50 protein-coding genes, 2 pseudogenes and 1 riboswitch (1 of these 53 only partly in view) are annotated in these 49,360 nt (G+C 37.1%); of the genes and pseudogenes, 20 read left to right on the top strand and 32 right to left on the bottom strand.

All coding sequences use genetic code 11. The features are described from left to right. Window positions 1–126: 126 nt before the first annotated feature. Window positions 127–1,326, bottom strand: a complete 1,200-nt coding sequence (locus ACIQYS_RS14925; RefSeq protein ID WP_402981597.1) for an NAD(P)-dependent malic enzyme — start codon at window positions 1,324–1,326, stop codon at window positions 127–129. A gap of 807 nt (window positions 1,327–2,133) precedes the next feature. On the opposite strand from ACIQYS_RS14925, the gene ACIQYS_RS14920 reads away from it, so the two are divergent. The 3 genes from ACIQYS_RS14920 to ACIQYS_RS14910 all read left to right on the top strand — a co-directional run bounded on the left by ACIQYS_RS14920 (window position 2,134) and on the right by ACIQYS_RS14910 (window position 3,477). Then, a complete protein-coding gene (locus ACIQYS_RS14920; protein WP_402981594.1) occupies window positions 2,134–2,892 on the top strand; it encodes a hypothetical protein in 759 nt (252 codons plus the stop codon). A 77-nt stretch (window positions 2,893–2,969) separates the two neighbouring features. Further along, window positions 2,970–3,278 (top strand): DUF3243 domain-containing protein, encoded by a 309-nt coding sequence (locus ACIQYS_RS14915; protein ID WP_402981615.1) that lies wholly within the window; start codon window positions 2,970–2,972, stop codon window positions 3,276–3,278. Beyond that, a complete protein-coding gene (locus ACIQYS_RS14910) occupies window positions 3,268–3,477 on the top strand; it encodes a hypothetical protein (protein ID WP_402981591.1) in 210 nt (69 codons plus the stop codon). Before ACIQYS_RS14915 ends, ACIQYS_RS14910 begins: the two co-directional genes overlap by 11 nt. 43 nt (window positions 3,478–3,520) lie before the next feature. On the opposite strand, the gene ACIQYS_RS14905 is transcribed toward ACIQYS_RS14910, so the two are convergent. The 4 genes from ACIQYS_RS14905 to ACIQYS_RS14890 form a co-directional block, all read right to left on the bottom strand. Then, complete coding sequence (locus tag ACIQYS_RS14905; protein WP_402981588.1) at window positions 3,521–4,060, bottom strand: biotin transporter BioY; 540 nt, start codon at window positions 4,058–4,060, stop codon at window positions 3,521–3,523. 135 nt (window positions 4,061–4,195) lie between these two features. Then, the gene (locus ACIQYS_RS14900) at window positions 4,196–4,582 is read right to left on the bottom strand and encodes a DnaJ family domain-containing protein (protein WP_402981585.1); all 387 of its coding nucleotides are present in this window, start codon (window positions 4,580–4,582) and stop codon (window positions 4,196–4,198) included. A 12-nt stretch (window positions 4,583–4,594) separates the two neighbouring features. Next, window positions 4,595–5,044: a PH domain-containing protein gene (locus tag ACIQYS_RS14895; RefSeq protein ID WP_402981582.1), complete on the bottom strand. Its 450-nt coding sequence runs from the start codon at window positions 5,042–5,044 to the stop codon at window positions 4,595–4,597. Window positions 5,045–5,056: 12 nt separating this feature from the next. Further along, complete coding sequence (locus ACIQYS_RS14890) at window positions 5,057–6,136, bottom strand: AI-2E family transporter (protein WP_402981579.1); 1,080 nt, start codon at window positions 6,134–6,136, stop codon at window positions 5,057–5,059. Window positions 6,137–6,273: 137 nt separating this feature from the next. On the opposite strand from ACIQYS_RS14890, the gene ACIQYS_RS14885 reads away from it, so the two are divergent. Further along, complete coding sequence (locus tag ACIQYS_RS14885) at window positions 6,274–6,717, top strand: NUDIX hydrolase (RefSeq protein ID WP_402981576.1); 444 nt, start codon at window positions 6,274–6,276, stop codon at window positions 6,715–6,717. 269 nt (window positions 6,718–6,986) lie between these two features. Here ACIQYS_RS14885 and ACIQYS_RS14880 read toward each other — a convergent pair whose 3' ends face one another. Further along, complete coding sequence (locus tag ACIQYS_RS14880; RefSeq protein WP_402981612.1) at window positions 6,987–8,426, bottom strand: DEAD/DEAH box helicase; 1,440 nt, start codon at window positions 8,424–8,426, stop codon at window positions 6,987–6,989. A gap of 407 nt (window positions 8,427–8,833) precedes the next feature. On the opposite strand from ACIQYS_RS14880, the gene ACIQYS_RS14875 reads away from it, so the two are divergent. Beyond that, entirely contained in the window at window positions 8,834–9,055 is a 222-nt protein-coding gene (locus ACIQYS_RS14875) for a DUF2187 family protein (protein ID WP_142538970.1), read from the top strand. Here the strand turns inward: ACIQYS_RS14875 and recQ are convergent. Both recQ and ACIQYS_RS14865 read right to left on the bottom strand, forming a co-directional pair. Then, window positions 9,040–10,806: a DNA helicase RecQ gene (gene recQ, locus ACIQYS_RS14870; protein ID WP_402981573.1), complete on the bottom strand. Its 1,767-nt coding sequence runs from the start codon at window positions 10,804–10,806 to the stop codon at window positions 9,040–9,042. The genes ACIQYS_RS14875 and recQ overlap by 16 nt on opposite strands. Before the next feature lie 40 nt (window positions 10,807–10,846). After that, window positions 10,847–11,074 carry a hypothetical protein gene (locus ACIQYS_RS14865; RefSeq protein ID WP_402981570.1) on the bottom strand — a complete coding sequence of 76 codons (228 nt, stop codon included), beginning with the start codon at window positions 11,072–11,074 and terminating at the stop codon, window positions 10,847–10,849. Window positions 11,075–11,258: 184 nt separating this feature from the next. Between ACIQYS_RS14865 and ACIQYS_RS14860 the strand changes: the two genes are divergently transcribed. Then, complete coding sequence (locus ACIQYS_RS14860; protein WP_402981567.1) at window positions 11,259–12,449, top strand: class I SAM-dependent rRNA methyltransferase; 1,191 nt, start codon at window positions 11,259–11,261, stop codon at window positions 12,447–12,449. A 78-nt stretch (window positions 12,450–12,527) separates the two neighbouring features. Here the strand turns inward: ACIQYS_RS14860 and ACIQYS_RS14855 are convergent, their stop codons facing one another. Continuing rightward, window positions 12,528–12,839: a hypothetical protein gene (locus ACIQYS_RS14855; RefSeq protein ID WP_402981564.1), complete on the bottom strand. Its 312-nt coding sequence runs from the start codon at window positions 12,837–12,839 to the stop codon at window positions 12,528–12,530. 110 nt (window positions 12,840–12,949) lie between these two features. After that, window positions 12,950–13,840 carry a LysR substrate-binding domain-containing protein gene (locus ACIQYS_RS14850; RefSeq protein ID WP_402981561.1) on the bottom strand — a complete coding sequence of 297 codons (891 nt, stop codon included), beginning with the start codon at window positions 13,838–13,840 and terminating at the stop codon, window positions 12,950–12,952. Between the two features lie 155 nt (window positions 13,841–13,995). Here ACIQYS_RS14850 and ACIQYS_RS14845 point away from each other — a divergent pair, with 155 nt between their 5' ends. The 4 genes from ACIQYS_RS14845 to ACIQYS_RS14830 are packed head-to-tail and all read left to right on the top strand — an operon-like array spanning window position 13,996 to window position 18,602. Further along, window positions 13,996–15,087: an extracellular solute-binding protein gene (locus tag ACIQYS_RS14845; protein ID WP_402981558.1), complete on the top strand. Its 1,092-nt coding sequence runs from the start codon at window positions 13,996–13,998 to the stop codon at window positions 15,085–15,087. A 40-nt stretch (window positions 15,088–15,127) separates the two neighbouring features. Continuing rightward, window positions 15,128–16,891, top strand: coding sequence for an ABC transporter permease (locus ACIQYS_RS14840; protein ID WP_402981555.1), 1,764 nt, complete (start codon window positions 15,128–15,130; stop codon window positions 16,889–16,891). Further along, the gene (locus ACIQYS_RS14835; protein ID WP_402981552.1) at window positions 16,854–17,948 is read left to right on the top strand and encodes an ABC transporter ATP-binding protein; all 1,095 of its coding nucleotides are present in this window, start codon (window positions 16,854–16,856) and stop codon (window positions 17,946–17,948) included. The genes ACIQYS_RS14840 and ACIQYS_RS14835 overlap by 38 nt, the downstream gene beginning before the upstream one ends. A gap of 9 nt (window positions 17,949–17,957) precedes the next feature. Next, the gene (locus ACIQYS_RS14830) at window positions 17,958–18,602 is read left to right on the top strand and encodes a metallophosphoesterase (RefSeq protein ID WP_402981549.1); all 645 of its coding nucleotides are present in this window, start codon (window positions 17,958–17,960) and stop codon (window positions 18,600–18,602) included. Window positions 18,603–18,646: 44 nt separating this feature from the next. On the opposite strand, the gene ACIQYS_RS14825 is transcribed toward ACIQYS_RS14830, so the two are convergent. Genes ACIQYS_RS14825 through ACIQYS_RS14780 form a run of 10 tightly spaced genes read right to left on the bottom strand, consistent with a single transcriptional unit; the run spans window position 18,647 to window position 26,130 of the window. Continuing rightward, window positions 18,647–18,955, bottom strand: coding sequence for a CHY zinc finger protein (locus tag ACIQYS_RS14825; RefSeq protein ID WP_402981546.1), 309 nt, complete (start codon window positions 18,953–18,955; stop codon window positions 18,647–18,649). 1 nt (window position 18,956) lies between these two features. Next, the gene (locus tag ACIQYS_RS14820; protein ID WP_402981543.1) at window positions 18,957–19,760 is read right to left on the bottom strand and encodes an energy-coupling factor transporter transmembrane component T family protein; all 804 of its coding nucleotides are present in this window, start codon (window positions 19,758–19,760) and stop codon (window positions 18,957–18,959) included. Further along, complete coding sequence (locus tag ACIQYS_RS14815; RefSeq protein ID WP_402981540.1) at window positions 19,753–20,610, bottom strand: ATP-binding cassette domain-containing protein; 858 nt, start codon at window positions 20,608–20,610, stop codon at window positions 19,753–19,755. The genes ACIQYS_RS14820 and ACIQYS_RS14815 overlap by 8 nt, the downstream gene beginning before the upstream one ends. Then, window positions 20,595–21,395 carry an energy-coupling factor transporter ATPase gene (locus ACIQYS_RS14810; protein ID WP_402981537.1) on the bottom strand — a complete coding sequence of 267 codons (801 nt, stop codon included), beginning with the start codon at window positions 21,393–21,395 and terminating at the stop codon, window positions 20,595–20,597. The genes ACIQYS_RS14815 and ACIQYS_RS14810 overlap by 16 nt, the downstream gene beginning before the upstream one ends. Further along, complete coding sequence (locus tag ACIQYS_RS14805) at window positions 21,396–22,217, bottom strand: SDR family NAD(P)-dependent oxidoreductase (protein ID WP_402981534.1); 822 nt, start codon at window positions 22,215–22,217, stop codon at window positions 21,396–21,398. It lies immediately after the preceding gene. Further along, the gene (locus ACIQYS_RS14800; protein WP_402981531.1) at window positions 22,214–22,558 is read right to left on the bottom strand and encodes a MaoC family dehydratase; all 345 of its coding nucleotides are present in this window, start codon (window positions 22,556–22,558) and stop codon (window positions 22,214–22,216) included. Before ACIQYS_RS14800 ends, ACIQYS_RS14805 begins: the two co-directional genes overlap by 4 nt. After that, the gene (locus tag ACIQYS_RS14795; RefSeq protein ID WP_402981528.1) at window positions 22,536–22,934 is read right to left on the bottom strand and encodes an FAS1-like dehydratase domain-containing protein; all 399 of its coding nucleotides are present in this window, start codon (window positions 22,932–22,934) and stop codon (window positions 22,536–22,538) included. The genes ACIQYS_RS14800 and ACIQYS_RS14795 overlap by 23 nt, the downstream gene beginning before the upstream one ends. Beyond that, window positions 22,931–24,082, bottom strand: coding sequence for a thiolase family protein (locus ACIQYS_RS14790; RefSeq protein ID WP_402981525.1), 1,152 nt, complete (start codon window positions 24,080–24,082; stop codon window positions 22,931–22,933). The genes ACIQYS_RS14795 and ACIQYS_RS14790 overlap by 4 nt, the downstream gene beginning before the upstream one ends. Beyond that, entirely contained in the window at window positions 24,079–25,560 is a 1,482-nt protein-coding gene (locus ACIQYS_RS14785) for an AMP-binding protein (protein WP_402981522.1), read from the bottom strand. Before ACIQYS_RS14785 ends, ACIQYS_RS14790 begins: the two co-directional genes overlap by 4 nt. A 15-nt stretch (window positions 25,561–25,575) precedes the next feature. Beyond that, a complete protein-coding gene (locus ACIQYS_RS14780; RefSeq protein ID WP_402981520.1) occupies window positions 25,576–26,130 on the bottom strand; it encodes a biotin transporter BioY in 555 nt (184 codons plus the stop codon). Window positions 26,131–26,376: 246 nt separating this feature from the next. On the opposite strand from ACIQYS_RS14780, the pseudogene ACIQYS_RS14775 reads away from it, so the two are divergent. From ACIQYS_RS14775 to ACIQYS_RS14755, 5 genes and pseudogenes are all read left to right on the top strand, one after another. Beyond that, window positions 26,377–26,529, top strand: a pseudogene (locus ACIQYS_RS14775) (DnaA ATPase domain-containing protein); the annotation flags it as partial. A gap of 257 nt (window positions 26,530–26,786) precedes the next feature. Continuing rightward, window positions 26,787–27,101: pseudogene (locus tag ACIQYS_RS14770) on the top strand (IS4 family transposase); the annotation flags it as partial. Between the two features lie 245 nt (window positions 27,102–27,346). Beyond that, window positions 27,347–29,092, top strand: a complete 1,746-nt coding sequence (locus ACIQYS_RS14765) for a methyl-accepting chemotaxis protein (RefSeq protein WP_402981517.1) — start codon at window positions 27,347–27,349, stop codon at window positions 29,090–29,092. A gap of 98 nt (window positions 29,093–29,190) precedes the next feature. Next, window positions 29,191–32,148: an amino acid adenylation domain-containing protein gene (locus tag ACIQYS_RS14760; protein ID WP_402981514.1), complete on the top strand. Its 2,958-nt coding sequence runs from the start codon at window positions 29,191–29,193 to the stop codon at window positions 32,146–32,148. A gap of 56 nt (window positions 32,149–32,204) precedes the next feature. Further along, window positions 32,205–32,708, top strand: a complete 504-nt coding sequence (locus ACIQYS_RS14755) for a 4'-phosphopantetheinyl transferase family protein (protein WP_402981511.1) — start codon at window positions 32,205–32,207, stop codon at window positions 32,706–32,708. A 217-nt stretch (window positions 32,709–32,925) separates the two neighbouring features. On the opposite strand, the gene ACIQYS_RS14750 is transcribed toward ACIQYS_RS14755, so the two are convergent. Then, on the bottom strand, window positions 32,926–33,528 hold the full coding sequence (locus tag ACIQYS_RS14750) for a TetR/AcrR family transcriptional regulator (RefSeq protein WP_402981508.1): 603 nt from the start codon (window positions 33,526–33,528) through the stop codon (window positions 32,926–32,928). 185 nt (window positions 33,529–33,713) lie between these two features. On the opposite strand from ACIQYS_RS14750, the gene ACIQYS_RS14745 reads away from it, so the two are divergent. Then, the gene (locus ACIQYS_RS14745) at window positions 33,714–34,451 is read left to right on the top strand and encodes an SDR family NAD(P)-dependent oxidoreductase (protein WP_402981505.1); all 738 of its coding nucleotides are present in this window, start codon (window positions 33,714–33,716) and stop codon (window positions 34,449–34,451) included. Window positions 34,452–34,514: 63 nt separating this feature from the next. Here ACIQYS_RS14745 and ACIQYS_RS14740 read toward each other — a convergent pair whose 3' ends face one another. Beyond that, window positions 34,515–35,336 carry a squalene/phytoene synthase family protein gene (locus tag ACIQYS_RS14740; protein ID WP_402981501.1) on the bottom strand — a complete coding sequence of 274 codons (822 nt, stop codon included), beginning with the start codon at window positions 35,334–35,336 and terminating at the stop codon, window positions 34,515–34,517. 162 nt (window positions 35,337–35,498) lie between these two features. Here ACIQYS_RS14740 and ACIQYS_RS14735 point away from each other — a divergent pair, with 162 nt between their 5' ends. Further along, complete coding sequence (locus ACIQYS_RS14735) at window positions 35,499–36,260, top strand: alpha/beta fold hydrolase (protein WP_402981609.1); 762 nt, start codon at window positions 35,499–35,501, stop codon at window positions 36,258–36,260. Between the two features lie 127 nt (window positions 36,261–36,387). Then, entirely contained in the window at window positions 36,388–37,539 is a 1,152-nt protein-coding gene (locus ACIQYS_RS14730; protein ID WP_402981498.1) for an MFS transporter, read from the top strand. A 103-nt stretch (window positions 37,540–37,642) separates the two neighbouring features. Here the strand turns inward: ACIQYS_RS14730 and ACIQYS_RS14725 are convergent, their stop codons facing one another. The 3 genes from ACIQYS_RS14725 to ACIQYS_RS14715 form a co-directional block, all read right to left on the bottom strand. After that, window positions 37,643–38,812, bottom strand: a complete 1,170-nt coding sequence (locus ACIQYS_RS14725) for an MFS transporter (protein ID WP_402981606.1) — start codon at window positions 38,810–38,812, stop codon at window positions 37,643–37,645. Window positions 38,813–38,889: 77 nt separating this feature from the next. Then, entirely contained in the window at window positions 38,890–39,729 is an 840-nt protein-coding gene (locus ACIQYS_RS14720) for a MerR family transcriptional regulator (RefSeq protein WP_402981495.1), read from the bottom strand. A gap of 93 nt (window positions 39,730–39,822) precedes the next feature. After that, on the bottom strand, window positions 39,823–41,487 hold the full coding sequence (locus ACIQYS_RS14715; protein WP_402981492.1) for a hypothetical protein: 1,665 nt from the start codon (window positions 41,485–41,487) through the stop codon (window positions 39,823–39,825). Window positions 41,488–42,248: 761 nt separating this feature from the next. Here ACIQYS_RS14715 and ACIQYS_RS14710 point away from each other — a divergent pair. Beyond that, window positions 42,249–42,413 carry a hypothetical protein gene (locus ACIQYS_RS14710; protein WP_402981489.1) on the top strand — a complete coding sequence of 55 codons (165 nt, stop codon included), beginning with the start codon at window positions 42,249–42,251 and terminating at the stop codon, window positions 42,411–42,413. A 38-nt stretch (window positions 42,414–42,451) separates the two neighbouring features. On the opposite strand, the gene ACIQYS_RS14705 is transcribed toward ACIQYS_RS14710, so the two are convergent. The 4 genes from ACIQYS_RS14705 to ACIQYS_RS14690 form a co-directional block, all read right to left on the bottom strand. Continuing rightward, the gene (locus ACIQYS_RS14705; protein WP_402981486.1) at window positions 42,452–42,766 is read right to left on the bottom strand and encodes a DMT family transporter; all 315 of its coding nucleotides are present in this window, start codon (window positions 42,764–42,766) and stop codon (window positions 42,452–42,454) included. Beyond that, on the bottom strand, window positions 42,766–43,107 hold the full coding sequence (locus ACIQYS_RS14700; protein ID WP_402981483.1) for a DMT family transporter: 342 nt from the start codon (window positions 43,105–43,107) through the stop codon (window positions 42,766–42,768). The genes ACIQYS_RS14705 and ACIQYS_RS14700 overlap by 1 nt, the downstream gene beginning before the upstream one ends. A gap of 63 nt (window positions 43,108–43,170) precedes the next feature. Beyond that, a riboswitch (guanidine-I (ykkC/yxkD leader) is annotated at window positions 43,171–43,270 on the bottom strand. Window positions 43,271–43,312: 42 nt separating this feature from the next. Continuing rightward, complete coding sequence (locus tag ACIQYS_RS14695; RefSeq protein WP_402981480.1) at window positions 43,313–44,572, bottom strand: MFS transporter; 1,260 nt, start codon at window positions 44,570–44,572, stop codon at window positions 43,313–43,315. A 21-nt stretch (window positions 44,573–44,593) separates the two neighbouring features. Next, window positions 44,594–44,875 carry a hypothetical protein gene (locus tag ACIQYS_RS14690; protein WP_402981477.1) on the bottom strand — a complete coding sequence of 94 codons (282 nt, stop codon included), beginning with the start codon at window positions 44,873–44,875 and terminating at the stop codon, window positions 44,594–44,596. Between the two features lie 146 nt (window positions 44,876–45,021). On the opposite strand from ACIQYS_RS14690, the gene ACIQYS_RS14685 reads away from it, so the two are divergent. Continuing rightward, a complete protein-coding gene (locus tag ACIQYS_RS14685; RefSeq protein ID WP_402981603.1) occupies window positions 45,022–45,894 on the top strand; it encodes a methyltransferase domain-containing protein in 873 nt (290 codons plus the stop codon). A 146-nt stretch (window positions 45,895–46,040) separates the two neighbouring features. Here the strand turns inward: ACIQYS_RS14685 and ACIQYS_RS14680 are convergent, their stop codons facing one another. The 3 genes from ACIQYS_RS14680 to ACIQYS_RS14670 all read right to left on the bottom strand — a co-directional run. Beyond that, the gene (locus ACIQYS_RS14680; protein WP_402981474.1) at window positions 46,041–47,234 is read right to left on the bottom strand and encodes a hypothetical protein; all 1,194 of its coding nucleotides are present in this window, start codon (window positions 47,232–47,234) and stop codon (window positions 46,041–46,043) included. 322 nt (window positions 47,235–47,556) lie between these two features. Further along, entirely contained in the window at window positions 47,557–48,246 is a 690-nt protein-coding gene (locus ACIQYS_RS14675) for a GNAT family N-acetyltransferase (RefSeq protein WP_402981471.1), read from the bottom strand. 11 nt (window positions 48,247–48,257) lie between these two features. Then, window positions 48,258–49,360, bottom strand: the 3' portion of a protein-coding gene (locus tag ACIQYS_RS14670) for a mandelate racemase/muconate lactonizing enzyme family protein (RefSeq protein ID WP_402981468.1). 10 nt of this gene lie beyond the right edge of the window; 1,103 of the gene's 1,113 nt are visible here — the last part of the coding sequence; its start codon lies beyond the right edge, outside the window — the gene reads right to left on this strand; its stop codon occupies window positions 48,258–48,260.

Below are 49,360 nucleotides of genomic sequence, written 5' to 3'. Positions count from 1 at the left end.
TGCCCATGCAAAAACACCTCCGATTTAAGTACTTGTTTTAAGTGTACCATTACCGAAGGTGTTTTATATTGTCTCACTATTTTAGGTTAGTCCAATAGAGATTATCTCTCGGAACGTTTTTTAATCTTACGCTTCATTCAACGCAGGTTGAAACAAAGTTGAAACACCTGATCGAATAGCTGCTTCACTTACCGCTTTCGCAACAGCATCTACAACCTGTTCATTAAACGCATCTGGAATAATATAATCCTCTTCAATGTCATGGTCTTCAATAAGAGATGCAATTGCATGGACAGCAGCTAGTTTCATTTCTTCATTGATATCTGTTGCTCTAACGTCTAGTGCCCCTCTAAAAATACCCGGGAACGCTAACACATTATTTACTTGGTTTGGATGATCGGAACGACCAGTTGCGATAACCTTTACTCCCCATTCTTTCGCTAAATCATATGCCACCTCTGGGTTTGGATTCGCTAAAGCAAAAATGATTGGGTCACTATTCATTAAATCAATCATATCTTTAGTTAAAAGATTAGCTATAGAAACACCAATAAATACGTCTGCACCTTCCATTGCATCTTGTAAAGATCCTTTTAAATTATGTGGATTCGTACTACTTGCAATCATTGCTTTCACCGAGTTCATTCCCTCTTCTCGGCCTTCATAAATAATTCCTGTAGAATCGCACATAATAATTTCACGGTAGCCTAGCTGTTGTAATATGCGTAAAATAGCCATTCCTGCCGCGCCCGCACCGTTTATTACTACTTTTAATGCTGGTATTTGTTTATTCACAAGTTTCACTGCATTTTGAAGTCCAGCTCCAACTACAATCGCTGTTCCATGCTGGTCATCGTGAAATACTGGGATATCTAGCTCTGCTCGAAGACGATCTTCTATTTCAAAGCAACGTGGTGCAGAAATATCTTCTAAATTGATTGCACCAAACGTTGGACTTAATGCTTTTACGATTTGGACAATTTCATCGACGTTTTTTGTATCCAGACAAATTGGAAAGGCATCGACATTCGCAAATCTTTTTAAAAGAATTGCCTTCCCTTCCATTACTGGTAAAGCAGCTCCCGGTCCAATATCCCCCAGTCCTAAAACAGCCGTACCATCCGTTATCACCCCGACAAGATTGCCTTTTGCCGTGTATTCATAAATAGTGGAAGGGTCATTTTTTATCTCTATACAAGGTTCTGCTACACCTGGAGAATAGGCTAAACTTAAATCCTCCATACTTCCCATTGGTACCTTTGCTACTAACTCTATTTTTCCTTTAGTCTCTCTGTGCAAATTCAATGAACGTGTTCTCAAATCCATCTTCTCACTCACCTATTCTCTAGATTTTTAAAAAATTCCCCTTTACTATAATGAAAATTAGATGCGCACATCTAATAAACGCTATATTCTGAGAATTATAGAGTGTGTATATTTTAAAGTCAATACTTAAGTATTAGTGAAGTTCTTCACATATATTTTCCTATGTTTATATTTATATGTAAAATTATTCAAACATAATTTTATTTAGTGAAAAAATTCTTCTTATAAAGGATTGTTTACGCAGTATAGGGATAATGCGTCGTAAGGATAGGATCTTCGGGTTTATCGTGTTGAGCGGTCTTTTTGTCGTGCTCGGGGTAGTCTTTGTCGTGTTCAAAGGCTAGTTTGTCGCGTTTGCAGTGGATTTTGTCGCGTTCAACCATATACTGTAAAATTCGAAATTGATTAGCTAGTAATTTTAGTGGATTGGAGCGGAAGGGCGGCGACTCCAGCGGGATGAGTGAGACAGATGAGCAATCACAACGTACGCGTAGCGTCGGTGATGGCTCATCGCTCACCCCGCGGAAAGCGTCCGCCCTGCAGCGGAAATCCTAGCGGTAACTTCATTACGACGCATTAACCTTATAATGCGCTTAATAAAAATAAATGGCATACCTTATGTAGTTTAGAGAAAGCTATCCATATTATAATTTTCTACCCCATAAAAAAATCGGCAACCAGTTTTGGTCACCGATGCATATGAATGCACTATCTTATCGCCTGAGGGGGGTTAAGTGTGCGAAATCCAGCCAAATTTTGGAGAAAAGTCGCTGGTAATAATCTTCCCCACTAAGAGTGAGCTTCTATATGATAATGATAATCAATTTCATTAAAAAAGTCAACAATTTTGATAATAATCTGTATACTATAAGTATGACAACTTTATCGAATGACCAAATCAAACAATTGAATAATTATAGTGTGTATTTGGAACCAACTGGAACTCCACTTTTCGATGCAACAAATGTAGATAGTTCACTATCCATTATTAAGTTAATTTCTGAAGCTCCAACTGGTCCTATTGCCGCTTCTTTTTTCATGCGGAGAGTTGGAATGTTTATTTCCATGCAGTTTTATATGATGACGATGTACGATGAAATTTGGGATGGACCATTAGAAGATTTAGCATTTTTTGCAACAACCGAGTATGGAAATAAAACAATTAGCACATATATACGAGAAGAACATTTTCGCGAAACGAGAGAAAATCGTGCCGAGGATGTTCAACTTATATGGAAGCAACAATGTTATCCCATTATCCAACAATTACGTGCAACATGCAGCATCTCACCTCTCACACTATGGGAAAACGTCTTTGGCTACTTACTTTGGCATTATTACGTTTTTTTCGATAACGAAGCAATTGCAGATCAAGCAAAACAAGATTGGTCTATTATGCAAGATGAATCCATTTGGATTGCTTTTACTTCAAAATCCTTTTTGTCCAACTATTTGAAAGGAAAGAGTCCAGCACAATTGATCAATAGTCCAGTTCGTACGACTTGCTGTTTTTCGAAGGATGTACCAGGACTACAAAAATGCGGTTTTTGTCCATTTAATTCCTAAAATAAATATGCATGATTGCTCCCTCTCTGGATATAACTATAAATGATTCTACGAGAAAGGAGTGTATGTGAATGGCGATGAATATTGATGATCGTCTCGATGCTAAGCTAAGTAGTATTAATACGGAAGAAAAAGAAGAGATCCTCAAAAATTTTACTACCTTTAAATCATATTTAGCCGGCAAAGTAGCCGCTGGTGAAAAATTGGGACTAAGCGAAGAAGTATTAGCCAAAGCTACTGAAAAGGTAGCAGGTTACCTTGCAAACCATGAAGAACCACGAAATCGTGAAGAACATCTTTTACAACAACTTTGGAAAAGTGGAGACAAGGAGCAACAGCACGCTCTTAGTCATATGCTTTTGAATCTTGTAAAAAATGAAGGATAAAATCCGCAAAGAGGCACAAGGACGCTTTCTTGATAATCCAGATGGCGTGCGAACAACTAAGGAAAGCTTGTTCGATATGCATGAAGACATGCAGACCGTAGATGCCATTTCAGTAGAAGATCTTAACATCCAAGTGCAGGATGAGCAATACCACCACCACACTAAAAATCGTTCGTTAAGCGAAGAACGATACCCCTAAAATATAAAAACTTGCCTGAATCCCCTCAGGCAAGCCTTTTTATTTATATTAGTTTCGCTGTTACTAAGCGATTTCTTATAAGAATGCCTAAAATTGCTGCCACGATTGCTTTTACTAAATCTGGCAAAATAAACGGAATCATTCCACCTTTAAATGCTCCGTTCCATGGAAGATCAGCTGCTACTTTTAACCAAATGGATCCAAGAAGTAAAATAATGAAAACAGCAATCATATTCGCAATAATTGCGTGTACTTTTGTATGCCCAAAATTCTCTAAATACCAGCCCACAAATAAGGCAGCAGGAATAATCGCAACAATATAGCCGCCAGTTGGACCTAAAACAATACCAAATCCACCCTTCATCCCAGCAAAGACGGGAATGCCGATAACTCCCATCAACACATACACAGCGACTGCGAGTGTACCATATTTTGTCCCCAAAATGGTTGCGGTTAACATAACTGCGATTGTCATTAACGTAAATGGAACTGGCGGAATATTAATTATTATCTGTGCTGAAACTGCTATGATTGCTGCAAATAATGCAGCCACGATCATCATTTTTAAACGTTCATTTCTCATATTATTTCCCCTCTACGCAAAATGAGTAAACATTTCACCTGATTCAGTTAACTCATTTTCATCCTAATCATTAAATATGTTCACGTCAATAGAAAAAAAAAAAACAAAGTTCCCATAAAAATGAGGACTTTGCTTTTACCATCTTTGACTAGCTGCTTCAATAGTTTCTAGGCGAACGGTACCTTTTTGCATAGGAGGTGGACAGGATTTGTTGTATTCGATTATTTTTTCATTCACCTTTGTCACTCGGAACTGCAAACCATCCTTTTTTCCATTCGTATACTTTTCGGCTATATCCTTTAATTCATCGCGAATCGCGTGCTGGAGCTTTAACCAATGGGGTTTATAGCCCGCATCCTTCGCTATTTTTTGGAAATGTTGAAATATGTCACCCGAAAAATACTCGTCTGGTAATGGCTTTCCTTGCCCTTTTAAATTATCCATACCACCCGTTTTTTCATAATTTCTTAGGATATCTCCGATTAAATCATTACTTGGTTTATTGAAATTGTCTTTATCCATTAGCTAGAACCCTCATTTCATCAAATGAATATGTGGTGCTTTTTCTACTAAAACCTGTAAAAATACTTCTTGCCTTTCAGGTGATATAATGACACTTCCCGTCAATGCCTTTTTATAATGAATTTCAAGTGCATCCTTAGAAGAAAGAATGCGATATCCAGCGAGAATATTTGATGTCGGTTTTACTTTTGTTATATCCTCATATGGAATTTTACTGCGAAATGGTCCACCTCGAACAAATAGGTAATCATCTTTAAAAGTATACTCGATGTCAAAGGAAATCCATCCAATAAATCCTGTACATAAAAGAAATAGTACAATTGTTATCCAAACAGCAGTCATATCAGGCACTTGTGTAAAAATTTCAAACATTGCCGGCAAAAGCGTGGCCAGTGCAATAATTATAATTGCTACTGAAATAAAACCTATAAAAGTGCGATCTCGTTTTGATCTAAACGTCATCGATTCACCTAATTAAACGGATTCCGTTGCGGCTTCTTTTATTCCTTCACGATGTGCATAAATATTTTTCAAAATCGCTTTTATTACTGCATATGTCGGAACCCCTAAAATGATTCCCCATAATCCTGCAATATTACCCGCGGCCAAAATAATCGTAATAACGGTCAAAGGATGAATATCTAATGATTTCCCCATTACATTCGGCGTAATAAGATTACTTTCAATTTGCTGCGAAACGAGCATAATAATCGCTACATAAATCGCCATCTTTGGCTCTTGTAAGAATGCGATAATAAGTGCTGGTACAAGCGCAATATAAGGCCCTAAAAATGGAATCACATTCATCATCATTCCGAATACAGCAAGGAGCAATGCATATTTAAGTCCTATAACAAAATAACCAATGAATAACATAACACCAACTAAAAAGCTGACAAATAGTTGACCTTGAATATAGGAACGTAATACATCATCAATATCAGCTAATGTTTTACGTATCCAAGTTTTCTTATCCCCTTTAAAGAAACCGGCTACAAAAGGAGCAAATTTTTCATGATCCTTCAACATATACACAAGGAAAAACGGCACAAGGACGAATAAGAAGACTCCTTGGAATACGTTTTGGATAAACTTGATAAATAGAGTTCCAGCACCTAAGGCAATAGTATCGACCTTACCAGACACTTCTGTTATGGTCTTTTGTAGAAATTCTGGAAAACGCTCTTGGTCTTCCGTGAAATATTTCGAAAACTGCTGAACTTCCGATATAATCTCTGGTGTATTTTCTACAAGCATATTTACTTGTGTAGTTAATTTGGGACCAACTAATCCGTAAAAACCCCATCCAACCAATCCAATTACTACAAACACAGACAGTATACTAGCCCATCTCGGAAACTTTATAGACTCTAACCATTTTAAGAGTGGTCTTGTTAAATAAAATAATACTCCCCCTATCAATAACGGCATAAAGATCGTTTGTCCAATAATGACTAGTGGAGAGAAAATACTTTGCACTTTTATAAATAGAAAAATGATTAATAATGTCAGCAGTATTGCTACTCCTATTTGAAACCAACGCTTATTTGTCATCAACGCTCACATCCTTACTTTTTACTCAATAATAGAATATACGAATCCCTGTGACGGAGGTTTCACATTATTATGTATCTTACCATTTTTTCCTGTAAACTAATAATAGAATATTGCTTTTGAAAGGAATAAAACGTATGGAATATTACAAGGAACTTCGAAAGTATGTCGGCCATCGTCCGCTAATACTTCCGGGTTCGGTCGTTCTTATTTTGAATAGCAAAGAGGAAGTGCTATTGCAAGAAAGAGAACTAGGGGTTTACGGTTTACCGGGTGGGCTAATGGAGCTTGGAGAAAGCCTAGAGGACACTGCACGTCGTGAAGTTTTAGAGGAAACGGGATTACGTATTGAAGGACTAACACTTTGTCATGTATATTCGGGTCCAGAATATTATATGGAAAATCCTAATGGCGATATGTTTTATTCGGTAACAGCAGTTTATAAAACGAAGGAATATGAAGGGAATCTTTCTCCCGACGGAATTGAAACACTGAGTCTCCAATTCTATAATCGAAATAACTTACCAGAAGGTTTACTTGCATCCTATCGGACATTTATTGAAAACGAGCTTGGAGTTTAGATAACTCCAAGCTCGTTTATATGGGTTGCTGTTGCATATGCTAAACAAGGCGCAAAAGACGTCATCTCATGCAAGTAAACTTTTTACTTCGGGAATTGATTGCTCTCACATATAATTTGGTTGCTTTCGTGTTGATTTGATTACTCTCGTAATAGAAATGGTTGCTTACAAGGACTAGTTGGTTGCCCTTAGCCATTTATCAGAATTTACTTACAGAAAATACTACCTAAAGTTGAATTTTGAGCGGCTGCTTATTGTTGCGCACTATTCTATTTATGGGCAATATGCACTTTTAGTTGTTTGCCTTTAATGGTTGTGTTTCGCATCGTTTTTAATACAAGCGGCCCTTTGCCGTTTAGTATTTCTACATAGGTTACATTGTCTTGAATTGTAATAATCCCAATGTCATCGGCGGATACTCCGTTTATTTTCGCTATTGTCCCAACGAAATCTACCGCACGGAGCTTTTTCTTCTTGCCACCATTGAAATATAGTTTAGTAATATTGGCATTTAATTGCTCACTTTTCGATTTTTTTATTTCTGGTTGTTCTTGCATCTTCAAATCAAATGCAGCACGATTTTTTGCTACTGCTTCAGCAGATAACTCTGGTCCAGTGGGAATTTCGAAACCAATAAAGCTTTCTATTTCTTTCACAAATTTGTCTTCATATGGGGTTGCAAGCATGATCGATTTACCGCTACGACCGGCACGACCTGTTCGACCTGTTCTATGCACATAACTTTCTTGCTCAAGTGGCACATCATAATGAACAACATGTGTGATATCTTCAATATCAATTCCTCTAGCCGCAACATCCGTGGCAATTAAATAACGGAAATCGCCTCTTCGAAAATCATCCATTACTTCAAAACGGTCTTCCTGCATCATACCACCATGAATTTTATCTGCCGTATATCCTTTTTCGTCTAATACATCTACAAGTTGTTCCACTCGTTCTTTTGTACGACAAAAGATGATGCAACTGTCAGGGTTTTCGATAATCGTCAGTTTTTCGAGGAATGAAAGCTTAAGTTCCTCCTGCACTACATACTTCACATGCTCAATATCCGGAGCATTTTCTTCTGCAACGTCGATTTCAATCGAGATGGGTTGCTTCATATACTTACTACTTAACTTTTTTATCTCATCAGATAAAGTAGCTGAAAATAACATCGTTGTGCGTTTTGTCGGAAGTAATTTAATGATTGATGTAACTTGCTCTAAAAAACCCATATTCAGCATTTCATCTGCTTCATCAATAACTAGATATTCAATTTTCGACACATCTAATGTCCCTTTTTCGATATGATCTAGCACACGACCTGGTGTTCCAACGACGATATGTGTTTTTTGCTTTAATGCTAGCTTTTGTTTCGCAAATGGAGACTTGCCGTAAAGAGCAAGTCCTTTTATGCGCTTATAACGACCGATATTCGTGATGTCTTCTTGTACTTGAACTGCTAATTCTCTTGTTGGCGTTAATACTAATGCTTGTGGTTTGTTTTCTTCCCACTCGACCAGTTCACATAGAGGAGTAGCAAACGCTGCTGTTTTTCCGCTACCGGTTTTCGATTTCACCAAAATGTCTTGTTTTTTCAGCGCAACAGGAATGACTTTCTGTTGTACTTCTGTAGGCTCTGTATAACCTAATTGTTCGATTGCTTGTAAAATCTTTTCGTCTAATTTTAGCTCGTTAAAATGCACTATGCATAGTCTCCTCTTATTTCTCAATTTTTATAACGATTATGTCCGACAATGATTAAAACCTATTCTTTTGTATTATGCTCTTTTATTTCTTCTCCTGTTCGCAATTGAATATTCATCCCATGATAGTTTAAATTGAACAACTTTCGTCATTCATTTGCTCCTCTGTTACTTCCAATAAGTATGGCGTTTCGAATAAACTCATGAGTACTCTCCCAAAACCAATCTCTTAACACTAACATATACAATAATTTCTGGAAATCAAAAAAGTACCCTTGTTATCCGCTGACTTTTTCAGAGGCTTACTACCAATTACATCTAATAATCCTCACTTCATATTTTAATAGTTTATTTATGTTATAATAGAAGTATCGCTATTTGCGTAAAAAAACTAGAATAGAGGCAGATACATGAGTTTCCAAAGACAACCAAAAGAAGTTTCAGACTTCGTAGCAGCACGGAAAATTGATGAGAAGATCTCTTTTTCTCGTAATGATCACGAAGTACAAGGTACTATTTTTAAAATTTTAGAACACTCAGTTATTGTTGAAATATCTACAGAAGATGCGAAGAAGATCAATGTTCCTTCTAACTTAACAGTCGTATCACATAAAAATTATACAGTGGTATAACGGTTAATTTCTTCAAGGAAGGATTTTCCGTATTTATCTCTTTTATTTGCACCTACACCGTGCACCTCTAAAAATTGTTCTTCGGTTTGCGGACGCTTTACACACATATCTTGTAGTGTTTTGTCAGAAAAAATAACAAATGGTGGTACACCTGCTTCGTCCGCAAGTTTTTTCCGAAGTACTCTTAATACTTCAAATAACGGATCACTTTTCGCGATTTGTTTTGTTACCGCGACTCCTTTACGCATTACCTGTCTTTTCCCAAGTAGTACATCCTTTCCTTTATCCGAAACGTATATCGTAGGTAAACTACCGTGATTTACTAATAGGATTCCTTCTGAAATCATAAACTCCATTAAACCCGATACTTCTTTTAAAGACCGATTTTTTAATATTCCATAAGTAGAGAGCTTTGTAAAACCAAAATCAAGCACTTTTTTGTTTTGGGAACCAGTTAAAACTTGTGCTGTAATCGTTTTTCCAAACTTTTGTCCCATTCGCACGACACAGGATAATACCATTTGTACTTCCTTTGTAACGTCTTGGACTTCCCTGTCATCCGTACAGTTCGCACATCGACCGCAGTCCTTCGCATCTGGTTCTCCGAAATAGGTCACGATAAACTGCTGTAAACAATTTTCTGTATGACAGTAATCGACCATTCCTTGCAACTTCTCTAACTCCCCAGGTATTCGCTCACGATCCAAAGCTTGATCGATTAAAAACCGTTGTGTTTGTACGTCTTGAGATGCATATAACACGATACATTCACTTGGAAGCCCGTCCCGTCCAGCTCTACCCGCTTCTTGATAATAACTTTCCATATTTTTCGGAAGCTGATAATGAATCACGTATCTTACATTCGATTTATCGATCCCCATTCCGAAAGCATTTGTCGCTACCATTACTTGCGCTTCATCTGTTAGGAATCGCTCTTGCTCTTTATTGCGGAACGCTTCCGGAAGCCCTGCATGGTATTTTGCTGTGCGTACTCCGGCTTTATTTAATAAATCATATAGCTGGTCTACCGTTTTTCGCGTTGCTGCATAAATAATCCCAACTTCTTGCGCATTCTTTTTAATAAAGTCTTTTAGGAATTTATTTTTATCTTGTCCGAGCACGACAGAAAAAGTTAAATTTGAGCGAGCAAAACCCGTAATAACGGTGCTATCTTCTTCGATTTGAAGCAATCTACATATATCTGCTCGTACCTCTGGCGTTGCCGTAGCAGTTAAAGCAAGCACTACCGGTTCTTTTTCAAATACGTCCTTTAATCGATGAATTGCACGGTAGCTCGGTCTAAAATCATGGCCCCATTGAGAAATACAATGAGCTTCATCGACTGCGATTAATGGCACTTTCACGCGTTTTAATTGATTTAAAAAGCTTTGAGATTCTAATCGTTCGGGTGCTATATATAATAAACGGTACTGTCCGTTTTGCACTTCTTCCATCGTTTCTCTTACTTCTTCTGCAGTTAATGTACTATTGATGAAAGTAGCTGAAATGCCAGCTTGTACTAAAGTGTCTACTTGATCTTTCATAAGGGAAATTAGTGGGGAAATGACAATCGTAGTTCCATCTAACATTAAAGAGGGGATTTGATAACAAAGTGACTTCCCGCCCCCTGTCGGCATAACACAAAGACTTGAATGATTGTTTAGCACATAGTTAATAATTGTTTCTTGTCCTTCTCGAAAGGAATCGTATCCAAAATAATTTTGTAATAATCGGCGTGCATTTTCGAGCATTCCCATACCTCCTGTCTATTTAAGAAAAAAGGAAAACAGATTACTTTCTGCTTCCCTTTTTGTTTGTATGTTGCTGATTTGGTTTTGGGTCAACTTTTTGAACGTCAGATCCTAGTAATAAGTAACCAAGTCCCCCTGATATTATACAAGCACCTATTGTAATAAGAACCTTATGGAGAATTGGTACGTCCGTATGATCCTTCAGTATCCATGTAGCTAGTACTGCTACTACGACCATAATCGGAATGACAACTTTCGACTTTTTCACAACGAACTTCCTTCCTCATACATATGTATAATAATTGTACCATAAGAGGACTAGAGAAAGGAGCTAAAGCCATATAGGATTCATTGTGTTTGTATTTGCGTTAGAATTCCAATTTCACGCATTTCTTTTTTAAAACCTCTCGATATGTGATAATAAAGAAAAACGAACTCCGAGGATGACAATTATGCAAAAAGAATTAGATATAAAAATAAAAGATAACCTAGCCCATGACCTACAAAAAGGGGTTCCTATTTTACTAAAAGACGGCTTCCATGAAATTGACTCCTTACCTGAAGGCGCCATTTTAAAACTGCGCAATCCAACTGGCAAGTTTGTTGGTAAAGGCTATGTAGGAAAGCAAAATAAAGGAATCGGCTGGCTTTTAACAAAAAATGAAAACGAACCAATTGACACGCATTTTTTCCAGAAGAAAATTGCAGTTGCTATTAAACATCGTGCAGATTATTTTAATAGCAGCGATACAACTGCTTTCCGTGTATTTAATGGAGAAGGCGATGGAATTGGCGGCTTAACGATTGATTATTTTGACGGGTTTTACTTACTAAGTTGGTATAGTGAAGGGATTTACTCTTTTAAAGAAATGATTTTAGCTGGACTAGAGGCTTCTGTATCCTATAAAGGAATTTATGAAAAGAAACGTTTCGATACAAAAGGTCAGTATTTGGAAGATGATGATTTTGTGAAAGGTGAGCGCGGGGAATTCCCACTAATTGTGAAAGAAAGTGGACAAAACTTTGCAATCTACTTGAATGACGGAGCGATGGTTGGTGTATTTTTAGATCAGCGAGACGTTCGTAAAAAGATTCGAGATGCTTATGCACAAGGGAAAACAGTTTTAAATACATTTTCTTATACAGGCGCTTTTTCTATTTTTGCTGCTGCAGGTGGCGCAACGAAAACGACAAGCGTGGACCTAGCAAAACGAAGTCTAAGCAAAACAACTGAGCAATTCGAGGTAAATGGAATCGATGAAGAAAAACAAGACATTATCGTGATGGACGTTTTCGATTATTTTAAATACGCTAAACGGAAAGAGTTATCATTTGATGTAGTGATCCTTGATCCGCCGAGCTTTGCACGATCAAAGAAGTATACATTTAGTTCTGCAAAAGACTACACGAACCTACTACAAGATGCGATTGCTATTACAGAGAGAAATGGTGTGATTGTCGCTTCTACTAACAACGCTACATTTGGAATGAAAAAATTCAAAACTTTTGTAGAAAAGGCATTTAAAGAAAGTAATCGTCAATATACGATTGAGGAAGAGTTTTCCCTTCCTAGTGATTTCAGGACTTCTCCGCTGTTTAAAGAAGGAAATTATTTGAAAGTACTTTTTGTAAGAGTAAAATAAACAGATTGCTAAACGACAATTAGAAATAATGTAAAATCCGTTGCAACCGGAAAGAATAAGTTGCAACGGATTTTTTCATTATTGGACTTGGACATACTCCATGTTATTAATAATTTCATTCATTTTTTCAAATGTTAGATCTGGATGCAATAATATAACACTGTAGCCATAACCATCCTCAGCCCAGTTTAATAAACGGAATCCCTCCATGTCAGTTTTATTTCCCTTAAACCCTCGAATGTTTTCTCCTTCACCATCGAAAGCAGTATTATTTTCCTCGATTGCAAATTCACTTAAAGAGAAATATGGAAGATCATCTTTAAAATAGGTTATCGTTAATTCTGGATTAAGATCATTTTCAAAAGACGTTAAGGTCATTTGTTTTATCATTAATCCATTCTCCTCTTTGACATAAAGAAATGGTTTTTCCATAATTGTAACTGCTTCGTCTAACGATTCCTAATCTAGGGAGGTTTTTTAGTTCCTCAAAATCCATCCCTCTACTGAAAAGATTGTTTCAGAAATTCGATAAAGCTTTGCATCATTGGACTGAAATGCTGAATTTTTCGATAGATTAGGTAAATATGTCGCTCGTTTACATAGTTCGGTAATGGTTGAATGAAAAGTCTTCCTTCCTTCATTTCTTTTTCTACACTTAACCTTGGTAAAATGGCAATGCCGATATTCAACTCCACTGCCTCTTTAATCGTTTGAATAGATCCAATTTCCATAATGATATTAAGCTGTATGTTATTTTCTAACATCCATCTTTCTGCAAGCGTATGACTAACCGCTTGTTTTTCATGCAAAATGAAAGGATACTGCGTAAGCTCGTGAGGTTTGATCTCCGTCTTCTTTCGCAATGGATGGTCTTTGTGCATAATGAGGACTAGCTCGTCTTCCATAATTGGAATAATTGTAAGATCTGGATCGAATAACTTACCGTATGCAATAACACCTAAATCTAAATCATAGTTTTTTACCTTTTGTAATATGCTCGGTGCTTTATTGACAACTAAAGAAATGTACACACGATCATGTTCTTTTTGGAATTTCGCTAAGTACGGGGGCAATATATAGGAAGCTGTTGTTTGACTAGCACCTAGCTGTAATTTACCTCGTGTATTGAATTTATAATCATCCATCACTTGTTCTGCCTGTTCTGCAAGTTGAATAATTTGCTGCGCATAATGGTAAAATGCTTTTCCAGCATCCGTTAAAATCCATCGTTTCAGCTGAGGCTGTTCAAACAACTCTACTCCTAGTTTATCCTGCAACCCCTTTAGATGAAATGTCACAGTCGGCTGTTTAATATGTAATGCTTCAGCCACAGCACTGAGCTTCCCCGTTTGAACGGTTAACACAAATACTTTCAATTGCTGGAAATTCAATTTTATCCACCTCTTCCGTTTCAATATAGATAAAATCTATTTAACTATCAATATTATTCAGTATTTCTTAATGATAAATTTACATATCCTTCATATTCCATTAATTACTATCGATTACGATAAAGATGACAAAAAAATCTGAAAGAGGTTGACTTATGAAAAAACATCTTTGGTTATTATCTGGATTGACAGCATTAATGCTAGCAGGTTGCTCATCTAATGGAGAAGAGACAGGAAGTGCAAAAGAAAAAGCAACTGAAACGGAAGAAGTAGTAGAAACAGAAACTGCCACAGCAGCTACTGATAAAGTGAAACAAACAGAACCACTAGTTGTGTATTTAAATGACTTTGACGAATTAATCGAACCGTTATTTGAAGAAAAAACGGGCTATGATATTGAATTGGTTGTTGGAAACGGCGCTGAAGTTCAATCTCGTATCGAAGCAGAGAAATCCAATCCAAACTGGGACGTTGTATGGTTGGACGGACAAGGCTCTTTCGCTAGATGGGAAAATGACGGTATTTTACTAGAAAATGTTTCATTAGAAAGTGAAGGGAACTTAAATGATTTCGGTAAATCATTAGTACCAGCATCGAAAGCGTATTACCCAACAGGTGCACATGCAGCGGGAGTTATCGTTTATAACACGAATGAAGTAAAAGCAGAAGACGCACCAAAAACTTGGGCAGACCTTACAAATCCTGCATATAAAAACATGGTTGGTATGGCTGATCCGGCAATAGCTGCTCCTGCTTACCCATTTGTTGCATGGTTTTTTGAAGATTTAGGAATGGATGGCGGAAAAGAATACTTCACGAAATTATTCGAGAACGGTACAAAAGTATTCCCAAAAAATCCAAACGTTGTAGAAGCATTATTAAGTGGTGATTTGAAAATTGCCGCACTTCAAGAATCGAATGCATATAAGATGAAACAGGACGGGGAGCCAATTGAAATTGTTTGGCCAGAAGAGGGTGCTCCAGCTTCTGTACGCTACGCAGCTATTAGCAAAGACACAGACCAAGAAGAAGTAGCGAAAGCGTTCATCTCTTTCATATTAGAAAAAGAAACACAAGACCAAATGATTGCAGCTGGTACAGAAGGATTTTACACGTCGTCAGTTAAAGATGTAGCTAGCCCTGCAGCTCGTGATGAAAAAGCTCCATTACTTATTGCTAACCCAGCAACAGCAGCTCAAAATGAAGCAGAAGTAAAAGAATGGTTCGCTGATCAGTCCGTTCAATAACGCTTAGTGTAAATTTTGGAAAGGGAAGGGTCACTCGCATATGCGGAATTTATTTTCAAATAAACGCACTGCTCCAGCTATGCTGGGGTGGGGCGTTGTCCTTATATTATTTATTTTAATATTACTACCACTTTTAGCAGTACTTATTCAAATTGTTTTACCAGGTATTTTTTTCGGCAAACTTGATTTTGCAGGCTTTGGACTCGTTTTTGAAATTTTTGAACGGAAGCTTTGGAGCAAGTCACTCACGAACTCGCTCATACTAGCAACAGGTACAGCAGTTTTAGGTACGGTTCTAGGTACAGCACTTGCAATTATGCGGACGTCTAGAGCTTTTAAAACAAAGTTTGCACTCGATTTTACGGCATGGGCATTGCTTATTTTGCCGAGTTTTATCATGGCGCAAGGCTGGGTTTTGTTTTCCAGCGGGAAAGGTATTGCGACAAACGTACTTGGAATGGATTGGGTAACAGGTTTTGTTTTTTCGCCAATCGGACTTATTTTCATTATGACTTGTTGTAAATTTCCTTATGCTTATTTAGCTGTAACTGCGGCATTAGAGTGGAATGTATCACAGTACAATGAAGCGGCACGACTAAACGGCGCTTCTGCATGGCATGCACTTCGTACAGTGCAAGTACCATTGATGATTCCGGCGCTTTTATCTGGTGCAGCGCTTATCTTTATGGATACAATTGGAGATTTCGGATTACCAGCATCCCTAGCTGCTGTTTATAGCTTCCCTACTCTGTCGTATTCGATTTACACTGCTTTATATACAGCCCCTATTCGCTTTGATATGGCAGGGATTTTATCCTTTTATTTAGTTGTAATTATTGTCTTGGTCATGTTGTTTCAATTATTTATCTTGCGAAAAGGAGATTATTCATTCATCACCAGTCGTGCGATACGAAAAGAACCATTGAAGACGAAAAATAGTTGGATATATGACATTATAAATAGTTGTTTTTTACTAATAGCCCTCGGCATCCCGATCGGCAGTAGCTTATTAGTCTCGTTTATGGACACTTTAGGTAAAGGTGTTTCACTGGGTAATTTTACTATGAAACATTATATCTCTTTGTTTAACGTAGATTCCACGATTCTTATCGGGCTTAAAAATTCATTGCTCATAGCAGCGCTAGCGGGATTCATTGGTCTAATTGTTGGAATATGCATTGGGTATGTACTAATATTTACCGATTTCAAGTTTCGCTCACTAATTGATTCGCTTTCAGTTGTTTCACTGGCTGTACCAGGAGTAGTACTCGGAATTGGTTATATATTCATCTGGAATCAGCCATTTTTGGAAAGTATTCATCTCCATTTATACGGCAAGCCTGCTATTTTAGTGCTCGCAAGTATTGCTGGAGCGATTCCTATTGCGGCTCGATTAATGATTAGTGCAATGACGAAAGTACCGGCAAGTTTACTCGCTTCCGCTTCCGTTCAAGGTGCCTCGTTAAGTCGACGGATCTGGACGATTTTATTGCCATTAATGCGTGCATCCATACTAACGGCAGGTTTAACAGCATTTGGGACGAGCATTTTCGATTTAGCGATTACGTCTATCTTATACCCTCCGAACTTTGTCACGTTACCAGTGGCTATCAACAAATCGTTCGAAGACTTAAATTACGGATTTGCAACTGCTGCAACAATTACTAGCGGTACAATCATCATTATTTTCATGATGCTATTTAAATGGTTCGTTGAAAAAGGGTTTACCCTCATTTCGCAACTATCGAAAAAGGAGGATAAACAACATGTCGTTACAGATTCAAAACGTCTCCAAAATTTTTAAGCAATTTCGAGCAGTGAACGATGTTAGTTTTACTGTAGAGCCTGGGGAAATAGTTAGCATTTTAGGCCCATCCGGATGCGGTAAGTCCACCCTTTTACAAATGGTTGCCGGACTACAATCGTTAGACGAAGGAGAAATTAGACTAGATGGCAAGATTATTTCTTCCCCTAACATGACACTACCTCCGGAAAAACGAGGTATTAATATGGTTTTTCAAGATTACGCGTTATGGCCACATATGACCGTAGTGCAAAATATTTTTTATGGCTCTAAAATACGGAAAGTAAACAAGCAAGAGCAAGCGGAAACGAAAAACTTTTTATTTAACTTACTTCAGTTAAATGGGCTAGAAAACCGATATCCTAGTGAGCTTTCAGGTGGGCAACAACAACGTGTAGCAATTGCTCGAGCTTTATCTACAAAGCCAACACTACTTCTATTAGACGAACCCCTATCCAATTTAGATATGCAGCTACGATTTGAAATGCGTAACGAGCTTTCTTATTTATTGCGCAAGCTTGGCACTACTGCTTTGCACGTAACACATGATCCACTGGAGGCGTATGCTTTGGCCGACCGCATTTTAATGCTTCGCGAAGGTCAAATCGAGCAGTATGGAACACCAATGGAAGTTCGTCAAGCACCGGCTTCTTTATGGGTAGCAGGCTTACTCGGAATGACAAATCGCTTAATGGCTACTGCAAAAGATTCTGCATCTGTTAAAATTGGGGATGCAATTATCCGCGGCAACGGGACACTAACAAATGGCGACGATGTTATTGTCGTAATGGACTCAGAAGCTTTGAAAATAGGAGAAAATGGAAATGAAATAAATTCCCTCAAAAACTCGTTGCATGGACGGGTCACACACTCTATTTTCGAAGGGCACAAATGGCGCATTATGGTGGAAACAGCAGGTGGTCGCTTAACTGTGTTGCACGGTGAACAAGTCGAAGTGAATAAAGAAGTAGTCGTTTCTTTTGAACGTAATCATACATTTTTATATAAGCAAACAGAACAGGTAGCTCCCCCTTTTCTTGTGCATAATAGAATGTAGGTGAACGTCTTGTCACGCATCTTAGCTATTTCCGACATTCACGGGCATGTCCATGCACTTCACAGATTACTGACATATGCTAAATACCAAGCAGATCAAGATGAACTGTATTTCGTCGGAGATTATATTGACAAGGGTCCTAGTAGTGAAGGTACACTAAAAGCTGTGGAATATTATGTAAGAAACGGCGCATACGCAATTATGGGCAATCATGAAAAATGCGCACTAGATGATATTGCAGAAGGAAGTAAAAAGTGGATAGAGTGGAAGTCTTTTTTACAAAGCCTCCCGCTTTACATAGAACGCAAACCATTTTTGTTTGTCCACGCCGGCATCCGTACAGGTATCCCTCTTCATGCACAACAAATAAATGATTTACTGACCATACGAGACCCGTTTCTTCAAGCACCTCTTCAAGAGGATACGACCGTAGTATTCGGACATACACCAACTAATCGACTTGGTGTTCCAGCAGGCTCCGTTTGGCAACAGCCCAAAAAGCTCGGTATCGATACAGGGGCGGGTCAACAGCAATATTTAAGTTTAATCGACTTAACGAACAGTATTCAATATCGTATTTCCGTTACAAACCCGCTACTCACGGAAGTAGATGTTCTGATGTTTTCTAGTGCGATAAATGGACATACGCAATAAATCCCAAGAAGATTCATGTCTTGGGATTTTACCCGTTAATAAGATCATTCAAAATAAATCGGATAATGGGCACTACAACGCTCGTTAAAAGTTGCCTGACAATGCGGGCAGCTAGCCGTATGCATATACGCATGAATCGTTAACTCCTTCTGACAACTGCCACAAAGAATAGCCAGTTCACCAAACTGCTGCTTAGGCCAACGTTCTATTTTGTGGTCAGCGTCTTCCTCATGGCATTTATAGCAAGGATAATAACGATTACAGCATTTAAATTTAATCGCTATAATATCTTTTTCCGTATGATAATGCGTACAGCGCGTTTCATTGTCCACGACAGCACCAAATACTTTCATTCTACACTCCCCCTAACTGTATGATGAACACCGTTATTACAAACAAAATAGCGACCGTCCCCACTATGTAATCTATTTGCTGAAATTGCAATAGCTTATACGCAGTTCTTCCCTTGCCCTTGCCATAAGCACGCGCATCAATTGCGTAAGTCAACTGCTCCGCACGCTGAATAGTTGTGAACAGTAAAGGTACTAAAATGGGAATATAAGCAAGCATACGCTTTACTATCGGTAAATTAACAATATCAAGCCCTCTTGCTTTTTGAGCGAGTACAATCCGGTCTAGTTCCTGCAAAATCGTCGGGATAAAGCGAATCGCAATAACGATCATTAAGGAAAACTGTTCTACTGGCACATGGAGTTTGGATAGTGGAGCTAATAGTTTTTCAAGACCACTAGCTAATTCCAATGGCTTTGTCGTTAAAGTTAAAATAGAAGCTAATAGGACAAGTAAAATAATTCGCCAGACGAAACGCACCCCATTTTGCAGCCCTTCCATAGTCACCTCAATAAATGACCAAGACCAAATGACAGTCCCTTTTGTGAGCAGGACGTTGTATACGAACGTAAATGTCAATATTAATAAAATCGGTTTTAACCCCCTCATAAAAACAGGAAACGGGATTTTCGATAGCATCAAAACGCCAAAGACAAATAAAGTGGCAATTGCATAACTCGCACTAGTTTCAAGTATTAGAAAGCTCAGCATGATGATAAAAATGCTTAAAATCTTCGTTCTCGGATCAAGTCGGTGAAACACGGAATTCGTCTCCATATACTGACCTATTAATACGGTATCAGACATTTTGAAGCCTCCTTGACCTCCAAAGCGGGATAACCTTTTCAAAGATTTCCTGTTCCCTACAACTGGAAACCCCGATCTTCTGACCAGATAACTCCTCTACTAGCTTTAAAAGTTGCACTGATTCTGGCAGCGACAACCCTATTTCCTCTAGCAACTGGCATTGTTTCAGAAATAAGTGAAGCGTATTAAATTGCCCCACTAAGCGACCTTCATGAAATACGATAACCTCATCCGAGTATTCAGCGACATCCTCCATTTGGTGCGATACGAATAGTATCGTACGATTTCCCTGCTGCTGCCACTTTTTTAGTAATTGTAACAACGCTTGCTTACTTACTGGATCAAGCCCCGCTGTTGGTTCATCTAAAATCAGGAGCTGTGGTTCCATCATCAATATAGAAGCAATTGCTACTCGGCGTTTTTGACCGCCACTTAGTTGAAATGGAGCTAGTGGAAGAATATCTTCCGATAAGCCAAGTTGCGGCAAAATAGTTGAAATACGCTCTGTTATTTTCTGACTTGAAAATCCCTGTTGCTTCAGTGCAAAAGCTAGTTCCTTATACACAGTCGTTTCGAAAAGTTGGTGTTCGGGATATTGGAAAACAAAGCCGATCTCTGGTAGAACCTTTAATTGTCCCTTGGCATCTCTTTTGGCAGGCTGTTGATCTACAAAATAGTCCCCTTCAAAATTGGAAATTAACCCCTTCAGTACTTTAACAAATGTGGATTTTCCCGCACCTGTTTGACCAATGACGGAAATCCACTTACCCTCTTGAATCTTGCAACTGACATTTTGTAAAGCCATTTGACCGGAATAGTTCACACTCACATTGTTTAATTGATAGGCCATTGTGAACGGATCCCTTCCTTCCAATTTGCTGTTAATGGGCTCTCTAGTTGAAGAGTTTTACGTAAACGGACAGCAAAGGGTAACTGTAATTGATACTCCAATACTGGCACGGTTTCAAAAAAAATGAGCGGGTCACCATCAAATTGCAGATGCCCTTCATGTATGAGTAGAATGCGCTCTGCAGATATCACTTCATCCATATGGTGGGTAATGTGAATAATCGTCATGCCTTGGTTATGCAGTCTATGCATAATCGATAACACCTGCTCTCTACCCTGTGGATCAAGCATAGAAGTTGCTTCGTCGAAAATAATAATTTGAGGTTGCATTGCCAATATAGCTGCAATAGCCACACGTTGCTTTTGACCACCTGATAATTGGTGGGGCATCGCTTCTAGGAAGTCCTCCATCTGAACAGCACGCAATGCAGTATCCACCCTGCCACGCATTGCTTCCCTTGGGACGCGAATATTTTGCAATCCAAAAAGTACTTCGTCCATTACAGTTGTAGTGATGAATTGATCCTCTGGATTTTGAAAAACGAAGCCTATTTGCTGATGAATTTTCATCAGATCATTAGGGTTTGTCGTGTCTAGTTGTTGAAGCTTTACAGTGCCTTTTTTCGGTAACAGTAAGCCATCCATTAGCTTGGCAACTGTCGATTTCCCACTACCATTTGCACCGACAATAGCTACAAATTCCCCCGCTTTAATCGTAAAGTTAATATCCTCTAAGATTGGATGCCCTTTTTTATAATAAAAATGAACGTGATCGAAAGTAAGCATTTATTCACTTCCTTTTCGGCTTTGCCACGTAGTAAAAAATGCTTCTATACTATTTTCAGAAAATGCAGGAACGGGCTTTTGCCACTTCGTCACTTTGGAACCATTTACACCAAATATTTCACCAGTTAAATCTGTATCTTCCAGTGCAAGAAGCGTCACTACAAAGCGAGCAACATCATCCGCCTCTCCTACTTTCCAGAACTCAGGAAACGGTTCATTTTTACTTGCGTATTTGTTCTTTAAATGTTCAATTACTGGTCTGGTCATATCCGTTAAAGCAGCTGGTGAGATGGCATTCACTCTAATATTATTGCGCTTTAGTTCAGCTGCAAGCGTCCACATCATACCGAGCATCCCTGCTTTTGCCGAACTATAATTCACTTGACCAATAGAGCCCCCTAATCCAGCGGTAGAGGTCATTAAAAGTATGTCCCCACCACTTTCTTGCATATGAGGAAGTACTCGCTGAATGCTATAAAAAGCACCGTTTAAATGCACATCTAGTACAGATTGCCACTCTTCATCTGTCATACGTAAACATTTTTGATCATGCAAATTACCTGCATTATGTATGAGTACATCTATACGGCCAAATTGGGCTATAACTGCATCAATCATTTTAGTGACTGCTATTGGATCGGCAATATTCGCAACATACCCTATAGCCTCGCCGCCAGTTCGATCGATATCTCGCACAACTTCGTCTACTAATTCCTGTTTTGTGCCATTAACAACAACCTGAAAATCTGATTGTCCAAGATGTATGGCGATACTCCGCCCAATGCCTCTTGTGGAACCCGTAATGATTGCTACTTTTTTCATCGTTGCAACTCCTTCACTAAAAAAGTCCCCGCGGCAATCTTATCCCCAGTTTCAGCTGTAACCGTCACCTCAACGCTATCGCCAAAACACTCAAAATTAAAAATAGCTACCGTGTCAACAAAAAGCGGCTTTTGAAATTTCATATTATACGCTGTAATCCATTGCGTAGGATGCTTCTCAATATACAATGACTGCGCTAGCCCCATGATATACATACCGTGGGCGACAGGACGATCGAATCCAGCCGTTCGTGCAGCATCCACGTCTAGATGAATCGCCGCTTTATCTTTTGAAGCTGCTGCATACTTTTTGATCGCTTCAACTGTTATATGCTTTTTCATGTGGGTCACCTACTCGGATTAATACTGTTTCCGCTGTAACAATGAGATCACCATTGCATTTACAAACGAGTGTATGTGTTAAAAAAGTAAGCTCTCCCTGCCTACCTACCTTTTTTTCGACATTCGTTAGCTCTAGTTCACAATCCAGCATCATTCCTGCAGTAATTGGTGCCTCGTATGAAAAGTGTTGCGTACCATGAATCAATGGTATATCCCTAGAAAGCCAAGGAATATCGAATTCTTGCCAGAAAATAATAGGCATCGTGGAAGGTGCAATTAAGGTATCATTCATTGTTTGCAAAGGAGCTTCTATACTTTGTGAGTACTGCAAAATCCATTCCGGCGTCACATATAGCCGTTGCTGCATCTTTTTCATTCGGCTGCCTCCACAAGTGTTGCAAGACCTATTCCACCGCCAATACCTAGCGTTGCAAGCCCTTTTTTATACGGTTTATATAACATTTCAGTACATAATCGCGTCATTAAAATCGCACCCGATGCACCGTATGGATGGCCAATTGCTAATGCGCCGCCTCCTCGGTTTACCTTTTTCAGTGGAATATGAAGCTCCTTTAGTGAGGCTAATACTTGCGAGGCAAAGGCTTCATTAAACTCCACTATATCTAGATCATCTACTGTTAGTTGTTGCCTATTTAGCACCTTTTGTACAGCCGGAATCGGGCCAATCCCTAAATAATTTGGATCCACACCAGCTGCTTGAGCATCTACAATACGTAAAATTGGCTTAAGGTTTAGCGCTTCACATTTTTTGCGAGACATGATTAATATAAGTGCAGCCCCGTCATTTAGCGGACAAGCATTCCCAGCTGTAACCGTGCCATTTTCCTGGAATACAGGCGACAATTTTTGTAGCTTTTCTATACTCGTATCAGGTCTTGGGCACTCATCTTTCGTTACCCATTCTCCTCTTACTTGAAGTGGTACAATCTCCTGGTCAAATCGACCGGTTTGCTGAGATTGAATAGCTTTTCTATGACTTTCCAAAGAAAATTGATCTTGTTCTTCTCTCGAAATCGCGTATTTTTTTGCTACGTTCTCGGCAGCAATCCCCATATCTGGATCACCGTAACTACTCGGCGTGAACTTGGCACGTGTATATAAATCCGGTACACCCATTAGGTTTTGTGGCTTGGCCATTTTCCAAGGAGCTCGGCTCGTGCTTTCAACGCCCCCTGCCAAATAAACCTCCCCTGCACCACTTTGAATTAATCTCGCAGCTAAATTGATTGCCTCTAAACCTGAACCACATTGTCGGTCGACAGTAACACCAGGGACGGTGACAGGTAGTCCCGCTTCTAGTGCTGAAACTCGAGCAATATTGCCACCTGGTCCTACAACATTGCCAATGATGACATCATCAATGATATCCTTTGGCAAATTCGTTTCAGCTACAATATGCTTGATAAGGGGCGCTAGCAGTTTCTCCGGTTCAAGGGAGCTTAACATGCCTCCCATCCTTCCTATTGGTGTGCGTTTAGCCATGACAATCACCGCTTCTGTCATACCATCACCTTCTCTATATAGTCTTTCATCGCTTGGCGTGCCAATTTTCCGCTACTTGTATAAATAAATTCATCCACCGTCATAAGCTGCTTCGGCACTTTGTAACTCGCTAAATTATTTCGACAGTAATCTTTTATTTCTTCTATTGATAGACGTTGTTGCCCGTCCCATTTAATAAGTGCTGCTACTCGTTCTCCCCAGTATGCATCCAGTATCCCAAGCACCATCACTTCTTGAATTGCAGGATGTTGCTGTAGTACAGATTCAACTTCTTCCGGGTAAATATTAAGACCACCAGATACCAACATATTCTTCATACGACCTGCCAAATACAAATAACCGTCTTCATCCACCCATAAGTAATCTCCGAGAATGAGCCAACCGTCTCGAAAAGCAGCTTCCGTCTCTTCAGGCAAATGATGATACCCTAAAAACATCATGTCACTTCGAATACAAAGTTGCCCTATTGTTCCAGACGGTACTTCCTGAAAATATTCATCGCAAATCGATACTTGTACACCTGGAAAGGGTTTCCCTAATGAGTTCGGTTTATTTTCTGCGTAGACATCTAAATAGCTAATATAACTTGCTTCAGATGAACCATAGAATTCATATAACCTTGCTTCACCAAACACTTCCTTCGCCTTTTTCTTAGACGCCTCCGACCATTTTGCTCCTGAGGAAATCAGCGCTTGGATATGGACCTGTCTTGATGTAACCTGTTTTAGCAATGATTCAATCATCGTTGGAACTACAAATAAAATTGCATTGGGATGCTGATTGCAAAGCCGTAAAACTTCCGCAGCATTAAATTTAGGCAAAATATGAAAAGTAGCCCCACTATATAAGCTCTGCATTACAGCAAACAATGACAATGATTGTACGAACGGACCTGGAGCTAAAATATGCTCCATCTCTTCGAATCGGAATGCCTCATTTGTCGCCACAAAGCTCTTAATCCATGATAAATGTGTCCGTAAATATCCTTTCGGAATACCTGTCGTGCCTGATGTAAAACCGATAAATAATAGCTCGTTCGTGTCATCCATTTTAGCTTTCGGTTTTAAACGAGCTATCCAGTTGTTATAAGATCCCGCTCCACCAGCCGAAAAGGTCATTATTTGCATATCTCTATCTGGTAAATGTAGATTTGCTACTAAAGTATCCTCTACAAAAATGATTTTAGGATTACACTGCTGTAATATAGTCATCAATTCATTAGTACTCCATTTTGGATCTAATGGGATAGGGACACAACCTGCATAAATAGCGCCAAGAAAAACTTCCACAAATTCTATACAATTCGCAGACAAAATAGCGATATTTTCATGTTTAAAACCACTCTGTTGGAAACCATAGGCTATTTTTTTCATCGTTTGTACAAGCTCAGAGTATGTACGGGTTCGTTCTCCATCTGTTAAGGCAATTTTGTCAGGGTGCTGTGTTGCATTATGTAATAATGGTTCTACTAGATTCATCTCTCATCATCCTATTTACTCGTTGTTTATTTTCTGCTCAATTGGACTAACCGCTTTTATCTGCACAATTATAAAAGCTGCAATAATAGCTTTTATTAAATCTCCTGGTAAAAATGCTGTAGCACCTACAAGTCCTGCCCAAATGGACGTGTGCGTGATTATCGCCATTACAGGCGCACCTATTAAACTAACAAGTACAACGCCAAAAATAAAATTGATAACGATTACTTTCCATACTTTTAACGTTGACCATACTTTTTCAATAGCAAGTCCTATACAAAATGCGGCAATGGGCCAGCTGAAAATGTACCCAGCTGAAGGGCCTACTAGCGGAGCAAGACCTCCCCGTCCACCTGACAATAAAGGCAACCCTAAAGCGACTAATACGATAAATAAAACCAAGCTAAGTGCTCCCGCTTTCTTCCCTAAAAAGCTACCTGCAAGCATAACACCAAGTGTTTGTGCAGTGACCGGCACAGGTATAAAGCCCAGTGGAATTGGCGGAATCATACCTAATACCCCTATTAATGCAGCAAATAATGCGGCAAATACCATTTCTTTTGTTTTCATTTTTCTTCCCCCATCGATATGACGAATAATTATAAATCTTCAAAAGAAGTCGACATCTATGAATTAATTAAATAATAGCTTGAAATCCCATTTGTGTAAACACTATTTTTAAATAAGTTAACTCATTTTGGCTAGCTGCAAAAAAGTACCCAAGAAGAATTGCATTTCTTCTTGGGATTTTTCAATTGATTATTGTACGGCTAAATCACTTTTTCTTGTTCAATGCTACTTTGGCATCTGGTCTAACAAATTGTTATATCCAGTGATCGACCTCCAAAAGAAATTCCTATACTGGAAGATCGATTGCGCTCTCGCTTTGAATGGGAACTAATCACGGATATCGCACCGCCAGATTTAGAGACAAGAATCGCTATTTTACGAAAAAAGGCAAGAGCCGATTATGTCCATAATTAATTTGGCCTATGTTAACTAAAAATTTTTTATTTACCTTATGGCATATGTGACTAAATACACTCAATAAATAATAGGTTTAATGATATAGTTTACTAGTTATAATTCACTACCATTGCATTGAAATAAGTAAATGAATTTTCTATAACTGAATTTCCTTTTAAAAAGAATCCTCTATAATTGTTCGGCAGTAGCAACCTGAGTATTTGAGACTTTCGATTTAATAGATGAATTGCCGTTGTTTATCGGATGAAATAATTGTCATGGGTACCACACAAAATCGTGCTGAAAACGTATTTCGCATTCTGAATATACTCGATTCGAAGAGCAATAAACTGCGTCTCCTGACGAATCATTTCTATTTTGACGAGGACGAAATAGCTGAATTGTACAAATCATACCGGGCGATCAAGTGTATATCGCCATGATCGTGTACTGTTTGAATGTATTGGTAAAGCTGCACACAAATAACTCACGTAATTAGTCTTTAGCTGAAAGCAACCTTGTGGAAACCCACTTACATTTTGCTTTGGAAAATCGAAGGAAAGTGTATACCATAAAGCGTTCTCGTCGCTGTTGCCCGAGTCAAATGTAATTGTGAAAAATGGATTTGTACTACCTCTGCTTCCGTGTCTTCGTTTTTCTTCTGAAAAGGGAAAAGTATAAAACTGAAATTTTAGTAGATTTCCACGCAACGGTAATGATTATAATTATGCAAAAAAATCCAGTTGGTTTATAAACAGATAAAATAGATTCTAATAAAAATAGCGACTGAAAAATTTATTACATAAAAAGGAGGAAAAAAATGTTTAGAAACCTTAAATTTTTTACAAAAAATATATTAGTTACTATTTTAAGTATTTTATTTGTAGGTGTAGTTCTCATTGGCGTAAGTTATTTTATCCAAGGTAGCCTATTAAAGGAACAACTTAGAAATCAAACAAAAGAAATTTCAGAATCTTGGTATGAAAAGATTGAAGGTAGCGAAGTTGAAGAATTAATGCAAGATGCAGATATTCAAAGTGAAATACATAAAAAATATACAGATATGTTCAACAAAATGAGTGAATACAATCCTGTTGTAGCTCAAGGTTATATTTATGGTGTTGAATTAAGTGGTGAAAATAAGAATGAAACCTCTTTAATTTCTTTTGATGATGCGATTTGGGGAATGTTTAAAGGCGAAGGTTTAGAACCCGGTACTTTATATGAGCAGCCTGAAATAGTAGTGCAAGCTTTAGAAGTATTAAAAGAAACAGGCAAACCGGAATTTACAGAAATATACAAAGATGATTATGGTACATGGTTAACGTTTATGTATCCAATCTTTAATGCACAAAAAGACTTAATTGCATATTATGCAATTGATGTAGATGCTTCTAGTGTTGGGGAAGGACAAGCTGGACTATTAAAATGGTCTTCTATTTTGTTAGTTGTATTATTAGTACTAGTTGTCATCATGCAGTATTTAATCATTAAATCTCAATTAAAACCTTTAAAATATTTATTAGCAGGGATTAATAAAGCAAGTAAAGGTGTTTTAATAGCTAATTTACCAGAAGGAAAAGATGAATTAGGTACTGTTAATGCAAGATTTAATGAAATGATAACATCCTTAAGTAAGATGGTGAATGGTGTAACCAATTCTGCAATTGAAGTGAAAGATGATTCAAGACAATTGGAAAAAGCATTCAAGTCAACGTATGATTCTTCCGAAAAAATTACAAATTCCGTTAATTATATGAAGACAAATTTAAAAGGGCAAGAAAACTCGATTGAAGAGGCGGCTCGTTCAATGGAAGAGATGTCTGGTCAAGTCCAGAACATTGCTACAGACATAACAGAAGTTTACAAATATGCAGAAGAGGTTACTTCATATTCAGAAGATGGTAAAGAAGTTACTTCTGATGTTGCTAATCGAATGGAATCTATTGTTCATGATGTGGAAAATTCAAATAAAAACATTGGAATTTTAGTGAATTTATCGGATGAAATCGGCAAGTTTTTAGAAGTTATTACTGATATTTCTGGTGCTACAAATTTATTAGCTTTAAATGCCAGTATTGAAGCAGCTCGAGCAGGAGAGCATGGTAAAGGCTTTGCTGTAGTAGCTCAAGAGGTCAAAAAACTTTCTGAGCAGTCTGCTGAATCTACTGAAGGTATTCGAGAGCTTGTCAGCCGTGTCCGTGAAGCTGTAGCAGAAGCGGAAAACTTTATGGGGAATATTCAAAAGGGTGTTGATGGCGGTAAAGCTTCCACTCAAAAAACAAATGAAATGTTTAATAAAATTCATCAATTCAACAAAGAGATTTCTGCGAAATTACAATCAGTGTCGTTTGCAACTGAAGAGATTTCCGCAGGTGTAGAAGAATCAGCTGCCATGATTATTACATTATCTTCGAATGCTAAAGAAATTGTAGATGGTTATGAAGGAATTGTAGATAATGTTGAAAATCAACGAAGTACTCTAAGTAACATCAATAGTATGTCTGAGCATCTAAAAACTACTTCTGAAGAATTAGAAGAGGTAGTGAGTAAGTTTAAAAATTAATACTGTTTTTTTTTAGCTGGAGCTACTTTCTAAATCGGTGGGAATCACTAATGAAAGTTTTGCTTTATTTTCAGTATTTGGAAGAGGTTGTAAAATAAATGGAAACTATTTTAAGTAAATTTAATCGAGTTGTTTCGAAATATGGAAATTCTATTGCATTAAAAGAAAGAAATCGACAATTAACCTTTCAGGATTTAGATAGTGAATCGAATAAAATTGCTAACTATTTAATATCAAATGGTCTTAAAACTGGAGATTTTGTTGCAATATATTTAAAAAGAAGTATTGATACTGTCATTTCATTACTAGGTATTATAAAGGCTGGAGGGGTCTATGTTTCTTTAGACCCTACACATCCAAATGAGCGAAATAGCTATATTATTGATGATATTAATACTTCATTTGTTATAAGTAATATGGATTCATTACAACAAATAAAAGGGTTACAGTTAAAGACTTCGATCAATATTTTACTTTTAGAAGATATAAAGACGAGTTTTGTGCCGGAACCATTTGAATATGTAAACGATAATATTAATGATGTATGCTATACAATCTTTACGTCAGGTACTACTGGCAAGCCTAAAGGTACGCTAATTCGCCAAAAGGGTGTTGTTAATTTAGTTCATTACATGCAAGAAAATTGGCAGGTTAATGAGCAAGATAAAATTTTACAATTTGCTACTTATAGTTTTGATGCATCCGTATTAGATACTTTTCTATCACTCTTGACAGGTTCTTCATTATATTTAATAGATGATGAAGAAAGAATGGCTGAAAGTAATTTCTTAGATGTCGTGAAAAACGAGAAAATTACAGTTATTCCAGTACTCCCAACAGTAATCTTTAATCGAATTGTAAATTATATAACGGAAGATAACTCGAATTTATTCTCCTCTGTCAAATTAGTCGGTGTAGGCGGAGAATTATTAACAGGTGATTTAGCGAGAAAGTTTAAATCAGGGCCTTGTGGTGAAACGAGATTCTTTAATTTATATGGACCTACTGAAATTACAGTAATGGCAACTGCATATGAAGTGCCAAAAAATCTGTCGAGTGATGTATATAGTGTTCCGATTGGAAAACAATTACCCGGGAACAAAATTTACGTAGTAAATGAAGAAGGCAAACTATGTGAAGAAAATGAAGTAGGAGAGCTTTGGATAGCATCTGCCGGCATTTCTTTAGGCTATTTAAATAATAAGGAAAAAACGGAAGAAGTATTTATTAAAAATCCTTTTGATCCTGATATTTATGAAGGAATTGTATATAGATCAGGGGATCTTGTGAAAAAATTAAAAGATGGTAATCTTGAATTCGTTTCTAGAATGGATACTCAAGTTAAAATTCGCGGACATCGTATTGAAATTGCTGAAATTGAAACGAAAATGAATGAAATTGAAAACGTTGATAATGCAGTTGTTGTAGTAGAAAAAGAAGACGATGATCAAATTTTGAAAGCCTTCTTTACTTCAGATGAACAGGTTGAAATTACCTCTATAATCGATAGTTTGAAAACAAATTTACCTAATTACATGATTCCTACAAAATTACAACAACTAGATGACATTCCTTTTGCGCCTACTGGTAAAGTAGATAGGAAGGCATTAGAAAAAATCGAAGCGGAACGTGTGTCACTTTCGGTGTCGAAACAATTCATTGCTCCACGTAATAAAGTTGAAAAAGATATTGTAGATGTTTGGCAAAAGGTACTGAAAATCGATGCCATTAGTGTAATTGACAATTTATTTGATATCGGTGGTCACTCTTTAAAAGTGATAGAAATTTTATCGAATTTAAAACAAACCTACCCAGTTTTAACAATTAAAGATTTCTTCGATTTGAAAACTGTAGAAAATTTAGCTGAAAAGGTTTTAAACACATCGAATGTATTGGCAGAGCAGTTTAATGGCGAATTTACATACCTAACTGAATGGCCAGAAATGTCCGTAAATGAAGAATTACCAGAAGCAAAGACAATACTTGTTACTGGATCGACAGGTTTCTTAGGCAGTCATATTACGAATAAATTGATTGAAGAAGGAAAAAACGTCATTTTGCTTGTGCGCGGAGAAACTGCAGAACAGCGTATAAAAGATACGATGAAAAAATATTTTAATAAAGAGTTAAGTACAAATATTACTGTTATAAATGGTGATCTGACCAAAAAATACTTAGGTCTTAAAAAAGAATTATTTATGCAATTAGCATCCGTGATAGATGCAATTATTCATTCAGCAGCCGATGTAAGGCATTTTGGAGATAGAGAACATTTTGAGAAAGTGAATGTTCAAGGAACAAAAAATATTTTTGAGTTGGTCGATTTTAATTCGGAAATTGTTTTCCACCATATTTCTACTGTGGGCGTTGTACAAGATTTATTGGCAGAGGGAAAATGGGATCTATTAAAGGAAACGACTGAAATACCTGCTGATTTACAGCTAGAAAGTGTTTATACAGATACAAAAATGAAAGCCGAAAAATGGATATTAGATAAAGCAAAAGAAGGTAAACAAGTATTCATTTATCGAATGGGTAATTTAACGGGTCGATATAGCGATGGGCGCTTCCAAAGTAACATTAATGAAAATTCATTTTATCGTATGATGAAGTTAATGATTATGGTTAATAAAGCACCTAAAGTTCAATGGATGGTGGACTTTACACCAATTGATTTTGCAGCAGAAGTAGTCGTGAAATCTTTGCTGACAACAAAACATCTCCAACGTGTCTACCATGTATGTCATCCATACCCTATTAAGTTTGAACAATTTATCTCTATTCTAAATGATTTAGATTTAGATATAGAAATGGTAGAAAAAGCATTTTATGAAGCTTATGTTTTAAGTGGAAGCGTGAATGAAGAAGTGAAGAATTTAGCAGTCGCTCAACTAGACGGCGATGGTGCTAGCGATACGAATGCTATTTTTGATAGTAAAAATACGATGAAACATTTAGGTATAAATCAATTACCTAAATTAGAAAAAGAGTATATCGGGAAATTAATTCATTATGCTATCGAAGAAGGATTTATTAAGGTGGCTGTTAAAATATAATAAAAAAAGTAAGGATATATTTATCCTTACTTTTTTTATAGGAGAAATTATTTATTGTGAAATTATACATTGTAAATAACTGGTTAAAAAATGTGAATATGAATGAACCTAGAGCAAATTGGTCGGTCATTTTAATAAAAAAATTATTGGGGAATATTGATATACAAAAATATGCAAATGGTAAGCCCTTTATTTTGAATGAAAATCAATTTATTAATTGGTCTCATAACGATGAGTATTTAGTAATTGCGTTAAGCGAATTAGGTCAAATAGGTGTAGACATAGAAAATAGCAATTTAACATATGACGAGCAGCTATACGGTTGGGTCTTACATAAAGAAGAAAAACATAAACTAGAGCAAGGTCGATTGTTTTCTGAAGTTTGGACGAGAAAAGAAGCCATTTTAAAATGTACTGGTGAAGGTATTAGCGAAAATATGTGTGAGTTAAATAGCTATAAAATGATGAATATGAATGTTACTTCTCTCTATATAAGTGAATTGTGTATAAGTGTATGTAGTGAGGTTCCAGAAGATATTGAGCTCTATCAAATCTCATAAGTCACTAAAAACATTGTTACAGGATTGTTACTGGTGCCAGGCACCAGTAACAATCCTGTAACATAAGCAAAAAAACCAAGAAGAGTGATACATTCTTCTTGGGTTTTTCTACGTTTTTAAACTTCTGCCTGCACTTCTTCTACTACCTAATTTTATGCTGAATGGAGGAAGTTTTGAATAAATATTTGTTTTAATCCGGATGACTGTATATCAAATACTATTTCCCCACATACTCAAATGAATAAATATGTGTTTTTGTAAGATCAATCACTTCTTGGATAAATTCTTCTTGAGGTATATGGAAGTCATTTGAAATCCAATGGATAATGAGTCCGTAAAAACCATAGGACGTATAGCGTCTAAAATAATCCATATTGACGGATATATCGTTAATTGTTCTAAAGATAAATTGTTCATTGTAAATTTTAGTAATGGTTGAAGGCAATTGCGTATGTAAACCCGGTAATGTATCCTCGTATTTAATAAGTTCAAAAAATTGGCGATGTTCATAAATATAAGTCACCAGATTAAAGGAAGGAAAATTCAATTTGGTTGTATATACTTTTTGCCCATGAACATATGGTTTCCCCACTGAATCCTCTAAACCTTGAAGCATTGAATGAAGTAAATCATCAGCTAGCTCCATTTTATCTTGATAATGCACGTAAAAAGTACTTCTATTATAACTAGCTTTATCAACAATATCTTTAACCGTGATGGCATGATAGCCCTTTTCTTTTATCAGTTCGATAAATGCTTGTTTAAAATGTTTTCTTGTCCGATTTTGCCGTTGTGAAAGTTCATATTGTTCACTGTTCATGAATTAACCTCCTGAAAATAGACGAATCCATTCGAAATGTCTACAAGTTATACAATTAATGATTTTCTAATGATTGATTGGTTTGGACAAACTGATAAAGTTAAAGTGTAAGCAAAATAGTTTGACTAGTCACTATATCTTCCCATTATAACAAACACGTAATATAAATTCTGGAGGCGATTCTTTTGGGTAAATTACAAGACAAAGTAGCAGTCATCACAGGTGGGGCATCAGGCATTGGTGCTGCAACAGCTAGACTTTTCGTTACAGAAGGTGCCAAAGTCGTACTAGTAGATTTAAACGAAGAAAAAGGGAAAGCTTTTGAAGCAGAACTAAAAGCAAACAACGCTGAAGCAATTTTTGTGAAAGCAAACATTACAAGCGAAGAAGAAGTACAAGCTATATTTAAACAAACAATTGAAGCTTTTGGTAAAGTAGATATCGTTTTCAATAATGCAGGAATTGGTCGTGTACAACCATCACATACATTAGAATATGCGGAATGGCGCAACACGGTAAATGTTGACTTAGATGGCGTATTTTTAGTCGCTCGCGAAGCAATTCGTGAAATGCTTAAATCAGGTGGCGGCTCTATTGTCAACACAGCCTCTATGTATGGATGGGTTGGCTCGCCTGGCTCAGCGGCTTACAATGCAGCAAAAGGTGGCGTTATTAACTTAACACGCTCACTAGCACTAGAATACGCAGAGCAAAATATTCGTGTAAATTCATTATGTCCAGGTTTCATCGATACTCCGATTATTCCGGAAGAAAGCAAACAAATACTAGCATCTATGACTCCGATGAAACGCCTTGGTCAAGCAGAAGAAATGGCAAAAGCTGTACTATTCATGGCTTCAGATGATTCTTCCTTTATGACAGGCAATAGCTTAACTGTTGACGGTGGATATACAGCTCAATAATAAATTTTTGCATAGAAAAACCAGACAACTTTGTCTGGTTTTTTATTATGGGCACTATATTTATTAAACTTCCGCCTGCACTTCTTCTACAGTAGCTTCCACTTCTGCTCGAGTCATTTTTTCTTTCCCACTCTTCAACGCTTTTAATGTTTTATGCGCAAGTGCAAGGGGTAACTTACAAAATAATTTAATGCTTCGACGATTGATGGATTTCATGTATTCATCTGCTTTAGCTAAATTTCCTTCCGCATATTGAAACATGTCTTCCCGTGTCCAGCCTTCCGGGAAGAACTGAACTCCACGTTCGTTATCTTCCTCTTTGTTGCGCAAAATATTCACTGCTTGAAGTCCTCGCCCGTACGCAATGGCAAGCTCTCGGTCCGTATCGATATCTGCATTCCACTTCCATAAATCCGAAAGCATTACTCCGACTAAACCTGCAACGTAATATGTATACTCATCGAGATCTTCTTTTGTTTTTACTTGCCAATTCTTTTCTACCCATTTGGCCATACCTTCTGCCATCTCGCTTGAAGACTCTTTTACTTTGTCCACTAAATCTACTGGGCAAATTGCAAGCCAATCAGCGAGTCTTAAAGAAACCTCTGGCAGTATATCTTTATAAGGCTCTACTAGCTGCTCGTATTCTTTTGCATCAAACTCTTTTAAAAGCATCTTACTCGTTGCAAGCAATAATGCTTGTTTTTCCTGCGACCCTAGTGCTTCATGATCCTCTATTTCATCTATTGCACGCATCACTAAATAAGCAGAGGCAACCGCTTTCTTCAGTTTTGGTTCCAAAAAAGTGATCGGTATGTAAAATGTTCTGCTTGTTTTTTTTAGCATGTCCATTGCTTCTTTTTGTAAAGCTGCTGTTTCAGGCACAACGAAGTCCTCCATTTCACCACTAAATATTCTTATCTACTATTGTATCGGATTTTCACGAAAAGACAAAACGACTTCTCTTGTTAATAAAGAGAAATGTAGCCTTCTTCCGCCCCTTGAATAAGCTAGGAATAATAGGAAGTTGCACGGGAACACTAGACAATAATAAACATAGTAAAGGAGGTCAATACCATCCATTATTTAGATATCGGTCAAGGTGAACCTGTAGTTTTAATTCATGGATTAGGCAGTAAAAAAGAATCCTGGGAAAACCAATACGAATTATCCTCCAATTATCGATTACTCATACCCGACCTTCGCGGCCATGGTGAATCGGAAGAATATGATAATATTTCTATTTCTGTATTTGCACAGGATGTTATATCGCTTCTAACTTCTTTAGGCATTGAAAAAGCTCATTTTTGTGGACTTTCAATGGGAGGACTAGTCGTACAAGAAATTTATTGTCAAAATAATAAAATCGTACAATCCATGGTTTTATCTAATACTTTCTCCTACGCTCCCACATGCTTAGGGCAATTGACGGTAATAAAAGGCGCAAGAAACCTGCATTCATCAACAAGTGACGAGTATACAACTTACACTGCAGAAAAATGTTTATACCGAAAAGAGCCTAATTTAATCAATGCGGCGAAAAAAATGTTTCTTATAAAAAAAATACCCTACATCGCATCCTCTTTTTCGGCGATCAAATCTAATTATCTTCCCATCTTACCATTTGTTCGTGTTCCTACATTAATCGTAGGGGGGCAATACGATGAGGTAAATCCTTTGTTTAGTGTCTTACAAACAAAATGGTTTATGCCACAAGCTGAATTAGCCATTCTCGGTAACTGTGGGCATTTGCCTATTTTGGAGAAGAAACATGAATATAATAAATTGCTCGCTCAATTTTTCTCGTAAGTTATAGAGAATACACATCCTGGAATTAATCTTTCCCAGGATTTCTTTTTGTTCCCATCTAGCAGAGAGCATCTGTAAACGGTTTATCCTTACATGCTATAATGCAATTTATACGGAGGGATTGATCATGAATTATCAACGTTGGCTCTCACAGAACTTTTTTATATTTTTTATCACATGGGGCATATTTTTGCCTTATTGGACAGGATGGCTTGTGCAGGCAAAAGGATTAACTGTGACGGAAGCTAGCCTCATCATGAGTTTTGGATTATTGGCACGCGGTGCGTCGACACTATTTGCATTTCCACTTGCCTATAAATTTTGGAGCAATCAAACAGTCATACTTATATTAACCGTTAGCTCTCTTGTTGCAACGATACTTTATATTCCTTCATCGTCATTTAGTACGCTTATTATTGTTACCATTCTATTTAGTGCTGTTTATCCAGCTTTACTTCCCGCTGTTGATAGTATGGCAGGCACTTTAGTACAGCAAGGAGGCATACATTACGGAAAAAGCCGATCTTACGGCTCTATAGGATTTGTTATTTCCGTACTTATCATTAGTATGGTAACAGGCTTTTTTGGAGAACAGGCAATTTTATGGAGTATGATAGCAGGGCTCTGTTTACTACTTTTCATGCGCTTTTTACCGACACCAGCCGTATTATTAGTGAAACCAACGGCAAAGGATCGAAAGGAATCACTTTCAATCCGTAGTCTGTGGAAAATAGAAAGTTTCCCCATCGTATTACTTGTTGTCGTTTTACTGCAAGGTGCACATGCATCCTACTATAATTATGGTTATATTTATTTGCAGGATTTGGGTGTAAATAAATTTTATATCGGGATTATTATTAATATAGCGATTGTTTTTGAAATTCTTTACTTCGCAAAAGCCGATCACTTGTTTACAAAATGGCGATCTTCATCGTTATTATTACTAGCAGCATTAGGATCTACTCTGCGCTGGATACTTATATTTCTGTTTCCAAATATGTGGGTTTTTATGCTCTCCCAAAGCTTGCATGCAATATCGTTTGGTGTAGCACATTATGCGTTTATACATTACATAACGAAAAACTTACCAAAGCAGCAAATACCAAATGCACAAGGCATTTATTCGGCCTTTGCTCTAAGCTTTAGCACTGCTATTTTAACGTTGTCAGGGGGCTATTTATACGAGTTTTCCCCAGGACTTGCATTTGTAGGAATGATTGCTAGTACTGTTCCTGCGATGTTATTAATTATGGGAACAAGAAAGAGATATGGCTATTAACTTTTGAGAAATTAAAAAGCTGTCAATTTGAACCGCCCCCGTAGATGTTAGATTGGTGTCTAACATCTACGGGGGCGGTTCAAATTGTTTAGAATAGCTTTTTTTAGTTAGTTCGCTCTCTCCAAAATAGCGAAATTACAAAGCTAAGTGCAAGTACATACATCGATAATACATATGGATAATCGATATTCACGTCAAATAAAATTCCCGCTATACCAGGACCTATAATATTTCCTACACTCGTAAAAGTAGAATTTAATCCTCCTACGAAACCTTGCTCATCGCCAGCTATTTTAGACAAATACGTTGTCAATGCAGGACGTATTAAATCAAACATTAGGAAAATAACAAAAGTCACAAGTAAGATCGACCAGTACGATGACACTTTAATCATCGCAAATATGAATATTGCCGATACCCCCATACAAACTTGGATTAGCCTAATCTCTCCAATTTTCCCTACGATACGGTCAAAAGATAACACTTGAGCAATGACACCTAGAATTCCACTGACTGTAATGATTAAAGCAATATCTTTTGGCGTAAAGGAAAATTTATGATCGACGAAAAGAGAATAGACTGTTTCAAAAGCAGCCAATCCGAAGCTAGATACAAGAATAATAATCATCGGAATGAGATAAATCGGCTCCAACACTTTGCGGAACCCTGATTTTGCTACTTGCTTTTCTGTTTTCTTCTCTTCTATTTCTGGTCGTTTAGGTTCTTTCAAAATTACTAATGAAAAAACAGATCCTAAAAACCCTAAAGCCGCTGCAACAAAGAAAGGAAGCCTTGTACCATGTTCAGCTAAAAAACCACCAATTCCCGGTCCAATGATAAAACCTGTGCTAATGGCTGCTGCCACATACCCCATTGCTTTCGGACGTTCTTTTAATGTAGTAATATCCGCAACAAAAGCAGTCACCGCAGGCATCATGAAAGCCGCACTAACCCCGCCTAACATTCTAGATATATACAATACCGTTACATCTTTCCCAAATCCGAAAAGCATCTCGGACAGTGCAAAAAGAAGCATACCGATCACAATCATTTTCTTACGACCAAATGTATCAACCCATTTTCCTGCTATTGGAGATACTAATAGTTGCGTGAACGCAAAGGCTGCCACTAAGTAACCCATCGTAGATCCTTCTAAATGCATTTCTCTCATTAATGTAGGCATTACAGGAATAATTAATCCTATCCCTAAAAACACAACAAATAAATTGACTAGTACCAAATATACTGTCTTATTCAAACTATTTTTTTGCATAACCAATTTTCAAGCTCCTTGCTATCTAGTAAAAATTACTTTCTATCTACAAAATAAACCCTATAGTAACTATAGGGTCAAGTAGCTTGAATTCGTATTTTGAGTTCGATTAAGAATTCATCTTCGTTGGAAGCAGAGAAATTTATCGGCATCCAAACGTCATATACGATTGGTTCTATTTTTATCTGATGCTGTTCAATATAGTCCATTAATTGTTGATAACAGATTTGGTATGCGTCATCTATAGATGCGAAAGTAATACTAAGATATTGACCTGCAGGTATGGTGCTTATTTCTACGTCCTCCATGTTAATCTCGATTTCCTTGTCTGTCACAGCATATGTAAATAAGTAGTCGTAATGGATATCTTCCAGCAATTCATATTTACGTAAAGCAAATGCGCCACCATACAGTGTATCGAATACACTCCCCATATCTTCTAGCACCTTGCTAATAAGTCCATATTCTCTGTTTGGAATATCGTTCACACTTATATTGGATGTTTTTATCTTCACTATTTTTTGTGCAGGCATTTCCTTTACACAGACATGCATTTTATCGGACTCCACTACAAATGATTGGATTTGTTCCTTTTTTCGTTTTAATACTTCTTTTGTTTCGATCAGTCTCCGAAATTCCTCTTCGACTTTATTTTCTTGATCTGCCAAATAATCCACTAGTTCTTCGGGACTCAATCTTAGTACAGATTTAACTTCTTCTAAAGACAGGCCAAGATATTTTAGCGATTTAATAATGTCTAAATAATATAATTGGGTATTTTGATAATATCTATACTGATTTTTTGGGTCAATTTTTATCGGTTTAAATAAATCGATACGATCATAAAAACGTAATGTTTGGATAGATATATTACTGAGTTTCGCCACTTCGCCTATTGTTAAGTAATGGATTTTCAAAGAATCACCCCTTTTGTCTAAATCGTTTTATATTATAATACAAAAGCTATCCTATAAAACTAGGATAGCTCAGCTTGTTAATAATTATCTACTTTACTTATTTTCAATTCCTCTAATCGTTACCTCTTTAACAGGTAAGAACAATTCTCCTGTGTTTAAGTACGTGACTTGAACGATATCTCCTTCTGCCATATAAACTGCGAGTGGGGCAATTTCGGAAGATACAATATAATTTTCTTTATTGTCTAGTAAGAATGAAATTTGAGTGAAGTCTCCAACACGTTCCTTGAAGACGCGCACAACTGAACCAGTTACCGATTTTTCTTCCGCTTTAGAGCTACCATCCACGGTACTTCCACCTCGTTGAATAGCTGTTTTATACAGTTTCAATGCTTCGTTTGGTGTGTTTCCGTACACAGAGATTTCTGGGTTTGCGGCAGATACGATGAAATAATTTTGTAAAAACCCATTCGAATCGAGTACCGGGGTTAACCAGCTAGCCTCTCCGTAAAAATTGTACAAGACTGGCATTTCACCTTCCCATTTCTTTTCGATAAATTTCTTTTCAATAATTTGAAGTGCTCCTTGTGAATCCATATATGAATCCTCCAAGTTTCCAGTATAGTAAGTTGCTTTACCAGTTCGACCATCTGTTAATGAATAGCCGAGCATCGAATCTACGCCTTCTTTCGGACTTGTAAAGTCAGTAAAGTAATACATTTTACCGTCCTCTCCGAAAATTGGACTAACATTTGCTTCCGTTCCTTCGTCAGAAGGCAACTTCACGTCTTTCTTACCAAACAAACTATTCATGAATCCATGTATATATTTCCCATAATAGCTATTTTGCAAGCTAACCGTTTCCGGCGATACTGCTCCATCTATAAATGCTGGAACATCCGCTAGCGCATAAGAATCTGTTTGACCTGTAGCAGGATCTACTACAACAATTCCCTCTGCATCAAAACCATTACGAGCAGAGATGAACTTTCCGTAAGAACGAATGTAATATGGTTTTCCATCTTCATCGATTTCCAATTGTACATCCCCGTAAAATATCTTTGTCGGATGCTTCATACGCATATGTCTTTCCAAGTTTTTATGGAAGAAAGACGATGGCGTGTAAGTCATTTCCGCTTCGATAAATTCAGGATTATCTGATGAGTCTGTTGCACTCATCGTAAAATAACCAGGTGTTACATCTCCATTCCACCATTTGAAAAGCCCCGAAAATTCGACTGGTGCAATGTATACGTACTCGTCATTCACTTTTTGAATTTGTAAATTGCCTAATTCATAATAGCTTGTATTTGGCACTTGCCCAAACGCTTTTTTCATTTTATTTCGTGCAAATTGAGGAGGTACGCTAGCAGGTGTTTTCGTTTCATCAAACGCTTCGATTTCTACTTTTTCATCCATTTTAGCCACTTCAAATTTTTCATCTGCATTCCCAAAAGGTGCAAATAACATATAACCTGCAACTATTAAACTAGTAAGGAAAAGCACACCTTTTGCTTTTTGTTCGATTCCTCTTGAAAGAATCATCCCTGTTAAAGTAGCAAGTACGAGCCAAGGCCATAAAGCCGTCCAATTTCGGTCTAAATTCGTTAAATAATATACAGTTGCTAATAAAATAAATGTCAAAATCGCTACACCAATAAGAGAAGACACCATGTTCTTCCTCTTAGCGGTTAGCGGTACGACTATTAGTGCAGTAACAACTGCTGCAACAGCCGAAATAATAAATACAAACGCCATACAATCATCTCTCTTCCTTTTTCCTACTTAGCTATTATACGGATAGAAGGTTGAACGGTTTCAGGAAATATATTACATAACGGTAATCAAAACTTTCAGAAATAAGTAGATATCAGTTTCTTCAAATGCTACACTATTAACATATATATCCACATTTTCAATACAAATAGAGGTGCTAATAATTTGTTAGGTCAAATGTTTAACCACCCCCTTCTTGAAAATAATAGTCGCCATCTTACTATTCATTTCCTCCTTTACTACTAGACTTTTAAATACTATAAGAGGTGACATCAAATGGCTTTCCATGCTAAATCCCAGAAATCGTTATTAGTTTTATTTTTGTTAATCCTGGGGACAAATATTGTACTAAATGTCATCACCCAATCTTTCGGATACTTATTCTATGTTAACGTTCTAATAGTTCTCTACCTCATTACAGTATTTTTCATTACATATACTTTCACCATTCAGGATGGTCATTTGACATTCGAAACTTTTCTTATGACTATTTGTATTTACGAAAGAGTAATTCCTCCTTCTCAAATAAAAAAAGTGGAGCTCAAGCGTTATAATTGGGCTATGCGAGGGGCCCTCATTCATACTAGAAAAGGTTTAAATTTACGACTTGTTCTTTTTTCATCTAATGAAATTTTTCATGAATTACTTACCTTCGCACATAAACATGACATACCAACATTTAAAACGAAAGATTACCAGCTATTAGAAAGAAGAAGTAAATATATTTCAAAGGAGAATGTTTTATGAAAGCAATAACTGGGCTGTATATTATCATTATCTTAATGCAATTTATTGCGTTAACTAATATCACCTTATTCAACGGAGAATGGAACGGCATAGCAATGGCTTTAAGTACCGCTTTGTTCATTGCAGGTACAGCATTTTACTTAATGAATAGAAAAAAATAAGATAACCTGCTTTTAATTGGCAGATTATCTTTAAAACCTTAAGATACTAACTTTAATCCAATTGCCGCTCCCAATACCATTGCGATGAAAACAAGTCTTTTCCAATCTTTCGGTTCCCCGTATAAAATCATACCTAAAATTGCACCACCAGACGCACCGATTCCTGTCCAAATGGCATATGCCGTTCCCATAGGGAGAGTTTTCATCGCATATGCAAGAAACAAGAAGCTACCTCCGAATCCAAGAAATAGAAGAACGAATGCTTTCCAGTTACGGTCTTTGTGCAGTTTGGTAATCATCGTGACACCAAACATCTCCAAAATCCCTGCTACTATGAGTGAAATCCATGCCATTACGATTCATCTCCTTCTTGCACTTTGTCTTTCGTAACTAATTTCAATCCAACGACACCAGCCAATAAAATAACAATCAACAGTATTTTACTGAGTTTAAACGCTTCTCCAAAGTACAGAATTTCAGAAAGGACTGTTCCCGCTGTCCCCATTCCAACAAAAACAGAGTATACCGTCCCGACAGGAAGCTTACGACCAGCAACTATCATCAAATAAAAGCTGACAATAATTGAAATAACCGTCCCTGCCCAACTCCAGAAATCATCCGCATGCTTCAAGCCAACCACCCAAAAAACTTCAAAAAAAGCAGCAATATAGACTTTCAACCAATCTTTGTGCACAAATATCCCTCCAAATTTTGATAAATCAAGATAAAAAAAGCCTGGGAGAACTGTAAAAACAGTTTCTCCCAGGCTTTTATCCTTCCGTGACACGGCCGTAGCTGTGCGTTTTCTCTCGGTCACAGACCAACTAACTCGTTGCGGAACCCTAGAAAACATTTAACGTATGCAATTAATTTACATTATACACATTTGGATGGCCCATTCAAGTTTTAGCTTTTGCTAATCGTTTATTTTTTATCTTAATATCCACATTTTTTCTAGTTATCTCAAAGCCATTTCTCCAAGAGAAAGATACGAATATAGATGCAATAATTAGTATTCCGCTGAGTATAAAGAAGCAATAAATAATGAGACCTGCTGATACCATACCTGTAAAAATACCAAGTAAAATAATCCTTAATAGAAGCCCAACGGATCGAAATAGGCTATCCACTCTTCCTATTATTTCATTTGGGACTCGATCCATTAAGAAAGAATTTCGGGCAACACGCGCTCCGCTATTTCCTAGTGCGATAAAAAACATAAGTGATAAGTAAAAAGGAATATTAGCGATAACAATTAGCGAAATAGCAATAGTATAGGTAATAACGCTATATACGATTGTCTTTTCATCCCCTAGTTTCCTAGCAATAATAGGTACGATCATTCCCGCAATTACTGCTCCTACCCCATAAACCATACTTTGGATACCGTAAAAACTTCCGGAAGCTTTTAGCACATCCGCTAAATACACAGGAAACAGGTAATTCGTAATCATAACACCGATAAATGGCATAATCGAAAAGAATAAAAACAAGAACATAGCAGGACGTTTCCACATGTATATTAAGCCTTCTGCACCTTTAGATCCGGAAGTGCCCTTCGTCTCGCTATTTTTAAGCCTCACATATGGAATTTTTACGTATAAATAAATTGCTGCCACATAGGCAAATACATTAAGGAGCAAAATATAATGCAAATCCCACTTAGACAATAAAATACTAGCCAATGCACCTGCTATGACACTTGATAGCTGACCTTGCACTTCCATAGTCCCGTTTAGTATTTTATATTGATCTTTATGAAAAATTTCTTGATTTAAAGCAAACATTGTTGGGAAAAAAATAGTGTAATACAAGCTTCCAATAATATAAATGATTATATAATGCCATACCTCATAAGACAGACCAACAAATCCAATAACTGAAAAAAATAGTAACATTACAAAACTAGCTATATTGCTCGTTAGAAGCAGTTTCTTTCGTGACATTTTATCGATTAGATTACCTACTAGCGGGGTGATTAAGAAACTAATAATCGTCATACATATTGTAACGTAGCCAAATACCGCATTGCCATTTTCACTTGATACGAGCATCCACGGTATCGCGATCATCGTGATACCTGATCCAATAGACGAAGCAATATTAGCAAAAATAATTAAACGAAATCGTGAATCGTTATATAGGTTTTTCATTTTCATGTATCCCTTCCATTGTGAGGTTCACCCGGATCCTAAGTTCTCTTCGCTGAAATTCTTATTATTCTCACTATAATTCAAATTTCTTATTTTGCATTCAGTCAAACGTCTTGAATGAACCTCATACTTTTTACTGAAAGAAGGAGCAAAGTGGATTTTCATCCGGCAAAGGTGTTTTATAACTAAAACGCCTATTTTTACAACTAAAGCTTCATTTTTTACAACTAAACACCCTATTTTTACAACTAAATCTAGCAAACTGTTCATTTGCCATGAAAAACGAGAAAAGGTTGTCTTCAATTTCAATTGAGGCAACCTTTCCCATTCTATATATGATTCTTTTGAGCATTATTTGCAATTAAAAAATAGCCTTGCTACACTGTTTATAACAATCACCCACAGGGTCATTCGTTCATTTTCTATAGAAAACAAGAGGTGTTATTTTGTCTAAAATGACCAATAGAATAAAAAGTGCTCACCATGTAAGCGGTTTTGAGTCCATATTTAAATGTCCTATTTGCGACTCATCCATGAGCGTTTATGAATTGCAAAGTTTAGTTTGCGCAAACAATCATACATATGATTTTAGTAAACAAGGATATATTAATATGCTGAGCCATTCGATAAAAACGAAATACGGAAATGATCTATTCGAAGCGCGTAGAAAATTGATTGCGGAAGGTCACTTTTTCGAACCATTGAGCAGTGCGATTGCTCAAATTATTAAAGAACAAAAAAATCCAGCATTTATCCTGGATACTGGTTGCGGCGAGGGCTCACATCTGTCTTCTATATGCGATACGGTTAGTGCTGATTTAGGGAATCCGATAACTGGAGTAGGCATTGATATTTCGAAAGAAGGTATCTTAGCAGCTGCTAAGAACTATACGAATAAAGTTTGGTTAGTAGCAGATCTTGCAAAGATGCCATTTCAAGACGAACAATTCGATATTATTCTCAATATCCTGTCCCCCTCCAATTACGCCGAGTTTAAGCGACTATTGAAAGACGATGGCTTAGTTATTAAAGTAGTCCCTCAAACAGATTATTTAAAAGAATTAAGAGAAGTCGTATATGATGAACCAGAGAAACAAGCGTACTCCAATGCAGATACAGTTGATCTATTTAAAGAGAATTTCCAAATGATAAGTACTTCTCGGATACGTTATACAATTGACTTGGATAAACCGTTCATTCATGCATTAGTTCGCATGACCCCTTTAACTTGGGCAACGCCAGAAGAAAAACTAAAGGACTTTTTAGATAAGGACTCTGCAGAAATTACGGTGGATTTAGAGGTCTTGATTGGCAAAAAAGTGAATTAATAATGAACAGAAAACACCTAGTGCTACTTCTCACTAGGTGTTTTCTGTTTTTATAGAGGGCGTTACTTGTTGGATAATATATAACTAAAAATTATATACAGTCTATCCGTATTTTATATTTTTTTAATACACTTCCTTTATAAAAGCTACTGCTTATTAGTAAAATAATTTATATAGCCATCTGATACTTGGTCGGTTGATCCATAAACTTTTTCGATTGCCTTAGTTGTTCTCTCTGAAAGTATTTGAAGTTTATGTTCAGATCTACTGTCAATATATGGTTCATTTATTAATTCTTTTACCATAGTCATAAATTTATCAAAGCCCTGAGTTTTGATTAAGTAATCGGTAAGCAAAAAACCTAAGCCATAAATTTCAAGCGTGTTGTTGTAATCCAATTTGTTCAAGTCATCTATCGATAAAAAAACCAAATCCCTATTTGATAGTAATTTCTGCTCCCTATACGGTAGATTATTTAAGTTAATTAAAGGTTTACCTGCTGCATCTTTTTCTACTACATGTTGAAGTAAGGTTGCGAAACCCTCTTGAATGTATAGTGATACGTTATCGTTGGAGAAATCAGAAAGCATATTATGACCTAACTCATGCGCAAGGGTACTGAAGGATGCAGACGGTTCAATCATGAGTTTAAGCGACTCACCTGTCTCATTCCAACCAGTTAGTCCAATCCAAGGTATAGTGGCAGATACTTGTTCCCTAGAATCATAAAGTTTTATCGTTATGCCCTTTGGATCCCAACCAAATTCATTATTGTATAGATGAACAATATCACTCGCCTCTCTTAACACAGTCAAAGCTTCCTCTTCTAAGTCTGAAACATACAACACAGCAATTTTCCCTTCAGAGATTGTCTTGAAAGGTACATCATCAATTACCCACTTGTTATTTAATTTAACAATTGAGTATAAAACTTTATTTTGAGTTTCCTTGTCTTGATATTTCATGTTTACAATTAACTCCATATCCCCTTTATCTGAAGACATTAGATTTACTTCTCCAATGTTCACGGAAAAAGTATAGCCTTGTTGCTTTTTAAAAATCGCTTCTTCCATCCATCTCTTTTGCTCTTTATAAAACAAGGAATTTGCACTGTTTTGAAACTCTATAAATCCTTCTTCATCATTATTGTCAATAGCTTCAATCATTGGGGCAAATTGAGATTTTACTAATTCACTTTCATCAGTCATTATTTCCTGTTTTTCAACAGTTTCGGGCTCATCTATTGATTCTAAATTTTCTACTTCTATTTTGACTGGATCTGGAGCACATCCATAAAGAATAATTACAAGGAAACCTATTAATTTTATAAATTTTCCCAATATACTACCTCCAGTTTCAATGCTTCTTTTACTTTCAAATTATTATGTTCGCTTGAAAACAAAGATACAAAGCTATTAATTATACTATAACAGAATTTTTAGAATTCGCTATTAATTTTAGGAGAAATATTAGATTTAGGAGAAAACGAAAGTCTAATTCTGAACTATAATAAATTTTCTTTATTCATTTCGTAATGTTTTTTTATTGTTCAACAAAGCAATACCCATTCAGAGGTTCGATTCGATTTCATACAAATTTACTGAATTGAATATAACCATAAAACACCTAGTGATTTCAATCCTCACTAGGTGTTTTCCAATTTTATAAATACGACCCTTTTTCCTCGTACGTCACATACCATTCATCATCTTTTTGCAAAATACTCGTTCCAATCCACCCATTTGCTAGTAGCTGCTGTTGTTTCTCTGTGTCAGCCATATTGATTTCTAACACTTCACTACCGGCTTCTCGATCTTCATGGAGTTTTTTATAAAAAACATAGCGTAACATATCTGCGTATTTATTTTTCAATGCGCCGATGACCAAACCTTGGCTTAACTTATCTTTTAAACTTGCAATATTGAATGGAGCAACGGTTGCGCATACATGCGTATATGGAGAAGCGTCTAAGAGCTCCATTACAATCGTTCCAAGTTTTTTTTGCAAACCGAATCCTCTGTAATCCGGATGCACGTTTGTAATTTCTTGATAGACGACCTTTTTTAACTGCTCCGTCTCTAGTCCGATATCGTAGCCAAGATGATATTCATCTATTTCAGGTATGGCTAATGCGCGGAATGCGATTAACTTGCCTTCTACAAATACACCTACCATTAAATTTTTCGAGATTGCATCTTCGTATTCTTCACCTGTTAATGGTGATAGAAAGTCATTGTTTATCAGTGTTCCTAGTACAATATCTTGAAGGCGTAAAATATCTTCTACGCTATCCTTTTTCAATAAGCGAACTACGTATTCTTTTTCGCCGAGCATACCTGTCCATTCTTTCATATAAACACCTCTTACTTTGTCACTTTCGCCTGAAATGCGGTTAACTCTTGTAATACTGATTCGTCCACGTCTACTCCTAGTCCTGGGCGTTCATTTAGCTGAATAAAAGGCACATCATAGTGCAGATTTCCAATATCTTTCGAGAATTTTAACGGACCTGTTAGCTCTACGCTCGTAAATGCTTTTTTGGAAAATGCGACATGGAATCCTGCTGAAGATCCAATCGAAGATTCGACCATGGAGCCAATTTGACACTCGATTCCTGCCATTTCTGCCATATGGGCAAGCTTCATCGCTGGATAAATGCCTCCACATTTCATGAGCTTAATATTTACTTTATGTGCCGCTTGCTTCTCTATTAGTTCGCGCATATCACGGAATCCTCTTAACCCTTCATCCATCATAAGGGGTGTACTTGTTTTCGCTTTTACTTCGACCATTCCGTTGAAATCATCTGCGATTACTGGTTGTTCTAGCCAATCAAGTCCCAAATGCTCCAGTTGACGCATTGCGTTAATGGTATTTGCACTGTTTTTCCAGCCTTGGTTTACATCGACACGAATAGCGATTTCTTTTCCTACTTTTTCACGCACTGCCTGGATACGTTCCACATCTACTTGAACTTCTGTTCCGACTTTCATCTTAAACGATGCATAGCCTTCTTTCATACGACTTTCCGCTTCTGCTGCCATTGATTCTGGAGTTCCAATACTTAATACATGTGTAATCGAGAATTTCTCATGGTAGCGACCGCCAAGTAATTGATAGACCGGTACGCCTAGTTTTTTTCCTACTACGTCGTAGCAAGCAATATCGAGTGCCGCTTTTGCAGCAGGCGCTTGATAGACTGCTTTGTCCATTTTTTCATGTAGACGTTCGAATTCCATAGGATTCTCGCCGATTAGTAACGGTGCTAGTGTGTTTTGTAGTAGTGCATATGTAGCTTCCCATGTTTCGCCTGTTACGTGCTCATCCGCAACTGCTTCACCGTATCCGACAAGCCCTTCTTCTGTCGTAAGCTTTACGATAATCGAAGGCATATCGTCGTATGTATGGTAACTAATGATAAATGGATCCACTAAAGGCAATCTTATGGCGAATATCTCTATTTCTT

It is taken from the genome of Psychrobacillus sp. NPDC096426 (genome assembly GCF_044762745.1).
In the GTDB taxonomy this organism is placed as follows: Bacteria; Bacillota; Bacilli; order Bacillales_A; family Planococcaceae; genus Psychrobacillus.
This window is presented reverse-complemented; position numbering and strand designations above follow the sequence as displayed.

What these genes read in the sequence shown, in the direction of transcription:
- ACIQYS_RS14925 (WP_402981597.1), bottom strand. Translation starts at nt 1,326, where the DNA reads ATGGATTTGAGAACACGTTCATTGAATTTGCACAGAGAGACTAAAGGA.
- ACIQYS_RS14920 (WP_402981594.1), top strand. Translation starts at nt 2,134, where the DNA reads ATGATAATGATAATCAATTTCATTAAAAAAGTCAACAATTTTGATAAT.
- ACIQYS_RS14915 (WP_402981615.1), top strand. Translation starts at nt 2,970, where the DNA reads ATGAATATTGATGATCGTCTCGATGCTAAGCTAAGTAGTATTAATACG.
- ACIQYS_RS14910 (WP_402981591.1), top strand. Translation starts at nt 3,268, where the DNA reads ATGAAGGATAAAATCCGCAAAGAGGCACAAGGACGCTTTCTTGATAAT.
- ACIQYS_RS14905 (WP_402981588.1), bottom strand. Translation starts at nt 4,060, where the DNA reads ATGAGAAATGAACGTTTAAAAATGATGATCGTGGCTGCATTATTTGCA.
- ACIQYS_RS14900 (WP_402981585.1), bottom strand. Translation starts at nt 4,582, where the DNA reads ATGGATAAAGACAATTTCAATAAACCAAGTAATGATTTAATCGGAGAT.
- ACIQYS_RS14895 (WP_402981582.1), bottom strand. Translation starts at nt 5,044, where the DNA reads ATGACGTTTAGATCAAAACGAGATCGCACTTTTATAGGTTTTATTTCA.
- ACIQYS_RS14890 (WP_402981579.1), bottom strand. Translation starts at nt 6,136, where the DNA reads ATGACAAATAAGCGTTGGTTTCAAATAGGAGTAGCAATACTGCTGACA.
- ACIQYS_RS14885 (WP_402981576.1), top strand. Translation starts at nt 6,274, where the DNA reads ATGGAATATTACAAGGAACTTCGAAAGTATGTCGGCCATCGTCCGCTA.
- ACIQYS_RS14875 (WP_142538970.1), top strand. Translation starts at nt 8,834, where the DNA reads ATGAGTTTCCAAAGACAACCAAAAGAAGTTTCAGACTTCGTAGCAGCA.
- recQ (WP_402981573.1), bottom strand. Translation starts at nt 10,806, where the DNA reads ATGCTCGAAAATGCACGCCGATTATTACAAAATTATTTTGGATACGAT.
- ACIQYS_RS14860 (WP_402981567.1), top strand. Translation starts at nt 11,259, where the DNA reads ATGCAAAAAGAATTAGATATAAAAATAAAAGATAACCTAGCCCATGAC.
- ACIQYS_RS14855 (WP_402981564.1), bottom strand. Translation starts at nt 12,839, where the DNA reads ATGATAAAACAAATGACCTTAACGTCTTTTGAAAATGATCTTAATCCA.
- ACIQYS_RS14845 (WP_402981558.1), top strand. Translation starts at nt 13,996, where the DNA reads ATGAAAAAACATCTTTGGTTATTATCTGGATTGACAGCATTAATGCTA.
- ACIQYS_RS14840 (WP_402981555.1), top strand. Translation starts at nt 15,128, where the DNA reads ATGCGGAATTTATTTTCAAATAAACGCACTGCTCCAGCTATGCTGGGG.
- ACIQYS_RS14835 (WP_402981552.1), top strand. Translation starts at nt 16,854, where the DNA reads ATGTCGTTACAGATTCAAAACGTCTCCAAAATTTTTAAGCAATTTCGA.
- ACIQYS_RS14825 (WP_402981546.1), bottom strand. Translation starts at nt 18,955, where the DNA reads ATGAAAGTATTTGGTGCTGTCGTGGACAATGAAACGCGCTGTACGCAT.
- ACIQYS_RS14820 (WP_402981543.1), bottom strand. Translation starts at nt 19,760, where the DNA reads ATGTCTGATACCGTATTAATAGGTCAGTATATGGAGACGAATTCCGTG.
- ACIQYS_RS14815 (WP_402981540.1), bottom strand. Translation starts at nt 20,610, where the DNA reads ATGGCCTATCAATTAAACAATGTGAGTGTGAACTATTCCGGTCAAATG.
- ACIQYS_RS14810 (WP_402981537.1), bottom strand. Translation starts at nt 21,395, where the DNA reads ATGCTTACTTTCGATCACGTTCATTTTTATTATAAAAAAGGGCATCCA.
- ACIQYS_RS14805 (WP_402981534.1), bottom strand. Translation starts at nt 22,217, where the DNA reads ATGAAAAAAGTAGCAATCATTACGGGTTCCACAAGAGGCATTGGGCGG.
- ACIQYS_RS14800 (WP_402981531.1), bottom strand. Translation starts at nt 22,558, where the DNA reads ATGAAAAAGCATATAACAGTTGAAGCGATCAAAAAGTATGCAGCAGCT.
- ACIQYS_RS14795 (WP_402981528.1), bottom strand. Translation starts at nt 22,934, where the DNA reads ATGAAAAAGATGCAGCAACGGCTATATGTGACGCCGGAATGGATTTTG.
- ACIQYS_RS14790 (WP_402981525.1), bottom strand. Translation starts at nt 24,082, where the DNA reads ATGACAGAAGCGGTGATTGTCATGGCTAAACGCACACCAATAGGAAGG.
- ACIQYS_RS14785 (WP_402981522.1), bottom strand. Translation starts at nt 25,560, where the DNA reads ATGAATCTAGTAGAACCATTATTACATAATGCAACACAGCACCCTGAC.
- ACIQYS_RS14780 (WP_402981520.1), bottom strand. Translation starts at nt 26,130, where the DNA reads ATGAAAACAAAAGAAATGGTATTTGCCGCATTATTTGCTGCATTAATA.
- ACIQYS_RS14765 (WP_402981517.1), top strand. Translation starts at nt 27,347, where the DNA reads ATGTTTAGAAACCTTAAATTTTTTACAAAAAATATATTAGTTACTATT.
- ACIQYS_RS14760 (WP_402981514.1), top strand. Translation starts at nt 29,191, where the DNA reads ATGGAAACTATTTTAAGTAAATTTAATCGAGTTGTTTCGAAATATGGA.
- ACIQYS_RS14750 (WP_402981508.1), bottom strand. Translation starts at nt 33,528, where the DNA reads ATGAACAGTGAACAATATGAACTTTCACAACGGCAAAATCGGACAAGA.
- ACIQYS_RS14730 (WP_402981498.1), top strand. Translation starts at nt 36,388, where the DNA reads ATGAATTATCAACGTTGGCTCTCACAGAACTTTTTTATATTTTTTATC.
- ACIQYS_RS14725 (WP_402981606.1), bottom strand. Translation starts at nt 38,812, where the DNA reads ATGCAAAAAAATAGTTTGAATAAGACAGTATATTTGGTACTAGTCAAT.
- ACIQYS_RS14715 (WP_402981492.1), bottom strand. Translation starts at nt 41,487, where the DNA reads ATGGCGTTTGTATTTATTATTTCGGCTGTTGCAGCAGTTGTTACTGCA.
- ACIQYS_RS14710 (WP_402981489.1), top strand. Translation starts at nt 42,249, where the DNA reads ATGAAAGCAATAACTGGGCTGTATATTATCATTATCTTAATGCAATTT.
- ACIQYS_RS14705 (WP_402981486.1), bottom strand. Translation starts at nt 42,766, where the DNA reads ATGGCATGGATTTCACTCATAGTAGCAGGGATTTTGGAGATGTTTGGT.
- ACIQYS_RS14695 (WP_402981480.1), bottom strand. Translation starts at nt 44,572, where the DNA reads ATGAAAATGAAAAACCTATATAACGATTCACGATTTCGTTTAATTATT.
- ACIQYS_RS14685 (WP_402981603.1), top strand. Translation starts at nt 45,022, where the DNA reads ATGACCAATAGAATAAAAAGTGCTCACCATGTAAGCGGTTTTGAGTCC.
- ACIQYS_RS14675 (WP_402981471.1), bottom strand. Translation starts at nt 48,246, where the DNA reads ATGAAAGAATGGACAGGTATGCTCGGCGAAAAAGAATACGTAGTTCGC.